Genomic DNA, 57,242 nt, shown 5'->3' with positions numbered 1-57,242 from the left:
GGTTCTCGGCCACGGTCATGTGCGGGAACAGCGCGTAGTTCTGAAACACCATGCCGATGTCGCGCTTGTGCGGCGGCAGGCGATTGAGGGAACGGCCGTCGAGCAGAATCTCGCCAGCGGTGGGCGTTTCGAACCCGGCCAGCATCATCAAGCTGGTGGTTTTACCCGAACCGGACGGCCCCAACAGGGTGAGAAATTCGCCCTTGCGGATATCCAGATTGAGATCTTTGACGATCAGGTTTTCGCCGTCGTAGCTCTTTTGCACACCACGAAAGCTCACCAGTACATCGTTTGCCTGAGACCCGCTCATCGCCACACCCTTGTTGTTGTCTGCACGCTGATGGCACAAGACTAGGAGGGTTAAGCCGGGGGCATAATCGGGCTGGATGACAACTTGATGTCAGGCGAAAGGAGAACGCAGCGTAGGGATTGCCCTACAAAAGATGCCACCGTAAACAGCCGCACAGAAACAGTGCGCAAGCCTCACCATGCGGGCCTCGCAGCGCTTGAGGCGTCACGTAAAAAGCACGCGAAGCACCGTTTTAGAGCAGTTTATGCTCCATGGCGTAGCGCACTAGGTCAGCCACAGAATGCAGCCCCAGCTTCTGCATCAGGCGCGCTTTGTGGGTGCTGACGGTTTTGTTGCTGACCGCTAGGTGCAGGGCAATGTCGTTGACCCCCTCACCGCGCACCAAACGCTCAAACACGGAGAATTCGCGCTCGGACAATTGCGCATGCGGCGGACGCGAATCGGTCAGGCCCACCTCAAACACCATACGGTCGGCCAAGTCAGGGTCAATGTAACGGCCGCCACTGGCCACTTTGCGAATGGCGGCAATCAATAATGCCGGGGCGCTGTCTTTGGTGGCGTAACCGGCCGCACCGATCTTCAGGGCGCGGGCAGCCATTTGCGCTTCATCGTGCATGGACAGCACCAGAATCGCCGGCGAGCGCAGCAGCGCGCGGATGCGTGGAATGGCCTCAAGGCCGTTGACGCCGGGCATGGAAATGTCCAGCAGCACCACATCGCACTCCACCTTGCGCAGGGTCTCCAATAGTTGCTCGCCATTGCTCGCTTCACCCACCACTTCAAGGTCGCGCGCCATACCAATCAATTGCTTGATCCCTTCACGCACGATGGCGTGGTCTTCTGCCACCAATACCCGAATCACGTCAGTGCCTCCTCATCCAATGCCACATGCGCCAGCAGCGTAGTGCCCTCGCCCGGCTGACTGTCAATCTGTAAACGCCCGCCGAGCATAAATACCCGCTCCTGCATGCCGACCAGGCCGAACGATTGCCCTGCTTTGCGTGGCTCCTGCGTGAAGCCTTTACCGTCGTCAATCACACACAGGCACAACTCACCCTGCTCCACGCGCAAGTAAACCTGCACGCTGTGCGCACCGGCGTGTCGCATTACGTTGGTCAGCGCCTCCTGCAGAATGCGGAACAGGCCAATGGCCTTAGCATCGCTGAGCGGCGGCAGGTTATCGGGCACCTCCACCAGGCAAGGAATCTGGGTGCGCGATTCAAAACGGCGCACCTGCCATTCGATGGCCGAGGCAATGCCCGCATCCAGGATCGGTGGGCGCAACGCCGTGGCCACGTCGCGCACCAACTGGAACAGATTGGCGATCAGTTTCTTCATGCTGGTCAGACGCTCGTCCAGCCCCTCGACCTGACCAGCAAAGGCCAGCTCACACATTGCGGTTTCCAGCTTGAGCACGGTCAGCACCTGCCCGAGCTCATCGTGCACCTCGCGGGCAATCCGGGCTTTTTCTTCCTCGCGGACGCTTTCCAGGTGGGCCGCCAGCTCGCGCAGATGGGCGCGCGACTCCGCCAAGGCCAGCTCGACCTGCTTGTTTTCCGTGATGTCCCAGACGATGCCGTCCCACACCACCCGCCCTTCGCCCAGGCTGCGCGCCGTGGCTTTGATGTCCGCCCAGCGCAGTTCGCCGTCACAGGTGAGGATGCGCCCTTGCCATTGCCAGTCGTAGTCGCCCTCCAGCGCTGCATCCTGGGTTTGCCGATAGTGGGCCTGATCGTCAGGGTGCACCAGGCTGCGGATGCCACGGTCTTCACGTTGCAGCTCGGCCGCCGGGTAGCCGACCAACTCCAGGCTGGCCTCGCTGATGTAGGCAAATTCCACTGGCTGCTCGGCACTGGCCCGCTCCAGGCGGAAAACCAGCCCCGGTACATTGCCGGCGATGCCCTTCAAGCGCGCTTCACTTTCTTGCAAGGCAGCCTGAGCACGGCGGCGCTCGGTGACATCGGTGATAAACACCACCAGGTATTCAGATTGGTCAAAGCGCAGAAAACTCAACGACACATCCACCGGCAAACGGCTGCCGTCAGCGCGCTGGCAATCGATTTCGAAGCCGGGCAAGGGCGTCAGGCTGCCGCGCGCCTGACGCCACAAGCTCAGCCAGCGGTCCATGCTCAGCGCAGGCTCCAACTGCACCAGCGGCATGTCGACCAGTGCACCGCTGGCATAGCCCAGCATGCGTTCAGCCGCCAGGTTGGCGTAGCGCACGTGGCTGTCCCAATTGACCCAGAGAATGCCCACGGTGCTGTTATCAATCGAAAACTGGCTAAGGCGCAGCGCCTGCTCGGCTGCTTCACGCTGGCTGAGCACGGCACGCGCATCCAGCAACTGGCGCTCCAGGCTGCGACGCTGCTGCAACAAGTGTCGGGTAATAACCGCCGCCGCCAGCAGGATGATCCCCAGAAACAGGGTCAAGCCTTTCCAAAACGCCAGCGGGTTGCCCAGCTGACGCGGCGTGAGCGGAAACCAGCGCGCCTGTAATTGCTCAAGCTCACCGCCGGGCAGCGCTTGCAACGTGCGCTGGACTATCCCGGCGAGCATCGGCATATCACGACGGCTGCCAATGCGCAGCAACTGCGGCAAGCCAATGTCACCGACGATGCTCAACCCCGCAAACTGGGTTTCGCGCAACAACAGGCTCAGGCGCGCCTCATCCACCACCGCGTAGCTGACTTCCTGGCGCAACAGCAGATCCAGCGCCATGCGCTCATTGGCCACTGGCTGCAACTGCACGTTGCTGTGTGTCACGCGCAGGTATTCCTGCACGGCACTGGGGGCACGTACCGCAACCTTTTCATCGCGCCCCACGCGGTCAAGGTCGATCGCACTGCTGCCGCGCCGCTCCCCAACCACTAGATGCGGTACGCGCAAATAGGGGTCAGAAAAGCGCCAGCGGCGCAGGCCTTGCGGGGTTTGCTGCAGGCCGGGGGCCAGGTCAACTTCGCCACGTTGCAGGGCTGCCTCCAGCGCGTCTTGATCGGCAAAGCGCAGCCACTGCCCCTGCACGCCCATGCCCTGTAGCAAGCGGTTCATCAACTCGACATTGGCCCCCGACAAGCGCTGCTGGCGGCGATCAAATTGCGCCCAGGGCGCCTGCATCACCAGGCCGACCCGCAAGGTGTCATGCGCGCTCAGCCACTCGCGCTGCTCGGCGGTAAACGCTGGACGCAGGGGCAGCAAGGGACTTTCAGCGGCGCACAGCAGTGCCGGCCAGAGTAAAAGAACAATCAACAGGCGCATCAACACAACCACACTCCATGGGGTGACGATCTGGCAAAGGCCGGGCGACCCTTACCTTACTCCAGTCCTGCTGGGCTGAGCAGACTGGGAAACTCGCAGCCGCCGCAGACAAAACGAGCGACAGAAAGGGCATTCAGCGGCCATAAAAGCGCGGTTTGAGGCCGTCTTTAGCGCCGCATTGCCAACGCTGGCCGTTGCGTTAACAGCGTGTTAGAGCGATTGAGCTCTGACAAAGGCACGCCCACGTATTAGGCTTCAATGGCCTGTTTTTACGAGGAATGCCCCATGCGCTGCTTTAACCCCCCACGGCCCACCACACTGAGCCTGTTATTGGCATTGCTGCTGGTGCAGCCCTTGCAGGCCGAAGAAGGCGAAAACGCAGGCGCTGAGGCCGCCGTGGCAACACCCCGGGCGCCGTTGGCCGAGCGCAGCGAGCTGGACGCTACAGCACTGGAGCAGCAGCTCGCACCAAAGGAGCAACAGCAGTTACAGGCCGGCGATGAACAATTCCTCGCCCTCTGGCTGGCTGCTAATGTTGCCGAGCCCAGCGGCGTGGTGATTATTCTGCCGGGCGACGAGGAAAGCGCTGATTGGCCGCAAAGCGTTGGCCCTCTGCGCAGCAAATTGCCCAATGGCGGCTGGCACAGCCTCAGCCTAACCCTGCCCGATCCCAACAGCGACGCACCGCCCCTGCGCAGCGCCGCACCCGCCACTGACGTAACAACAGCCACAACAACAGCAGATGACACCGCCGAAGCTCCGGAAAAAACAGAGACGCCGGCAGAGGACAGCCCGGCCACAGCGGAAACGGCAGCGGCCACGGAGCCTCGCACCAGCCAGCTCGACAGCGCCGAAACAGCAGCAAATAAAGTGAAGAACATCGAGGAACAGCAAAAAGCCCATGCCGAGCGTGTATTGGCACGTATCGAGTCTGCCATCGGCTTTGCCGAACAGCAGCAGGCCAAGACCATCGTCCTCCTCGGTCATGGCAGTGGCGCTTACTGGGCCGCGCGCTACCTGGCCGAACGCAAGCCAGCCAATATTCAGAATCTGCTACTGGTCGCCGCACAATTGCCCGCGGGCTATACCCCGCCACTGGATGAGCTGATCCCGCAACTGCAGCTGGCCACTGGCGACTTTTATTACAAGGACCTCACTGCTGACCGGCAGGCTGCGCTCAAACGCTCGCAAGCCAGTAAACGGCAAAAGCACCCCACTTATACCCAGATCGCCATGAAGGCCCTACCGGGCAACCGCGAAGCCGAGCAGGAACAACTCTACCGCCGCATCCGGGGTTGGCTCACGCTCAAGCTGCAGACTCAATAACCCCTAGCGAAACCCATGACGCTGACGCACCAGGGCATAAGCCTGGTGCAGCTCGCGCGTGCGCTCGGTGGCCTCACGTATGCGCTCTGGCGAAGCGTTGCTGCCCGCCAACTTGTCGGGGTGATGACGGCTGAGTAACCGCCGGTAGGCTTGTTTGATGTGTGCCGGCTCGGCATCGGCACTGACATTCAACAGATTCAGGGCACGCTGATAGGCACTGCTGGCCGTAGGCGCCACCGATGCCTGTTGCGGCGCGTAGGCATCACTGAACTGCGCCTGAGCCGCCGACGAGACCTGCAACCACTTCCCCCACAACATGATCAGCTCACGCTCAGCCTGGCTAACCTGGCCGTCGGCCCACGCCATGCGCCAGCACGCGCGCAGCAGGGTTTCAGCCCGCGGCTGCTGACGGCGCAGCGGGCCACGCAAACTGTCGCGCCCGGTTTTACCTTGGGCAAAGGCCGCAATGGCCTGGCGCTGTCCTTCTGCAGTCAATGTCATTCGCTGCATTTCCGCCTGCGCCTGCTGGATATGCGCCGGTAGCACGCGCCCACCACTTTTGGCCAAGCGCCCCAGCATGACGAACACCAGCCACTCATCACTTGGCTCCGCCCGACCACCCAGACGCTCACGCAACGCCGCCCAAGAGTGCAGACGCAAACGCCGATCCAGCACTTGCCCCAGCAACCCACCCAGCAGCGCACCAGGAATACTCGCGAGCGCAAGCCCGGCAACCGCACCCAGTAACGTCGCAGGCCAAAGCATTTCAGTTACGCGCCGCAAGTAAGCGCTCGACGTCCGCCAGGCGCTCATGGGTGCCAACGTCCACCCAACAGCCCAAGAATTGCTCGCCACTGACCTGCCCATCCGCCATCGCTGACCGCAGCAGGGGCGCAAGCTTGAACGCCCCAGGCTGGCAATCCGCAAACAATGCCGGTGATAACACCGCCATACCGCTGTAGGTCAGGCTGTCTTGCGCAGCCTGAGCATCACTGACCTGGCCGTATTGCAGGCAGAAATCACCCCTGACGTGATGCCCTGGATTCTTAACCAAGACCAGATGAGCCAGCCCCGCCAGTGGGCGACGCAACTCGGCAAAGGGGTAATCGGTGAAGATATCGCCATTGATCAGCACAAACGGCTGATCGCCCAGCAACGGCAGCGCCTGAAAGATCCCGCCACCAGTTTCCAACGGCTCGCCTTCAGCGGAATAGGCAATGCGCACGCCAAAGCGGGCCCCGTCGCCCAGGTAATCCTCAATCTGCTGTCCCAGCCAGGCATGGTTGATCACCAGCTCGGTAAAGCCGGCCGCCGCCAACGCGCGCACGTGGTATTCAATTAGGGGCACACCGGCCGCGCGCACCAATGGCTTGGGTGTATGCAGGGTCAGCGGGCGCAGCCGCTCACCTTTACCGGCGGCCAGAATCATCGCTTTCATACAGGCTCACGCTTAAGACTGGCCAGCAGCTCACCTAATTCAGCCAACTCCGGCCGACGCGCCAGAACCGCCTCTATATAAGAGAAGAAGCGCGGCACATCCCCCAGGTACTTGGGCTTGCCATCGCGGTGGCAAATGCGCGCGAATATGCCGATCACCTTGAGGTGGCGCTGCACACCCATCAAGTCGCTGGCTCGCAGAAAATCATCCAGCACCGGCTGGACTGGTACACCCGCTTCACGCGCCTGCTGCCAATACTGCTCCAGCCAACTGCGCACGCGCGCCTCAGGCCAGCTGAGGAAGGCATCCTTGAACAAGCAGGTGACGTCATAGGTCACCGGACCGTAGACCGCATCCTGAAAATCCAGCACGCCGGGGTTGGGCTCGCTGAGCATCAGGTTGCGCGGCATATAGTCGCGATGCACCAGCACCTTGGGCTGCGCCAGGGCACTGTCAATCAGCAGCTGACTGGCGCGCTGCCACAGCGCCTGCTGCGGCTCGCTGAGCTCAACGCCCAAGTGGCGCTGCACATACCACTCAGGGAAGAGCTGCAGCTCGCGGCGCAGCAGCGCATCGTCGTAACTGGGCAGTGGCGTGGTCATCGGCAGTTGCTGAAATGCCAGCAGCGCATGCAGTGCATCGGCAAACAGCGCGTCCGCATTGCCTTCGTTGATCACATCCAGATAGGTTTGCCGGCCCAAGTCGTTGAGCAATAAAAAGCCTCGCTCAAGGTCAGCGGCAAGAATCTGCGGCACATTAAGCTGCGCCTCAGCCAACAAATACGCCACTTTGACAAAGGGCGCGCAGTCTTCTTGCGGCGGCGGTGCGTCCATCACAATCAAGCTGCGCCCAGCCCCCTGCCAGCGGAAATAACGACGGAAACTGGCGTCACTGCTCGCAGGAGTAAGCGTGGCGGTAGGCACAGCGCCCCAGCCGTGTTTATCAAACAGCCCAGGCAGCTGCTCATCCAGCCAGTTTTCGAGAAGTTTCAGGCGTACATCTTCATCAGGCATTACAAGGTCTCCGACGGCGCTAGCCGTTGCGCGGGTCATGCTTTATTATCCAGCATCTTTTCAAGCCCATCGAGAGGCGTGCGGCCTCAGGGCCCTTGGCGCGCAGGAAGCCCGGATAAAATAAGATGGCAGTAAAATACCCCGCGTTTCGTAAAAAATTCCCTCTACTGGTTACTGGCGGCCTTCTGGCGCTGCAACCTGTAGCCGTCCCTTTTGTCGTCGCTGCCGAGCAGTTTGATTGCCAGGTTTCCGCCACCGGCGGCTGGGCATGTGCCCCGAAAACCAGCAATGCTGCACTGCCAGCCCGACCAGTACAACGTGATTCGCTTGCCAGCAGCAAAGCGGGTGAAGGCGCCACTGAAGCATCACAGGGGAAAACCGCGCAAGCGACCCTGGTGACTGAAAGCCGTGGCAAAGGTTTAGCCTCACGCAGTACTGATTACAGCCATCTGGACTGGGTGCCGCGTGAAAACCTCAGCGCCGCCCAACTGGCTGAGGCCGGCCCTTACTGCGCAGGCGCGTACGTAGAACCGACGCGTCCTGGCATGAATGACACGACGCCCATGTCTGAAGCGCCGATGTTTGTTTCGGCCAAAGCCTCGCGCTATGAGCAGGAAGAGCAAGTCGCCACCCTCGCGGGTGATGTAGTCGTGCGTCAGGCCGGCATGCAAGTTGAGGCCGATGAAGCCAACCTGCGCCAGGCGGAAAACCGCGGCGAACTGATTGGCAATGTGCGTTTGCGTGATCAGGGCATGCTGGTGGTGGGTGACCGCGCCGAGCTGCAACTGGACAACGGCGAAGCCAAAGTCGATAACGCCGAATACGTGCTGCACAAGAGCCACATCCGCGGTAATGCGCTCTACGCCAAGCGCGAAGAAAGCGCCATTATTCGCCTGAAAGACGGCACCTACACCAGCTGCGAACCGGGCAGCAACGCCTGGCACCTGAAGGGTAATAACATCACCCTCAACCCCGCTACCGGTTTCGGCACCGCGACCAACGTCACCCTGCGGGTGAAGAATATTCCGGTGTTTTACACACCTTATATCTACTTCCCGATTGATGACCGTCGCCAGTCCGGCTTCCTGCCGCCGAGCATCGGCAGCTCAAGTGACAACGGCCTGACCCTGCAAACGCCTTACTACTTCAACTTGGCGCCGAACTACGACGCCACGTTGTACCCAACCTATATGACTGATCGCGGCTTGCTGATGGAGGGCGAATTCCGCTACCTGACCAAGAACAGCGAAGGCCAGGTTGGCGGCGCTTACCTCGATGACAGCAACAATGATCGCAAAGAGCAGTCGGAGTACAAAGACCAGCGCTGGATGTACAGCTGGCAGCATACGCAGGGGTTCAACGATCGCCTGCTGGCTGAAGTCGACTACACCGACATCAGCGACCCGTACTACTTCCAGGACCTGAGTACCGACCTGGGCATTGGCTCCACCAGCTATGTCGATCAGCGCGGCACCCTGACGTATCGCGGTAACAGCTACACCGCACGCCTGAATGCACACGCCTACGAACTGGCCAACATCACCGATATCACCCCGTATAACCGTCTGCCGCAGCTGACCCTGGATGGCGTGCTGCCGTTCAACCCCGCCGGGATGAGTTTCAGCTACGGCACGGAATATGTACGTTTTGACCGCAGCTTGCGTAGGGGTCAGTTTTCCGATGAAAACGGCTTTAAGGCCGACTGGTATGACGAGAACCTCAGCGGTCTAGCCCGTGCCAACGGCGAGCGTCTGCACGTTGAACCCGCTATTAGTCTGCCGCTGAACTGGAGCTGGGGTTTCGTAACGCCTCAGATCAAGTACTTGCAGACCAACTACGACCTGAGCCTGGACGCCCAAGGTAAGAAAGACATCGCCGATGCCGAAGCAGGCACCTTCTTAGCTCAGCAGAGCACTGGCGGAAGCCAAAATCGTGGTGTCGGCATGTTTAGCCTGGACAGCGGCCTGTACTTTGACCGCAACACTCAGCTATTCGGCACTCAGTTCCGCCAAACGCTGGAGCCGCGCGCCTTTTACCTTTATGTGCCGGAAGAAGACCAAACCGATATTCCGGTTTTCGACACGGGTGAAAACACCTTCAGCTACTCCTCGCTGTGGCGTGAAAACCGCTTCTCCGGCAAGGATCGCATCGGTGACGAAAACAAACTGTCGCTGGGCGTAACCAGCCGCCTGATTGAAAGCAATGGGTTTGAACGTCAGCGCTTCAGCATCGGCCAGGCCTTCTACTTTGAAGACCGTCAGGTACAACTGCCCGGCATTGATTACCGCACCCGCGGTGATGCAAGCGCAGCGGTATCGCCTTATGCGCTTGAGTACCTCTATCGCTTTAACCGCGACTGGCGCTTTACCTCGGACTTCAATTGGGACCCGGACAGCAGCAGCACCCGCTCGGGCAGCGCGATGTTCCACTACCAGCCTGAAGACAACCCGAACAAGGTGGTTAACGCAGGCTATCGCTATCGCAATGACACCATCCGCTACGACCAAGACAGCGGTAACTGGGTCGTAGGCGGCGGTGATTATGGCACCCCAACACTGGATAACGGCTCGGCAAATCCTAACTACATCAAGGACTACTACAAGATCAGCCAGCACGATTTCTCGGTTATCTGGCCGGTCGTGCCGCAGTGGAACGTAATTTCACGCTGGCAGTATGACTACGGCCGTGACCGCACCCTGGAAGCCTTTGCCGGCTTCGAGTACGACAACTGCTGCTGGAAACTGCGCCTGATCAACCGCTATTGGATCGACTATGACGAAGTCAGCCTGAACCCGTCGCTGAACGACCAGGCGGATCGCGGCATCTTCCTGCAGATCGTACTCAAAGGTCTGGGCGGTGTAGTCGGTAATAAAGTTGAGTCTTTCCTCGACCAAGGCATTCAAGGTTATCGTGAACGTGAAGATCAAGCTTTCTGATTGCGTGCGCCCCCTGCTGTTGGGCGCGCTGTTTCTGGGTACTGCAGCACATGCTGAAGTGCAACCACTCAACCGCGTTGTAGCGATTGTCGATAACGATGTCGTGATGCAAAGCCAGCTCGATGCACGTTTGCGTGAAGTGCAGCAGACCATCGCTCAGCGCGGCGCGGCGGTGCCGCCCGCCAGCGTTCTCAGCCAGCAGGTGCTGGAACGCCTGATTATCGAGAACATCCAGCTGCAGATTGGCGAACGCTCCGGCATTCGCATTACTGACGAAGAGCTGAATCAGGCGATCGGCACCATTGCCCAGCGCAATGGTATGAACCTTGAGCAGTTCCGCGCAGCGTTGGCGGCGGACGGCTTGTCGTACACCGATGCGCGCGACCAAGTGCGCCGCGAGATGATCATCAGCCGTGTGCGTCAGCGCCGTGTGGCGGAGCGCATCCAGGTAACCGACCAGGAAGTGCAGAATTTCCTCGCCTCGGACTTGGGCAAGATGCAGCTCTCGGAAGAATTCCGCCTGGCCAACATCCTCGTACCCGTGACTGAAGGCGCCTCCCCGGAGGAGATTCAGGCTGCAGACCGCAAGGCTCGCGATCTATATCAGCAGCTGCAACAAGGTGCTGACTTCGCTCAACTGGCCATCGCCAACTCAGCCAGTGAAACTGCGCTGGAAGGCGGCGAAATGGGCTGGCGTAAAGCTGGGCAACTGCCTCCGCCTTTCGACACCATGCTTAGCGCATTGTCAGTTGGCCAGGTGACGGAGCCCATGCGCACCCCAGGCGGCTTTATCATGATCAAGCTACTGGAAAAACGCGGCGGCGACAGCCAGGTGCGTGATGAAGTCAATGTTCGTCACATTCTGATCAAGCCCAGCGAAATCCGTAGCGAAGCCGAAACCAAGCGCCTCGTTGAGCGCCTGTACCAGCGCATCCTGGCCGGCGAAGACTTTAGTGAGCTGGCGAAGAACTTCTCCGAAGACCCGGGCTCAGCGCTGAATGGCGGTACATTGAGCTGGATCGACCCGAATGTATTGGTGCCTGAGTTTCGCGAGGTGATGAACAACACGCCGGCTGGCGAGTTGTCCAAACCGTTCAAGAGCCCTTACGGCTGGCATGTGCTGGAAGTTATGGGCCGCCGCGCCACTGACAGCAGCGCCCAGTACCGCGAGCAGCAGGCGATGGCCGTCCTGCGTAACCGCAAGTACGATGAAGAACTGCAAGCCTGGCTGCGCCAGATCCGTGATGAAGCCTACGTCGAGATCAAACTCTGACAGACTAGGCGCACGCCATACTGACGGACGCAACATACTAAGCCCGGCTCATGCACACGCATAGCCGGGCTTTTTAATGCTCAACTAGCAACGCCTGCACCTCTAACTGACGCACCAACCGAGTTGGCGCCTAACCGAGAACTTGCCGATGACCGCCGCCCGTCTTTTCGCACTCACCCCCGGAGAACCCGCCGGTATAGGCCCGGACCTATGCCTGCTGCTGGCACAAGAAGCACAGCCGCACGCACTTGTCGCCATCGCCAGCCTCGATCTGCTGGCCGAGCGCGCCCAGTTGCTTGGGCTAACCATTCAGCTGATCCGCGTCGAGCCAGAATCATGGCCAAGCCAGGCCGCACCGGCGGGCAGCCTGTATGTGTGGGATACCCCGCTGGCCGCCCCCGTAGAGCCCGGCAGGCTGGACGCCCGCAACGCAGACTACGTACTGCAAACGCTCACCCGCGCGGGCCAGGGCTGCCTCGACGGTCACTTTGCCGGGATGATTACCGCACCGGTGCACAAGGGGGTGATCAACGAAGCCGGGATCGCCTTTTCCGGGCACACCGAATTTCTCGCCGAGCTGACCCACACCGAGCAGGTGGTGATGATGCTGGCGACCCACGGCCTACGTGTGGCACTGGTAACCACCCACCTCCCCCTGCGAGAAGTGGCCGACGCCATTACCCCTGAACGCCTGAGCCGGGTCACGCGCATTCTCGATCATGACCTGCGCACGAAATTCGGTATCGCTCACCCGCGCATCCTGGTCTGTGGTCTCAACCCGCATGCCGGCGAAGGGGGCCACCTGGGTCGCGAAGAAATTGAAATCATCGAACCCACCCTGCAACAGCTGCGCAACGAAGGTATCAATCTGATCGGCCCATTACCGGCCGACACTCTGTTTACCCCCAAGCACCTTGAGCAAAGCGACGCGGTGCTGGCGATGTACCACGACCAGGGCCTGCCAGTGCTCAAATACAAAGGCTTTGGCGCGGCGGTGAACATCACCCTAGGCTTACCAATCATCCGCACCTCGGTGGACCACGGCACCGCGCTGGACCTGGCTGGCAGCGGCAAAATCGACAGCGGTAGCCTGCAGGTCGCCCTGCACACCGCGTATGCCATGGCTGCCAGCCAGGTGAAAAGCCGCTGACCGCTAAGCCCGGCAGCGGCGTACGCGGCCAATGCTGTTAAACTGCCTGGCTTTCTACCCGCGTTACATTCGCTTCAAGCCTCTGGGTTGAAGCCTGGAGCTGCTGCATGTCCGAATACCAACACCGCGCGCGCAAGCGTTTTGGCCAGAACTTCCTGCATGATGCGGGGGTGATTCACCGTATTTTGCGCGCCATTCACGCCCGCGAGGGCGAGCACATGCTGGAAATTGGCCCAGGCCAAGGTGCGCTGACGGAAGGCCTGCTGAACAGCGGCGCGCAGCTCGACGTTATTGAACTCGACCGTGATTTAGTGCCGATCCTGCAGCATCAGTTCGGCGCCAACCCGCGTTTTCGCCTGAACCAAGGCGACGCCCTCAAGTTCAACTTCAACCAATTACAGGCTGCCCCTCGCAGCCTGCGTGTGGTCGGTAACCTGCCGTACAACATCTCCACACCATTGATCTTCCACCTGCTGAGCAATGCCGCGCTGATTCGCGACATGCACTTTATGCTGCAGAAGGAAGTGGTTGAGCGCATGGCAGCAGTGCCCGGCGGTGGCGATTGGGGTCGCCTGTCGATCATGGTGCAGTACCACTGCCGCGTGGAGCATCTGTTCAATGTCGGCCCCGGCGCGTTCAATCCGCCGCCGAAAGTCGATTCAGCAATCGTTCGCCTGGTGCCGCACGAAGTGCTGCCACACCCAGCCAAAGACCACCACCTACTTGAGCGTGTGGTGCGCGAAGCCTTCAACCAACGGCGCAAGACCTTGCGCAACACGCTGAAGAATTTACTGGCCGCTGATGCCATTGAAGCCGCCGGAGTGGATGGTAGCCTGCGCCCTGAACAACTGGACCTGGCGGCGTTTGTACGCCTGGCGGACAAACTGGCCGAGCAACCTAGCGCCGAATAACCGTGGCTAAACTGGTTTTCTGCCCACCGAGTTAATGACCCATGAGCGATTCGCGCTACCACATCGACGTCAGCGTCGTTGCCCGCTACCTGCCGGAGCAATCGCAGCCGGAGCAGAGCCGCTTTGCCTTCGCTTACACCGTCACGGTGAGCAACAACGGTGAGCTACCGGCCAAACTGCTCTCGCGGCACTGGGTGATTACCGATGGCGACGGCCGCGTGCAGGAAGTGCGCGGCGCGGGCGTGATCGGCCAACAACCACTGATCGACGTGGGCGCCAGCCACACCTACAGCAGTGGCACAGTGATGAGCACGCGGGTCGGCATCATGCAGGGCAGTTATCAGATGCTCGCCGACGACGGCAAACGTTTTGATGCCGTCATCGCGCCCTTCCGCCTTGCGGTGCCGGGCTCGCTGCACTGATGGCCACTTATGCAGTCGGCGACGTGCAAGGGTGCCTGAAACCTCTGCAATGCCTGCTTGAGCGCGTGGCTTTTGATCCCGCGCAGGACACGTTGTGGCTGGTCGGAGACTTGGTCAATCGCGGCCCCGAATCCTTAGCAACGCTGCGGTTTCTCTACAGCATCCGCGAGGCGTTGGTATGCGTGCTGGGCAATCACGATCTGCACCTGCTGGCTGCAGCACACAATATTGGGCGACTGAAAAAAGGCGACACCCTGCGCGAGATCATCGACGCGCCGGATGCCGCCGACCTGCTCGACTGGCTGCGTCGACAAAAGCTTTTGCATTATGACGAGGCCCGTAAAACCGCCCTGGTACATGCCGGCATTCCACCGCAGTGGAACATGGGCAAAGCACTTAAGCGCGCCGCCGAAGTCGAGGCGGTTCTGCGTGACGACGTGCGCCTGCCCTTGTTTCTCGATGGCATGTACGGCAACGAGCCGGATAAGTGGAATGGCGACCTGCACGGCGTCACCCGCCTACGGGTCATTACCAACTACTTCACTCGCATGCGCTTCTGCAAAGCCGATGGCACCCTCGACCTGAAAAGCAAAGAAGGCGTCGGCAGCGCCCCACCGGGCTACGCACCGTGGTTCAGCTACAAGCAGCGTAAAACTCGCGGCCAGCGCATTATTTTCGGCCACTGGGCGGCGCTTGAAGGGCAATGCCAGGAACCAGAGGTAGTAGCCCTGGATACTGGCTGTGTGTGGGGCGCCAGCATGACCCTGATGAATATCGATAGCGGCGAGAAATACAGCTGCGACTGTAAGGAGCAAGCATGAGCGAATTCAAACGCATCCCCCCCGAGCAGGCTCAGGCCTTGCGCCAACAAGGCGCAGTGGTGGTCGACATCCGCGACCCACAAAGCTTTGCTGCCGGTCATATCAGTGGTGCCCAGCACCTCGACAACCACTCGCTGCACAGCTTCATCACCCAGGCCGATCTCGACGCGCCGCTGATCGTTGCCTGCTACCACGGCAACTCCAGCCAGAGCGCGGCGGCCTATCTGGTCGGCCAGGGTTTCAGTGATGTCTACAGCCTCGACGGCGGTTTCGAGCTGTGGCGCGCGACCTTCCCTGAAGAAACAGCGCACACCGCCGAAGAATAATTTTTCCACCGCCCAGGCCGCACCAGCAGCGGCCTGCCGGCCGCTGCCGACCAACGGTAATATCCTGTTATCGTTGCGCGCCCCTTGCCCCCGCCGAATCCGAACTATCCTTGAGCTCAGGCCATCCAAAACAAGGTAGAGCCGGCCAAACGGCATCGGGCCATCGGTATGACTTTTAGGTGTTCGGGGGTTTCAACCGGCTGCATTCGCACCGGAGCGACCAAGCACCTGACCGATCCCGCACCGGCTCTGCGCATCGAGCGAGGTGAAGTCATGAGCATTTTCAGCCACTTCCAACAACGTTTCGAAGCGACTCGCCAGGAGGAACTCTCCCTCCAGGAGTACCTCGAGCTGTGCAAGCAGGATCGCAGCGCCTATGCCTCAGCAGCTGAACGCCTGCTGCTGGCCATTGGCGAGCCTGAACTGCTCGACACCTCGACCGACCCTCGGCTGTCGCGCATCTTCTCCAACAAGGTGATCCGCCGCTACCCCGCCTTTGCCGACTTCCACGGCATGGAAGAGTGCATCGATCAGATCGTCTCCTACTTCCGCCATGCGGCTCAGGGCTTGGAAGAGAAGAAGCAGATCCTCTACCTGCTGGGTCCGGTGGGCGGCGGTAAGTCATCGCTGGCCGAGAAACTCAAGCACCTGATCGAGAAAGTACCGTTCTACGCGATCAAAGGCTCCCCGGTGTTTGAGTCGCCGCTAGGGCTGTTCAGCGACGCAGAAGACGGCGCCATTCTCGAAGAAGATTACGGTATCTCGCGGCGCTACCTGGGCAGCATCATGTCGCCGTGGGCCACCAAGCGCCTGCAGGAATTTGGCGGCGACATCAGCCAGTTCCGCGTGGTCAAACTCTATCCCTCGATCCTCAACCAGATTGCCGTGGCCAAGACCGAGCCGGGCGATGAAAACAACCAGGACATCTCCGCCCTCGTCGGTAAGGTGGATATTCGCAAGCTCGAGGAATACCCACAGAACGACGCTGACGCTTACAGCTACTCAGGTGCGCTGTGCCGGGCCAACCAGGGCCTGATGGAGTTTGTTGAGATGTTCAAGGCACCGATCAAGGTGCTGCACCCGTTGCTGACCGCTACCCAGGAAGGCAACTACAACAGCACCGAAGGCCTCGGGGCGATCCCCTACAGCGGCATCTTGCTGGCTCACTCCAACGAGTCGGAATGGCACAGCTTCCGCAACAACAAGAACAACGAGGCGTTCATCGACCGTATCTACATCGTCAAAGTGCCGTACTGCCTGCGCGTTTCTGACGAAATCAAGATCTACGACAAACTGCTGATCAACAGTTCGCTGTCCAAGGCCCACTGCGCCCCGGACACCCTGAAGATGCTCGCGCAGTTCACTGTGCTCAGCCGCCTGAAAGAGCCAGAAAACTCCAACGTTTACTCGAAGATGCGCGTCTACGACGGCGAAAATCTCAAGGACACCGATCCCAAAGCCAAATCTATTCAGGAGTACCGCGACAGCGCGGGCGTGGATGAAGGCATGAACGGCCTGTCGACCCGCTTCGCCTTCAAGATCCTCTCCAAGGTGTTCAACTTTGATCCGCACGAGATCGCGGCCAATCCGGTGCACCTGCTGTACGTGCTGGAACAGCAGATCGAGCAGGAGCAATTCCCCGCCGAAACCCGCGAGCGTTACCTGCGCTTTATCAAGGAATACCTGGCGCCGCGCTACATCGAGTTTATTGGCAAGGAAATCCAAACCGCTTACCTGGAGTCCTACAGCGAATACGGGCAGAACATCTTCGACCGCTACGTGCTGTACGCCGATTTCTGGATTCAGGATCAGGAATACCGCGACCCGGAAACTGGCGAGATCCTCAACCGCGTGGCCCTCAACGAGGAGTTGGAAAAGATCGAGAAACCGGCCGGCATCAGCAATCCGAAGGATTTCCGCAACGAGATCGTCAACTTCGTGCTGCGCGCCCGTGCCAACAACAATGGCAAAAACCCGACCTGGCTCAGCTACGAAAAACTGCGCGTGGTGATCGAGAAGAAGATGTTCTCCAACACCGAGGATCTGCTGCCGGTCATCAGCTTCAACGCCAAAGCGAGCAAGGAGGATCAACAGAAACACAACGACTTCGTCACTCGCATGGTCGAGCGCGGTTACACCGACAAGCAGGTACGCCTGCTGTCCGAGTGGTACCTGCGGGTTCGTAAATCGCAATAACGCAGCCTGACGCGACAGGCTGCCAGCCAGCGCAGGGCGCGCGAAAAAACGCCGCCCTGTAGTGGCTGGGCCTGATGTCTGCAGTGCACGGAGGGCAGTTATGAGCCATGTGATCGACCGCCGCCTGAACGGCAAAAACAAGAGCACGGTAAACCGTCAGCGCTTCCTGCGGCGTTACCGCGACCATATCAAGAAGGCCGTGGAAGAAGCGGTCAGCCGCCGCTCCATTACTGACATGGAACACGGCGAACAAATCAGCATCCCCGGCCGCGATATCGACGAACCTGTGCTGCACCACGGTCGTGGCGGCCGCCAGACTACGGTGCACCCCGGTAACCGCGAATTCACCACCGGCGAGAAAATTGCCCGCCCTCAAGGCGGTGGCAGCGGCCAAGGTGCCGGCAAGGCGAGCAATTCCGGCGAAGGCATGGACGAGTTCGTCTTCCAGATCACCCAGGAAGAATTCCTCGACTTTATGTTCGAGGACCTCGAACTGCCCAACCTGATCAAACGCCACCTGACCGGCAGCGACACCTTCAAAAGTGTGCGTGCCGGCATCAGCAATGAAGGCAACCCGTCGCGCATCAACATCGTGCGCACCCTGCGTTCGGCCCATGCTCGGCGCATTGCCCTGTCCGGCAGCAGCCGCAACAAGCTCAAGAGCGCTCAGGCTGAACTGGAACGCCTGAAGCTGGAGCAACCGGACAACCTGGGCGATATCCAAGCGTTGGAAGAAGAAGTCGGCAAACTGCGTGCGCGGATCAAGCGCATCCCCTTCCTCGACACCTTCGACCTCAAATACAACCTGTTGGTCAAACAGCCTAACCCCAGCTCCAAGGCGGTGATGTTCTGCCTGATGGACGTTTCTGGTTCCATGACCCAGTCGACCAAGGACATCGCCAAGCGCTTCTTTATCCTGCTGTACCTGTTCCTCAAGCGGAACTACGAAAAAATCGACGTGGTGTTTATTCGCCACCACACCAGTGCCAAGGAGGTCGATGAGGAGGAGTTTTTCTATTCGCGCGAAACCGGCGGCACCATCGTTTCCAGTGCGCTCAAGTTGATGCACGAGGTCATGACCGAGCGCTACCCGATTAACGAATGGAATATCTACGCTGCCCAAGCCTCGGATGGCGATAACTGGAATGACGACTCACCCGTTTGCCGGGACCTGTTGATCAATCAGATCATGCCGCTTATGCAGTACTTCACCTACGTTGAGATCACCCCACGCGAACACCAGGCGCTGTGGTTCGAGTACGAGCAGGTGAGCGCGGCGTTCGCCGACACCTTCGCTCAGCAGCAACTGGTATCGGCTGGTGATATCTACCCAGTGTTCCGCGACCTGTTTCAGCGGAGGCTCGCCACATGACCAAGACTCAAAACAAAAGACGCCAGCCCATTTCCACCGGCTCTGAGTGGACCTTCGAGCTGATCGGCCAGTACGACCGCGAAATCGGCCGACTTGCCGAACGTTATGCCCTGGACACCTACCCAAACCAGATCGAGGTGATCACCGCCGAGCAGATGATGGACGCCTACGCATCGGTCGGTATGCCGCTGGGTTACCACCACTGGTCTTACGGCAAGCACTTCCTCAGCACCGAGAAAGGCTACAAACGCGGGCAGATGGGGCTGGCCTACGAGATCGTGATCAACTCCGACCCCTGCATCGCCTACCTGATGGAAGAGAACACCATCTGCATGCAGGCCCTAGTGATCGCCCATGCCTGCTACGGCCATAACAGCTTCTTCAAGGGCAACTACCTGTTCCGCACCTGGACCGACGCCAGCTCGATCATCGACTACCTGGTGTTCGCCAAGCAATACATCATGCAATGCGAAGAACGCCACGGCATCGACGCGGTGGAGGACCTGCTCGACTCTTGCCACGCCCTGATGAACTACGGCGTCGACCGCTACAAACGCCCCTATCCGATTTCCGCCGAGGAAGAACGGCGGCGCATGAAGGACCGCGAAGAACACCTGCAGAAGCAGATCAACGACCTTTGGCGCACCATCCCGAAAAACGCCAGCAAAGGCGGCGACAAGGACAGCAAGCGTTTCCCCGCAGAACCACAGGAAAACATCCTGTATTTCCTCGAGAAGCACGCGCCGCTGCTGGAGCCCTGGCAGCGCGAGATCATCCGCATCGTGCGCAAGATCGCTCAGTACTTCTACCCGCAGCGCCAAACCCAGGTGATGAACGAAGGCTGGGCGACCTTCTGGCACTACACCCTGATGAACGACCTGTACGACGAAGGCCTGGTGACCGAAGGTTTTATGATGGAATTCCTGCAGTCGCACACCAGCGTGGTCTACCAGCCGTCGTTCGACAGCCCCTACTACAGCGGCATCAACCCCTACGCGCTGGGCTTTGCCATGTACCGCGACATCCGCCGCATCTGTGAAGAGCCGACGGAAGAAGATCGCCGCTGGTTCCCAGAAATTGCCGGCAGTGACTGGCTGAGTACCCTGAAGTTCGCCATGAACAGCTTCAAGGACGAGAGCTTTATCCTGCAGTACCTGTCACCCAAGGTGATCCGCGACCTTAAGCTGTTCAGCATTCTCGATGACGACCAGAAAGACGAGCTGTATGTCCCAGCGATCCACGATGAGCCCGGCTACCAGCAGATTCGCGAAACCCTCGCGGCGCAATACAACCTGGGCAACCGCGAACCCAATGTGCAGATCTGGAGCATCGACCGCCGCGGTGATCGCTCGTTGACCCTACGCCACCAGCAACACGACCGTAAGCCACTGGGTAATTCGACCGAAGACGTACTCAAGCACCTGCATCGCCTATGGGGGTTCACTATCCACCTGGAGATGTACCAGGGCGATCAACTGATCGGCAGCCAACACGTGCCGCCCAAGCCTGAGCACGACAGTGACTACGCACGCCTTGACCTGATGATCCCCCCCATTTAATTGCTGATGGGCCTTCATGGCGCTTAGCTGGGCGCCTTGGCGGACTCGACTACGTGCACTAACCAGACAGCTGCGCTGCCCAGCCGTTATGCTTTGCGCTTAAACAGGCCACCAGTGCGGCCGCGAACGAGATGGGAACAGCCCTTAAGCATGCGGATTTATAAAGTGGGCGGCGCAGTACGCGACCGCTTGTTAAACAGAAGCATTAGCGAAATTGACTGGGTAGTGGTCGGCGCCAGCGCCGAGAAGATGCTTGAGCTGGGCTACCGCCCGGTAGGTGCGGACTTCCCGGTGTTTCTGCACCCACAAACCGGTGAGGAATATGCCCTGGCACGTACCGAGCGTAAAAGCGGACGCGGCTATGGCGGCTTCACCTTCTTCGCCAGCCCAGACGTAACACTGGAAGAAGACCTGATCCGCCGCGACCTGACCGTCAACGCCATGGCCGAAGACGAGCAAGGCAACCTGATTGATCCCTATGGCGGCCAGCGTGACCTCGAAGCCAAGCTGCTGCGTCATGTATCCCCCGCCTTTGCTGAAGACCCACTGCGCGTGTTGCGGGTGGCGCGTTTCGCTGCCCGTTACGCGCCCCTCGGCTTCAGCGTCGCACCTGAAACCTTGGCGCTGATGCGTGAATTGAGCGAGTCCGGCGAACTAACCGCACTCACGCCCGAACGCAGCTGGAAGGAAATCTCCCGCGCCCTGATGGAGCCCCGCCCGGATGTATTTATCCAAGTGCTGCGCGACTGCGGTGCATTACAGGTGCTATTGCCTGAGGTGGACTGCCTGTTCGGCATTCCCCAGCCGCCCAGCCATCACCCAGAAATCGATACCGGCGCACACGTACTCAGCGTGCTGCGCCAATGCGCCGAGCACCAACAACCGCTGACAGTGCGCTGGGCCTGCCTGCTGCATGATGTTGGCAAGGGCCTTACGCCTGAGGCCGAGTGGCCGCGGCATATCGCCCACGAGGTCAAAGGTGTGAAGCTGATCAGCGCGATCAACCAGCGCTGCAAGGCGCCCAAAGACTGCCAGGAGCTGGCCCGCCAGGTCGGCGAGTTCCACACCCACGGCCATCGCGCGTTGGAGCTGAAAGCCTCGACCTTGCTCAAGTTGTTGCAAGGCTTCGATGTATTCCGCCGACCGCAGCGCTTTGAGGAGTTTATTGCCGCTTGCGAAATGGATGCCCGCGGACGCCTTGGCCTGGAACAACGCGCCTACCCGCAAGCTGACTACCTGCGCGGCGCCATGCACGCGGCTCGCGCCGTGAGCGTGCAACCCCTGCTCGCGCAGGGCTTCAAGGGTGCGGAGCTCGGCGAAGCCTTAGACCGCGAGCGCCTGCAAGCGCTTAGCGCATACAAAGCACACCGCGCAGAGCAATCGGCGTAACGCCGCAGCGCTATGCGCCAGGATGCGCCAGGATCAACTCAGTGGGCGTCAGGGCTTGCTCGCGCCAGCTGAACGCTACGGGCCGCAAGTGCTGCGCAATCTGGGCCGCCTGCCATAACTCAGCAAAGCTGCGCTGCTGCGCCGGATGCAACACATCCGGCGCCAGCAGCGCCAGCGGCCAGAGCACAAAGGCATTCTTGAGGATCTCCGCACGCGGCAGAGTCAACCCACCAAAGTCACCGACCAGATCGCCATACAGCAAAACATCGATGTCCAGCGGCAGGCCTTTACGGTCGGGTGCGTAGCGGCCGTTGTCGGCCTCGATACGCTTCAACCGGCGGTCCAACTCACCCAACGGCAGCGCACTGAAACCCACCACCACCAGATTGAAGAATGGCCCGCTCTTGATACCGACCGCCTCGCTTTCAAACACCGGCGAGCAGTGCATGCCGGTGAGTAAGCCGGCGAGCGCATCGAGGCCCGCCGCCAAGTGCGCCTCGCGCCCAACATTGCTCCCGAGGCCCAACAGAACGCGAGTTAGCGACATCCGCGCTCGATCTCCACACCAACCCCGCCACTGGCCGCAGGCACGGCGCCAGGTTTGGTCAGTTTGAGGCGCACCCAGGGGATCTGAAACTCAGCCATCAGCAACTCGACCAGACGCTCAGCAAAGGTCTCCACCAGGATAAATTGCGACTCACGCGCAAAAACCTGCACCCGCTCTGAGAGCTTGGCGTAATCCAGCGCTTTGTTCAGGTCATCACCGGCCGCAGCCGGACGATTATCCCACCCCAGATACAGGTCCACGCGCAAACACTGGCGAATAGTCCGCTCCCAGTCGTAGGCACCGATTACCGTATCGACTTCCAGACCCTCGATAAAAACTGTGTCCAAGCTCGCTCTCCGCGGCACGACAAGGCTGTCGCACCTAGTTAGACTCAGGGCTCCCTTGCCCGGAATGGATACCATGTTTTGGCTGTTAGCGACCCTCGCCTACCTGCTCGGCTCGTTGTCCTTTGCCATCCTGCTCAGCCGCCTCGCCGGTGGGCCGGACCCGCGCGCCAGTGGCTCGGGTAATCCTGGCGCCACCAATATGTTCCGGCTTGCCGGCAAACGTCTGGCCGTGCTGACGCTGATCGGCGACCTGCTCAAGGGCTTGCTGCCGGTACTGCTCGCCAAACTGGGCAACTTCAGCCTGCAGGAACAAGCCTGGATCGGCCTAGCAGCCATTATCGGCCACCTGTACCCGCTGTATTTCAACTTCCGAGGCGGTAAAGGCGTTGCCACGGCCGCCGGTATGCTGCTCGGTCTGTACCCACCGGCTGCCTTGCTAGCGCTGGGCGCTTGGTTACTGACGTTCATCCTCACGCGCACCAGCTCACTGGCCGCGTTAATTGCCACGCCATTAACCTTGCCCCTGCTAGCCTGGCAACAACCGGCCGTACTCTTGCCTGTTTGCACGCTGACCGGGCTGATCGTTTGGCGCCATCGCAGCAATTTACGCGATCTGTTCGCCGGCCGTGAGCGACATTTCTAAGCACGCAAGATGAGCAGCGCTCACGCCAGCCCAACCCCCTACAGTCACAGCGCGGGCAGTTGCTCCATCGGCCAACGGGCCTGCACCTTGATGCTTAAATCCTCATGCTGCCCCGCCAGCAAGCGCTGGCAGCCCGCATAGGCGATCATTGCGCCGTTATCCGTGCAGAACGCCGGGCGGGCATAGAACACCTCACCCTTCAGCTCGGCGAGCATCTTCTCTAACGACTGGCGCAGCGCCTGGTTGGCACTCACGCCACCAGCAATAACCAGGTTATTCAACCCTGTTTGTTTGAGCGCGCGCTTGCACTTGATGGTGAGGGTATCAACCACCGCCTGCTGGAATGCCAACGCGATGTCGCAGCGGGTTTGCTCAGCGGTGTCGCCGACAGCCTGGCACTGCTGCCAGGTATTCAGGGTGAAGGTTTTCAGGCCGCTGAAACTGAACTCCAAACCGGGGCGATCGGTCATCGGCCGCGGGAATTTAAAGCGCCCAGGCGTGCCGCTCAGCGCCAATTTGGCAATCTCTGGGCCACCGGGGTACTGCAAGCCCATCAGCTTGGCCGTCTTGTCGAAGGCCTCGCCTGCCGCATCATCCAGCGACTCGCCGAGCAGTTGGTACTGGCCAATACCGTCAACACGCACCAACTGGGTATGACCACCGGAAACCAACAACGCGACGAACGGAAAGGCTGGCGGCTGCTGTTCCAGCATCGGTGCCAGCAAGTGACCTTCCATGTGATGCACGCCAAGCGCCGGGATATTCCAGGCAAAAGCCAGCGCCTGGGCACAGGAAGCGCCCACTAACAGCGCGCCCACCAGGCCTGGACCTGCGGTGTAGGCGATGGCGTCGATGTCGGCGTTGCTTTTACCAGCCTCGCTGAGCACCTGACGGATCAGCGGCAGCATGCGTTTGACGTGGTCACGCGAGGCCAACTCCGGCACCACACCGCCATACACACGGTGCAAATCGATCTGGCTGAACAGCGCATCGGCCAGCAGACCCTGCTCGCTGTCGTAAAGCGCGACACCGGTTTCGTCGCAAGAGGTTTCCAATCCCAGAACCAGCATGGGCAGTGCCTTGTAGTAGTGTGTGCAACTTCGAAGGCGCGCATGATAATGGCGGCTGCTGCGTACCGGCCAGCGCTTTTCGATCAGAGGCTTTGCATTCCGCGTGATGAGGCGGTAACATCCGCAACCCTTAAAAACCTACGTTCTCCAGCGCCAAATGCCAGGAGTAACGTTACCCCCGGTAATAAAGAAGGTAAGCCCTGGATGCCAGCCGTCAAAGTTAAAGAGAACGAACCCTTCGACGTAGCTCTGCGTCGTTTCAAGCGCTCCTGCGAAAAAGCCGGTGTTCTGGCTGAAGTTCGCAGCCGTGAATTCTACGAAAAGCCGACTTCCGAGCGTAAGCGTAAAGCAGCAGCCGCTGTTAAGCGTCACGCTAAGAAAGTGCAGCGCGAGCAGCGCCGCAGCGTCCGCCTGTACTAATTAGTACAAGCAACGCCTGACACCCCGCCTAGGCAGGGTTTTGCTTTTAGACTCCGCGCACCCTCGGGTGATGACGGAGTCTTTTAGTTTTTGCTACACCTGTTCTGCCCGCGCGCATGACAGTACTCTGAGCGCCTATGGCCGGCCTGATCCCACAGTCTTTTATCGATGACCTGCTCAACCGCACCGACATCGTCGACGTGGTCGCCTCGCGCATCCAGCTGAAAAAAGCCGGTAAAAACTACACCGCCTGCTGCCCCTTCCATAAAGAAAAGACCCCCTCGTTTAGCGTCAGCCCAGACAAACAGTTCTACTACTGCTTTGGCTGCGGCGCCGGCGGCAATGCCCTGGGCTTTGTCATGGACCACGACCAACTGGACTTCCCCCAGGCAATCGAGGACCTGGCCAAGCGCGCCGGCATGGAAGTACCGCGCGAGGAAGGCGCACGCAACAAGCCGCGCCAACCCACCGACTCACCGCTTTACCCACTGCTGACTGCAGCCGCTGAGTTCTATAAGCAAGCACTAAAGGGCCACCCGCAGCGTAAAGCCGCGATTGACTACCTCAAGGGACGCGGCCTTTCCGGCGAAATCGCCCGCGACTTCGGCATGGGCTTCGCCCCACCCGGCTGGGACAACCTGCTCAAGCAGCTGGGCGGCGACAGCCTGCAACAAAAAGCCATGACTGACGCCGGCCTACTGATTGAGAACGCCGAAACCAAACGGGTTTACGACCGTTTTCGCGACCGCATCATGTTCCCCATCCGCGACAGCCGCGGCCGGGTAATCGCTTTCGGCGGCCGCGTGCTCGGCGATGAAAAGCCAAAATACCTGAACTCCCCGGAAACCCCGGTGTTCCACAAAGGTCAGGAACTCTACGGCCTGTTCGAGGCCCGCAAGCACAACCGCGACCTCGACGAAATTATGGTCGTCGAAGGCTATATGGACGTGATCGCCCTGGCCCAGCAAGGCCTGCGCAACGCCGTCGCCACCCTCGGCACCGCCACCAGCGAAGAACACCTCAAGCGTCTGTTTCGCGTGGTACCGAGCGTATTGTTCTGCTTCGATGGCGACGCCGCCGGTCGCAACGCCGCTTGGCGCGCACTGGAGGCAACACTATCAAGCCTGCAAGACGGCCGCCGCGCGCGCTTTCTGTTCCTGCCCGACGGCGAAGACCCGGACACCCTGGTTCGCAGCGAAGGCACCGACGCCTTCCGCGCCCGCATCAACCAGCACGCACAACCCCTGGCCGACTACTTTTTCCAGCAACTGAGTGAAGAAGCCGACCCGCGCTCACTGGAAGGCAAGGCGCACTTGATGACCCTGGCCGCACCGCTAATCGAAAAAATCCCAGGTAACAACCTGCGCGCCCTGATGCGCCAACGCCTGAGCGAAATCACCGGCTTATCCGGCGAAGCCCTGCAGCAGATGGCCCCCACCGCGCGCAGCAGCCAGTCGAATCCAAGCAACGCACCACCCAGCGACTACCCGGATTACCCCGAAATCCCCGACAGCGCCTATTACGACGTAGAGCCGAGCCGCAACGAATACGAAAACCCCAGCCCCAAAACCGAATTTGAGCGCAACAACAAAGGCAAAGGCAGCTGGAAGAAAGACGGCGGCAAGTGGAGCAAAAAGAGCCAGGGCGAATTCGCACCGCGCGCACCACGCACGGCAGTCAGTGTCGAATCACCACACCTGAGCGCCCTGCGCACGTTGCTGCACCACCCGCAACTGGCGCAAAAAGTTGAAGATGTCAGCCATTTCGCCGCAGAAGATGACACTTACGCACAGCTACTGGTGGCCCTACTTGGCGCACTGCAAAAGAACCCCAACCTGCGCTCACTGCAACTGATCGCCCGCTGGCACGGCACCGAACAGGGCCGCTTATTGCGCGCACTGGCGGAAAAGGAATGGTTAATTTCAGCCGACAACCTTGAACAACAGTTTTTCGACACTATAACTAGCCTTGTAGCCCGCCAACGTGAGCGCAGCCTGGAACATTTGCTGCGCAAAGCCCGTCAAAGTGAGCTAAGCGCAGAAGAGAAAGATCAACTGCGCAGCTTGCTGAGGCGCAATGAATCAATAGTAATCCCGAGCCCAACTGGCGCTTAGGGCTGTTACTCGGGTATAATCCGCGGCTTGTTTTTTGCCCGCCAAGACCTTCAGTGGATAGGGTGTTATGTCCGGAAAAGCGCAACAACAGTCTCGTATCAAAGAGTTGATCACACTGGGTCGTGAGCAGGGCTACCTGACTTACGCAGAGGTCAACGACCACCTGCCGGAAGATATTTCAGATCCGGAGCAGGTGGAAGACATCATCCGCATGATTAATGACATGGGGATCAACGTATTCGAGGTTGCGCCAGATAAGGATTCTCTTATGCTGGCCGACGCCGATACCGACGAGGCAGCCGCTGAAGAAGCCGCTGCAGCGCTGGCTGCGGTTGAAACGGATATTGGCCGTACAACGGACCCCGTGCGCATGTACATGCGTGAAATGGGTACCGTGGAATTGCTGACCCGCGAAGGCGAGATCGAAATCGCCAAACGCATCGAGGAAGGCATCCGTGAAGTCATGGGCGCAATCGCCCATTTCCCCGGCACTGTCGACAGCATTCTGGCTGAGTACACCCGTGTCAGCACCGAAGGTGGGCGCCTAGTCGAAGTCTTCAACGGCTATATCGACCCGGATGATGGCATCGTTCCCGCCGAAGCAGCAGCTCCCGCACCCGTAATTGACGCCGACGCTGACAAAGACAGCGACGACGACAGCGAGGAAAGCGACGAAGAGGAAGAAGAAGGCGACGGCGGCCCGGACCCTGAAGAGGCCCTGCGCCGCTTCACCGCGATCGGTGATGCCCTTGAACTTGCCAAAAAAGCCCTGAAAAAGCACGGCCGTAACAGCAAGCAAGGCATCGCCGCGCTGAAAGAAATGGCCGAGCTGTTCATGCCGATCAAGCTGGTGCCTAAGCAGTACGACGCACTGGTTGTGCGTGTACGCAGTTCTCTGGAGCGCCTGCGCGCCCAGGAACGCGCCATCATGCAGCTGTGCGTGCGTGATGCACGCATGCCGCGTGTTGATTTCCTGAAGCTGTTCCCCGGCAATGAAATCAATGCCGAGTGGGCTGCGGGCCTGGCTAAAGGCAAAGCCAAATACGCCGAAGCCATTGGCAACCTGCAAGCCGACATCTTGCGCTGCCAGCAAAAGCTGTCTGCACTCGAGGCCGAATGCGAGCTGACCCTGGCTGAAATCAAGGACATCAACCGTCGCATGTCGATCGGCGAGGCCAAAGCCCGCCGCGCGAAGAAAGAGATGGTTGAAGCGAACTTGCGCTTGGTGATCTCGATTGCCAAGAAGTACACCAACCGCGGCCTGCAATTCCTCGACCTGATCCAGGAAGGCAACATCGGCCTGATGAAGGCTGTGGACAAGTTTGAATACCGCCGCGGCTACAAGTTCTCGACCTATGCCACATGGTGGATTCGTCAGGCGATTACCCGCTCTATTGCCGACCAGGCGCGCACCATCCGTATTCCGGTGCACATGATCGAGACCATCAACAAACTGAACCGCATCTCTCGCCAGATGCTTCAGGAGATGGGCCGTGAACCGACGCCGGAAGAACTGGGCGAGCGCATGGAAATGCCTGAGGACAAAATCCGCAAGGTATTGAAGATCGCTAAAGAGCCGATCTCCATGGAAACCCCAATCGGCGATGACGAAGACTCGCACTTGGGCGACTTTATCGAAGACTCTACTATGCAGTCGCCAATCGATGTCGCCACGGTTGAGAGCCTGAAAGAAGCAACTCGCGACGTACTCTCCGGCCTCACTGCCCGTGAAGCCAAGGTACTGCGTATGCGTTTCGGCATCGACATGAATACCGACCACACCCTTGAGGAAGTCGGCAAGCAGTTCGATGTAACTCGCGAGCGGATTCGCCAGATCGAAGCCAAGGCGCTACGTAAACTGCGCCACCCGACGAGAAGCGAGCACCTACGCTCCTTCCTCGACGAGTAACACCAAAACCCCCGGCCCCGCCGGGGGTTTTGCATTAAGGGCAATACGCCACTGCGCCTGGCATGCCAGCAGCCACTACCTGAGCGGATGATTACCCAGCAGATATGACAGACGCTTTCGACGCTCGCACGCAGCACATGCAGGCGAACAACTCACCGCCATCGCGCCCCTTGTCGTCATCATTACCGCCGGTAACTAACCGCGACCGCCAAAAAGATAGCTCCCTATACAGCAACTCCCCCCCCTAACTCTGACGCTCGTCACCAGCCACGCACCCAGATACCCCCACACAAAAAACCATCATCCGCGCCATTCAGTTGGCACTCACGAGAAGGCGCCGTTATAATCCGCCCGCCTCTGAGGGCCCATAGCTCAGTTGGTTAGAGCAGAGGACTCATAATCCTTTGGTCCACGGTTCGAGTCCGTGTGGGCCCACCAACTCCAAAGCCGCGCACTGCGCGGCTTTTTCATGTCCGCTAGAAAAGCAGAAAGAACAGTCCTATAGTCCAAAGGTACAAATTCAGTACAGTGCCGGTACAGCGGTACGCTTTTGGAGTAGGAAAAGATGGCCACCATCGTCAAAACGGAAGCCGGCACATGGAAAGCCTTGGTACGCAAAACCGGCTGGCCGACCAATACCAAAACCTTCCGCACCAAGCGCGACGCCGAAGACTGGGCACGCCGTACCGAAGATGAAATGGTCAGGGGCGTTTACATCCAGCGCAGCGGCTCCGAACGCATGACTTTGGAAATGGCACTGAAACGCTACCTTAGCGAAATCAGCCCGACCAAGAAGCCGACCACCCAACGCGCCGAAGCCACCAAGGCACAACAACTGATCGGCCATCTGGGCAAATACTCCATGGCCGCCCTCTCGGCCGAGATCATCGCCGGCTACCGCGACACCCGCCTCGCTTCGATTACCAATCGCGGCAAGCCCACCAGCAATAACACCGTACGCCTGGAACTGGCACTACTCAGCCACCTGTTCACCGTGGCGATTCAGGAATGGGGCCTGGGCCTCAGCTTCAACCCGGTGTTGAATATCCGCAAACCCAGCCCCGGCGAAGGCCGTGATCGGCGCTTGTCCGCAGAAGAAGAACGCCGCCTGCTGACCGCCGTGAACAATCACAGCAACCCCATGCTCGGCTGGATCGTCCGAATCGCCCTAGAAACAGGTATGCGCTCGTCAGAGATCACATCCCTGCGCCGGCATCAGATCGACATGAAAAAGCGCGTAGTGCGCCTCTCAGACACCAAGAACGACAGCGCACGCACCGTCCCTCTGAGCAAATGGGCTACAGAAACCTTCCAAACAGCGTTGAACAACCCGATACGCCCGATTGACTGTGATCTGGTGTTCTTTGGTGAGCCAGGCAAAACCGGCAAGCGAGGCCCCTATGCCTTCACCAAGACCTGGGGCTTGCTGAAGACCAAGCTCGGCATGCCCGACCTGCGCTTCCACGATCTGCGGCATGAGGCGGTAAGCCGATTGGTCGAGGGCGGTCTATCCGACCAGGAGGTATCCGCCATCAGCGGGCACAAGTCGATGCAGATGCTTAAGCGCTATACGCATCTGCGGGCTGAGGATCTAGTGGCAAAACTGGACAGGCTTCCAGAAAAATCATGAGCCTCAGACCACCCAGCAGGTCCAACCTAACTCCATGATTATTACCTCACCCAAAACCGGTCAAGCGCCGGTTTTTTCTTAGACATACGCCTAACAACAGCCCATCTGCAACCATTTACCCACTCTTCAACAACCTACTGATTCATCAGAAAAACAGATGAATCGCATCCACCATAAAAGCGGCGTACCGACGCAACAAGATTAATTAGGACATTATGTCCTAACTTAAAAAACAAATTAGGACATAACTTCCTATTGCCTAATAAAGTTTAGCTAAACATCAAGAAATCATTACAAAATTTCGCTCAATTACTACAGACCATCAATTTACAGTCAAAATACCTCCAAACTAACTTAGTTTTAGGAGAGCACAATGACCACCGAAGAACTCTTACTACAGCGTTACAACAGCGCCCCACTCCTATCACTTGAACAGCTCGCAGAGATACTACTGAGAAGCAAAGGCGGCCTGCGCATAACTCTCTATGGGGATAACGACCTTGCAAGAAAACTACATGAATGCAGAATAAAAATTGGCCGCAGGGTTTACTTCAAAACAGCCTCAATAGCTCGAATGATCGACGAGGCGTAGGGGCCATGACAGAGAACATCATCCTCCGCCGTAAGGTGTCTCGTTGCTTTACAACATTGCCCAATGACTTGATCCGAGACAAAAAGCTTTCATGGAAGGCGTTAGGCCAACTTGTGTTCTTGCTATCGTTGCCACCGAGTTTCCGGCTCAGTCTTGCATACCTGACCAAGCAGAAGAAATGCGGCCGCGATGCAACCAGGGCAGGACTTAAGGAGCTAGAAGATGCGGGATATCTTTCTATCGAGCAGCTGAGTGACGAGTCAGGACGATTCAGCCACTCCATCTGGCAGATATCGGACACTCCATGCCAACTGGAGCAAAATACACCGTGTGCGGAAAACCCGAACACGGATTTTCCGGGCTTGGATATCCCGCACCCGGAGAATCCAACACTAATAAATACTAATAAAGAACAAATACTAAAAAAATATAAAAGAACTACAACAACAAATCAGAAGGTTCCTGAAGAATCGCAGATCGGATTCACCATGAGTTTTCACCGCAGTATTCCAAAAGAGGATAGACCTGCGCTGAAGATGGCTCTGGCTAAGATCCCAGAACCCGATCGCCAGGCGCTACTCGACGAACTTACTGCCTCAATGATGGCCGGGGCCATCAAAACAACATCAATACGTTGGCTGCATGGACTGATCAATCACTACTTGGCTGGCCGGTTCACCCCGTCAATTGGGTTGTCCATCGCCAAATTGCGGGCTACGGAAATCAGACACAACTCAACAGCTATATCCCTCAAGGATCAACTACAAGGCACATAGCCGAATAGCACCCCATCAAAGCCTCGAAACTCGATCAATACATCGTCCAAGTTTCGCATTCATTGACACTTGAGGGATCTGCAAAAGATGCGGGTCTAGCTCTACAAGCACATCGAGATATTACTCATGGGAACACTCTCCGAACGCATAGCCGAGCGCATACAAAATAAGCCGGCAGCCAGTACAGCCGCACGCAATCGCAGCACATTCCTTTCCCTGAGAAAGGAAATTCAGCAGGCCTACACAGACGGCTGGTCGCTACTGGCTATTTGGAAGACGTTATTCGATGAAGGGCGAATATCGTTTACCTATCAGGCCTTCCGCCGGTATGCGCGCCAACTGGTCGATAACCCTGCGTCAGCAAGCAGCAGCGAGCACCCGACTAGGGAAACACTTGAAGTCGCTGCAGACACCTATGCGTTTAGCGCAAAGCCCACTAAGGGACTACTGCCATGAACATCAACCCCCACACAGGCGTTCAAACACCAACTGAACCGTTCAACTTCCGTTCACTTGGCATTAACCCAACGTTGAACGGTAGAGAGGCGATTAATTGGTTACTCCTACAGGCCTTCAATCGGCATGAAATGCCGGGCAAGACAGGTGAAGTACCTGTACCGGCAAGCCGGCACAGTTTCTTCACTGCCCCCCTTATTCGCGCTACGCGCTCAACGGGTGTCTTGCCCTGCGGGGCAAGCGGCTGCCGCCGCTTCAGGAGCAGTTGATGACTGAGCAGAGAGCGATAACCAGGAAAGAAACCACGCCCATAAACGTATGGGTTACGCCAGATGAGAAGACACAGATTGATGCGCTTGCTCAGCAGACAGGGCACAGCATGTCATCGCTCCTGCGCTGCCTTGGTATGGGGCATCAGCCCCCCAGCATTCTCGACAGCAAGATGATTCTTGAACTGGCGAAGATCAACGGTGATCAGGGGCGGTTGGGTGGCTTGCTCAAGATGTGGCTGACCAACGATGAGCGCTTTGCCGGTTTCGACGCAGTGCAGATGCGCAGAACCATTGAGGTTGTTTTGTCGAGGATACAGCAGACGCAGCAAGCAATGCTGGATCTGGTAATCAAGGTACAGGGAGAGTGACATGAAAATTTTAGCGGCTAAAAAAATGGGCTTCATCGCGTTGGCGCTCTGTTCGCTAAGCGGTCAAGTGGCCTACGCAGGCATCCCCGTGATCGACGGGGGAAACCTGACCCAAAACGTGCTGACGGCTGTTGAGAGCGTTGCGCAGACGCTCAAGCAGGTCGAGCAATACGCCAAGCAGGTCGAGCAGTATTCGACCCAACTGCAGCAGTATGAAAATCAGCTACAGAATACGGCCGCGCCTGCGGCTTATATCTGGGATCAGGCCAACCGCACGATCAATAAGCTGATCGAGGCGCAGGACATGCTGGCGTACTACCAGCGTAAAGCTGGCAGCCTGGACGCCTATTTGGCCAAGTACCAGGACGCTGCCTACTACCGCAGTTCGCCATGCTTCAGTGGTGTGGGGTGTACGCCAAGTGATCGCGAAGCGATGTCCGCCAATCGCCGCCTGGCCTCTGCCTCGCAGAAGCAGGCCAATGATGCTTTGTTCAAAGCCATCGCCCAGCAGCAAGACAATATGGCAGCGGACGCAAGTCAACTGGAGCGCCTGCAATCTGCTGCATCCACGGCAGATGGCCAGGTCAAAGCCATTCAATATGCCAACCAGCTGGCCAGCCACCAATCGAACCAGCTTTTACAGATTCGCGGGCTGATGCTTGCCCAGCAGAATGCCCTGGTCGTTCGTAGTCAGTCAGACGCTGACCAGGCCGCCAAGGAGCTGGCTGCGCATGAGGCATCTACTGCCGCTCGCGGGCCGGAATCGCTTCCCGCTAATCCGAAGAAGTGGTGAGGAGAACGCCATGACCAAGATCATCCCCCTCGCAGTTGTGCTGTTCGCCGGAACCCTGACCGGCTGCGAGCCGGCCACCCTGGACTGCACCGCCCCACAGAACCAGCAACAGAGACAGGAGTGCGCTCATCGCGCCTCAACGGAGCCACGCGGCCCCGATACCCTGCCTGCCAACCCGAAGAAGTGGTGATGCCATGAGGATCATTAAAAGCACTCTGCTGCTGGGCCTGTTTTTCTCTCTGTACTCGGCCGGCGCATCGGCCGAACTGGCATTCCACGACCCGGCCACCCAGACGGGTGTTCTCGATCAGGTCATCCAGGAGTTCGTCAGCCGAGCCGCTGCCTGGCAAGGCGTAATCATGGCGGCAGCCACTTGGTTATTCTGGACGCTGGGCACCATCAGCTTTACCTGGACGATGGGTATGCTGGCTCTGCGCAAAGCAGACATCGGTGATTTCTTCAGCGAATTTATTCGCTTTACCCTGTTCTTTGGCTTCTTCTATTGGCTGCTACAGAACGGCCCTTACTTTGCGGAAACCATCATCAATTCCCTGCGCCAGATCGGCGACAACGCTGCCGGCACAGCCGGCCTGTCGCCCTCGGGCGTAGTCGATATTGGTTTCATGATCTGGAAGCAGGCCATTTCCAACCTATCGGGTTGGAGCCCTGTAGACAGTTTGGTCGGTTTGGTGCTCAGCGCGGGCATCATGTTGGCGCTCGCCACCATCGCCGTGAACATGCTGCTACTTCTAATCTCTGGCTGGATCTTGATGTACGCCGGCATCTTCTTCCTGGGCTTTGGTGGCTCCAGGTGGACATCGGACATGGCAATCAACTATTTCAAAACTGTTCTCGGCTTGGCTGTTCAGCTGCTGGTGATGATCCTGCTGGTCGGGGTCGGTAACAATCTGCTGACCAGCTTCTACGCCAAAATGAACCAGGCAACACTCAACTTTGAAGAGCTCGGCGTGATGCTGGTGTTCTGCTTAGCGCTGCTGACCCTTACCGGGCAGGTTCCGAAAATGGTAGCTGGCATCATCAGCGGCGGTGGCGGCGGAGGTGCGGGCGGCTTCGGTGCCGGAGCGATTGCAGGAGCAGCCCTTGGGGCAGCAGGCACAGCTGCGGGTGCTGCAAGCATGGCCGGCTCAGCCGTTATGAGCGGCGCTCAGAATATCTCTGGTGGCGCATCAGCGATCAAGGCCGCAATTCAAAAGGCGCAAGGTTCAGCCGATGGAGGTTCTGGTATGCCATCGCTGGGGTCTGGTGCATCAGACAAAGGTTCAGATTCAAGTTCGCCACTTCGAGCCGCAATGGGCATCGACTCCAGCAACCAATTCGGCGGCATGATGCAAAAGGCTGCCAGCCTGGCAGGGGGAGCGGCTTCGGAATTGGCCAAAGGTGCAGGCAGCCTGATCAAAGAAAAGGCCAGCGAGGCCGCCAGCAACTTTCAGGAGAAAGCCAGCCAGACTATCGGCGGTCAACTCGCATCGACCATCCAGGGAGAGCCTTCATTCGACGGGAACACCCTGTCAGCGGCGGGGCATGACGATGACGACATGGATGACGAGATAGCCGAGTTCGTCAATCGTGATCGCGGCTCGGCCACCTGAAAACTTTAGCGGCTAAAATTGGGGCAACGAAATTTAGCCGCTAAATTCGCCAAATCATGCACAGAAGGAGCATAGCTTATGGACGCGCACGAAATAACGGAGCCCCTGTTCATCACTGAGGAGATCGAGGCTGAGATGGTCGCAGCGGGGTACGTTTTCGAACCACCGACGCACGTATCAACCTTCCATCTGGAGGAGATCCTGGCTGACCTTCCTCCTGACCAGCAAGAAGGCTTAAAACCCTTCATAGAGGCTTATAAATGACACCCAGAGTCCTGGGGTTATATCGGCAAACCTGATCAGGCTCGCGTGCATGGCATCTGGGTAGGCGCAGAGCCTTGCTAGAGTGAAGGCCAGGCGTGACCAGGGTCGCTGAATTAGCAAAAGCTGAACCTGACCATGAATACTCTGCCGCCCCCCTTCCTGGAGCTACCGATATGGATAAGTCGAAAACCACTGAGCCCGTGAGGCGTCTTACAGAGCAAGAAATAGCCGACCTGCGCGCAGATATGCAACAGGCGGCTGAGTGGACCCGTAAAGAGCTGGCTCGCCGACGCCAAGACAAAGCACCCCTCTCTGAAAGTCAGACTTCAAGCGCCGTTACCTCGAACTACTCTCGAATAGCGAATTCACACAACGTTTTGTGAAGGTCAAGGCACAGGGAATGGCCATCCAAGATCTATCGATCATCGATTTCGCCAAGTGCCCTGTCCCAGTGCCTTCAAGCATTGAACAAGATGAGATAGTCCGCCGCGTCGGGCAACTTTTCGCCTTCGCCGACCAACTGGAAGCCAAAGTCGCCTCGGCCAAAAGCCATATCGACCACCTGACCCAAAGCATCCTGACCAAAGCATTCAGAGGCGAATTGGTGCCGCAAGACCCGAACGACGAACCGGCCAGCTTGCTGCTGGAGCGCATCCAAACCCAACGCGCCGCCGCCCCCAAGGCCAAGCTCGGCAGAAAGCCAACAGCACCTTAAGCCGGAAAACCGATGCAGATGCTGAGTAAAATCTGTGGATTTGCAGCCTCTGGGCTACAAAATCAGGCCGCCCCATGCACCATGTAGCTTATGAGCCACAAAATTAGTACTAGCGATACTTGTTCGAATGTGGCCTACGGGCTACATCTCTCGGCATTACATCTATTTTTGACGCCCAAAGGCTACAAATGACTTCTCTCTACGATGTTTCCGAGATGCTGAAACAGGCGCGTGGTGACGCGAAGCTGAGCCAGGAAGCGCTGGCCAGTCGTGCAGGCGTCTCGCGCACGACTGTGGCGCGTATGGAAACTCTGGCCAGGGGCGATATGAGTGTTTCAGTGCTGGTCCGGCTGCTGGAAGCGGCCGGCTATGATCTGAAGCTGGTCAAAGCCGGACACCAGCGCACTGTTAAAGACATCCTCAGCGAGCAGCGGTCAGGGAGCGCTTGAGCATGATCTTCGATGTCTACGTCAGCTCAAGCTGGCCTTGCGTCAGGCACATCTGGATTGGCTCAACCAGCACCTATCAACATAGACAGTGATAAACACAGGGAAATACGCCATGAGCGACGACGAAAAGTGGAGTGGGTACAACTTGGCCAAGCATGCCCTTGGAATCCTGGTAAGCAATTTTTCCGCACGCATCTTCACGGAAAGGAAAGGGGCCAGCCCTGACCATGAGCAGATCGAAAAATGGCGTAAAGAGCGAGCTGAACTGATGCGGCTAGGGCGAACGCTCACCGTCAACGATATGGCTACGATCGGGCGTGTGATTGAAGAATATGGCCCGAGAGCAAAAGCCATTACGGGGAAGGAATAAGAGTAATCACGGGCAATAGGACACAGACCACGATTAACGGGAAATAACCGTGGTATAGGAACAGATAGTCTCCTGCGCTGACAAGAATCTTCCCGCTCTCGCCTTCTGGCGGTGTAACTTGCAGCACGGCCCTCACGCTGACATCGCCCGAGTCATCATTACCCTGGCAGAAACGCTAAAACTTAAGGTGATCGCTGAAGGGGTGGAAACGGCTGAACAACGCCAGTTTCTACTCGACAACGGCGGCAAGAACTTCCAAGGCTACTTGTTCGGCCGCCCAATGCCACTGGAGGAACTCGAAGAACGCTGCCGTTAGGTCAATTGAGCCCCCTTCTCAGCATTTCCCATGTGAGCAAGCCCATCGATTTTACGGAAAGCACACCACAGTGGCCTGATGGGCGGCTACTGCGGCTTTTAGCGGGCAGCTAGAGTCTGCAGAAAGGCTATGACCTGGTGGGTGCGCTCGATTGTGGTCGGCAAGCCATCTGGCTGAGCACAAAGCAGGGGCTCACCGCTGTGGCTAAGGTGCTGCAGGTCGTTCACGGGCAGGCCTGTTTGCAGCAGTTCGTCTGTCTGTACCAGCAGCACTATGGCCTCCACCTGAGTATCCGCGAGCAATGCCAGACATCGTGCGAACAGGCTGTCCTGTGTCAGGTGCAACGCGGCCCCTGAGGGAGTTAGAGTCAGGTTGTGGCTAGTCAGGTAGCCTGCAATGCCTTGTGCCTGCCATGCCTGTTGCTGCGCACGGGCCATTTCCAGGGCCTGCTCTGCGCCTACAAAGACCTCGATACGGATACGCCCTTGCTCTGGTAGCAGACTCTTCAATACCTGCGGCAGGGTTCGTCGCGAGCTTTCACTCTGACCCAATACGGGTGACGAGTTCACCTCGTTGAGGATGGCCGCATTGGCATGCCAGGGCTGGGTGATGTCCGGTGAGATGATGTCGATACCGGCTACATCGAGGCCAAAGAGGCAGGCTGCGCGACAGGCAAGGGCGGCATTATCAGGGTGCAAGCGGCTTGAATAGTCTTCGTCGAGCCCGCCCCATTCGGTCGATTCAATTGGTCTGAGCGACGCCCATGCGCCTGCAGCAAGAACGCTCGACAAGTTGAGGCCCACCTGTTGCAGGCAAGCTTTGGTCAGCTCATCACTGGGATAAAGCGGTGCCCTCGCCCAGCTCGGCAGCGCCTGTTGCTGTTGGTTGGCGTTGTGTACCAGCTGCGCAACCGTCTGTTGGCCATCGCCACACACGGCAATTGGCAAGCGCTTGACCGCATAGATCACCTGGCCGCGTACCACTAGCACTCGGTGGCATACACCGTCGGCCTGGCGTTCTATGAGTATCTGCGAGCTGAGCGTGAGGGCGTGTCGAAAGGCGTTGAGTAGCTGTGCCTGGCTGGTGATGTTCACCACCACACCTTCACCGCGGTCACGGTCAGCCGGTTTTACCACCAGCGGCCAGCCCAGGGCGGCTTGTGCAGCCAGCGCTTCCTGCTCGTTCGTGGCCAGGCGATTGTGCGGGGCGGGAAGGCCTGCATGGCGCATCCATTCGGCGGCGACCCATTTGTTCTGCGCCACCGCGACGCCTAGGGCCGAATCGGAGCCGACCTTGCTGTTTTGCATGCGCATGCTCTGCGCGCCCCAGCCCAACTGAAACACGCCAGCGCCTAAGTGACGCCATGGGATGCGGCGTTCATGGGCGCAGGCCAGCAGCGGCAGTGTCGACTTCCCCACCCGCATCACTGAGCGCAGCGGTTGGAGCACCTTGAGTTCTAATTGCTGGTAGAGCGGTTCAGTCTCTACGAAATTCGCTGGGGCGGCCGCCAAGCTCATTACCAGCAGCGTTGCCGCGTCGTATACCAAGCGTGTGATGTGCTCGGGCACGTAATCGATATGTGCGACACAGGCGTCGGCCAGCCAGCTACCCGGGTGCGCCGCGTCGGCCTGCACGGTGAGTACTACCCCCGGCTCGAATACAGGTAGGCGTGCAACCCGCTGAAGCTTGGCGGCTACTTGGATAATCCGCCAAAACACGGCGGCAGCATCAGCGCTTAGCTCTTTATCTGAGTGGAGCACTCTATGCGCCTGGGATTGCAAGGCAAGGCCGAGCTTGTTACTTAGCCAATTATCCAGCGCCGTCCAGTCAATGGCCGCCGGGCAATGGCTCAACTTTAGGCGCAGGGTCTGTTCCGGCTGGCGCAAGCGGCCGTAAAAGCCTGCTGTGGGGAAAAAAGGCTGAGTCATACGCCACAATCGATCCGTTAAACAATATTAAGAAAACAGCGTTCTGAACGGCCAGGCGCTCAGTCGCCCCACATACGGATCAGCTCTTGGACGCACTGCTCGGATTGCGTGGCCAGCGCCGCGTACTTGGTGTCTTGGCGCAGCGTGCGGGGCACGAGGCTAAGTTTGGCGATGAGTTCACGTTGATGGACATTGCGTATGCGGCTCTGCAGCCAACCCACTACGGCGTGACGCACGCCCTGAGTGACCGGCGCCACCCGATGCAGTTCGCCCGAGGGGTAGAGCAGCATGCTGCCTGCCGGTAGTTTGAAGGTAAAGGTTTGCGCCGTTGTCGCGATGACCAATTCGCCACCTTGGTAAGTGGCGGGGTCATCGAGAAACAGGGTGAACGACACATCGGTGCGTACATCCTGGATGTAGGCCGCATCGGAGTGCATGCCGTACTCCATGCCAACCTCGTACCGATTGATAAGCGTGCGGCCGATCATGCTCGGTATGGCGAAGGCCTGCACCGCAGGGTGCGCGTAGAGCGCCTGCCTAATACTGTCGAGCAACTGCGCGTGGGCAGTACTGGATAGTTGCAAATTACTCTTGGCTGCCTTGGCCATCCCTTGCGCCGTGAGCTTGCCGCTCTCGAACGGGCCTGCCTGGATGGATGCAGTAATCGTTTGAAGAAGATCGGCTGGTAGGGCGTTTTCGATAATCAGGTAGTTCACAGCGATAGCCTGTAGGGGATTGGAACGGCATGGGGCGTCTAGCTGCCGCTTGCCAGACGACCGTGTGACGAGAAGCAGCCTTGGGCGTGCGCCCGCAGCAGGCGTCACTAAGGCAATCCTTTAACCGGGCGTGCATTTTACGCTGCATATGGCGCTGGCTCGGCTAGAGTTCAGCGGTAGTTGAGCGCTTCCAGCCTCCATCAAAATAACGATGGTGGGTGTACTGGCGCAACGATACTATCCGCAGCACTGCCATCCACAACAATTATCAATAAAGAGCGACTCCTTATGTCAAACCGTCAGCCGCTTCGCCCACAGTGGCGAACCACCGCCTTATACAGCGCAATTGCTGCCCTCTGCGCCAACGGCCTATTTGTCGGTCAAGCGGTGGCTGTGCAAGCAGGCTGCGGCCCGACCGTCACTGCTAACCTGGAGCAGTGCACACCATATGACTCACAAATCGTGACCATTGCGGAGGGCGTTACCGTCGGGGCATCCGAAGCACCTGCTGTGCTGTACTTCGGTAATCTAGGCTCATCCGAGGGAGAGGACCTGATTATTGGTAGCCTGACCAACAACGGCAGCATCCTTTCAAGTGGTGTGGGCGAGGACAACTTTAATTCGGAGTTTGGTTTTGTCTTTGACAACAATACCATTGCAGGCGTGCAGATTAACGGTGAGCTGCTGGGCGACTTGACTAACAACGGCCTGATCAGCGCCACCTCGGAAAACCAATCTTCTGGTGGTTCCAGCGCCGCTTTCGGTATCGTGGAACGCGGTGCGCCTGACATGAAAGGCTCGCTGGTCAATCGCCGCACAATCAGTGCCAAAAGCACTATGTTGCAGGGTAGTTCGTATGCCTTTGGCGTCTACATCAATCAGTCGGTCGCTGCGGATGCGTTGATCGATAACCAACTCGGCGGTGAGATCACAGCTACCGCTGAAGGGCTTCAGGCATTCGGCGTAGGTCTGGGTACCCGCGATTTGTCCGGTGAGCTGAAAAATGCTGGACTGATCAGCGCCAGCGCCACTTCGAATGGGGTCGGTGGCCAGGCTTTGGGTGTGATCATCAACAACTTTTCGGGTACGTTGAATAATCGGGGCACAATCACTGCTGGTGTAACCGGTGTTGGCGTAGGCCAGGCAATTGGTGTCCAGATAAGCAATGTGATGGGCGGTGAACTCAATAACTACGGCACGATCGAGGGCGTTTTATCCGGCGCTATTGAGGGGCAGGCATATTCGATCCTGACTCAAAACACCGAGGGTGGCGGCGCCATCAACAACATGACCGGTGGCGTGTTGCGCGGCGCGTTAAGCATTGGTGGCAGCTCGGTAAACGTGATCAACGCCGGGATCATCGATTTACCGATGTTGTCTCAGGCAGCTTATGTCGCCGGGGACTTCACCCAGACCGACTCCGGCGTGCTGCGCCTTATGGCCTCGGGCGACGGCGAAGACGAATACAGCCAAATGCGTGTCGGCGGCACTGCTAGCATCGCCGGCAAGGCCTTCGTTGATGTTAAAGAGGTCAATACGTTGGCCGTGGGGCAAACACTGAACCGGGTGGTCAGTGGGTTTGAACTCACTGGTAACTTTGCCCAGGTCGACGACAACAGTGCGCTGTTCAACTTCCAGAGCATTGCCACTGAAGGTGAAGACGGTCATATCGATTTCAAATTGGTCAAAGCGTTAACCGCCGTCGATGCGGTCGATAGCAATAACAACCCAAGCGCTCGTGGTGCTGCCGGTGCACTCGACACGATTATCGATCGTGGCACCACTAACCCCAACATGCAGACGCTTATCGACGCTTTGGGCCAGCTCGGCACCAGCCAGGAAGTCTCTGATGCTGTTTCTCAGACAACGCCCCTACTTACCGCGAATACCGTCCTCGCCTCGCGTGCGGCGCTTGGCGGTATCAGCCGGGTGATTGAGTCGCGTATTGCATCCAATCGCGGTATGTCGTCAGGCGACGAGTTTTATGGTGATCGTAACGTTTGGCTGAAGCCGTTTGGCTCATGGGCCGAGCAGGATGACCGCAGCGGCGTATCCGGCTTTGACGCCAATACCTCCGGCATTGTGCTGGGTGCTGACGGTACCGTATCTGACAGCACGCGTGTCGGCGTAGCGTTTGCCTATGCCAACTCGAATATCGATGGTAATTCTGACGTTGCGCCTAATAGCGCCGATGTTGATATCTATCAGTTGCTCGGTTATGGCAGCCATAGCCTGGATCAGAATACCGAGTTGAACTTTCAGGTCGGTATTGGCCAAAACAATACGGACGGTAAGCGCGACATTCGCTTCCTCGGCGAAACCGCCAAGGCTGATTACAGCAGCCGCCTGGCCACTGCCGGTATTGGCCTGGCGCGTACGTTCGAGTTGAATGAAAAAACATCGTTCACCCCGTCTGTTCGCACTGACTACACCTGGATCAAAGACGAGAGCTACAACGAGAAAGGCTCCAGCGCCAACCTCAAAGTCGACTCGCAAACCACAGATCAAATGATCGTAGGTTTGGATGGCAAGTTGAGTCATGAATTCATGCCAGGCACCAGCGTTGTAGCTAACCTAGGTGTGGGTTATGACGTCTTGAACAACAATACCAGTATCACTTCTGCATTCGCTGCAGAGCCGGGTACAGGCTTCACCACCCGTGGGCTTGATTCGAGCCCATGGTCTCAGCGTGGCGGCCTTGGGTTGATCCATAGCACCGAGCAAGGTGTCGAAGTGTCTCTACGCTACGACACCGAGCACAGCGAGGGTTTCCTCAATCAAACGGCATCAGTGAAGTTGCGCTGGGATATCTAAGTCCTTCCGAACGTCATATATCCAGGCCCCAGCGTATTAAGTGCGCTGGGGTTTTTTATTGTCTTGGGAAACACCACTGAACCGTTTTAGCGACCGATGGGGAGTACCTGCCCTGATCAGTTGCGTGCGTCATTAAAGGGTGGCGGATCAGCTGGTCGCGCAGGTAGGGCCTCCTTTAGCAGGGCAGGCCATTGTTCAACCCAGCAACAGTGATGATCGAAGCCCTCGACCTTTCTTATCCTCAGTGGCGCGCTGGCCGGGAAGTGCGCGGCGTAAGCGCGCGCAATAGCTGGGCTGATGATGGTGTCCTGGGCGCCGACAAAATGTGTCTGTGGCAACTCTTGCAAATGCCGCCAATCCGCAGAAGGGTTCAGCGAGCCCTCCAGTGGCGATAAGTGCTTTTCCTGGGTCCATAGCTGGTGGTCGAGATTGCCGGCAACCGTAATCAACTGATCCACATCCTCACGCCGCGCCGCCACCAGGCTGGCGACTGCCGCCCCACCGGAATAGCCCACCAGCGTCAGTCGCTCAGAGTTAAATCGCTGCTTAAGCTGGTCGACTGCACTGAGGCTGGCGGCGATCACATCAGGCGAGAAGCGTTGATTCGTCCAATGCTTGCGCTGACAGCTGCGCTTGTCGTTCACAGTGACATACTGGCAAGGCCGCGCCAGATAGACCGCCGTACCCGAAGGGTCGCGCATGGCCAGTTTCAGGCCTACCGGATTCACCGGCGTAGGATCGCGCGAGGGCGTGCTGCTGTTGAGCCATGCCAGGCCATCCCCTTCGATATACACGGTCAACGTCGCGACCTGCTGCAAGCCCTGTGGAACAAAGGCCGTCAGCACAAATTCGCCTGTATCCAGCGTGATGGGCTGCCAGCCCGCGTCAATAGCTAGCAACGCCGCATCAGCTTGACGTTTCTCTAGCCCTGAAGCCGTACAGGCATTCAACAGCAGCGCGAGTATCATGCAGATGCACGTATGCGCCGCATGCGGGAAGTCATTCAAGGCCATAAAGCAAATCGCGCCAGTATTATGATCGATGAGAGTAGGCTGTTATTGCCGACCCATTATCCGAAGCAGGGTCAATGAAGTCGCAGGCATTGAAGCCATCGTAAAAGGTGCCGTTCCCGATGGCGGTATTCATCCAGGCACACCTGCATCAGCAAACTGATCGATGCCCGCAACTGGGCATCCTCGTGGTAGCGGAACAGATAGTCTCCTGCGCTGGTAAGAATCTTCCCGCTCTCGCCTTCTGGCGTTGCAACCTGCAGCACGGCCCTCATCAGTCAAACACTCCGTGGATTTCATCCAGCGTGGGCATGGCTGCCGACACCACAGTGAGCTCAGCGTCGAGGGCAGCCAGCACGCGTGCATAGGCCATCATCCCAACCGAGAGGTCGCCCTTCTCAATAGCGATAACCTTTTGCCGAGTGATGCCAGCCAGAGAAGCAAGAGCAGCCTGAGTCAGCCCACGATTGAGGCGGCGCTGCCGAAGCTGCTGGCCGAGACGCTGAGTGGTAAGGGCGTGGTCCATGTCATGTTTACGTTACAGGATTAAGTAGATGTAACGTCTGCATGACCTTAGCAAAAACCAACACGGCGGCTGAAGCTAAAGCCAGAGCGGGTGCTTAGAGGCGAGTGAGCCGAATAGCCGGAATATTCGGCTCACGCAATAAGCCGAATGTCGTCATTGATTACGTTCGTCCAATTACGCTGACTTTCGGTACTATCCGCCTAACTAAGGATTACCAGGGACAGGAAATGGACTTCACCCCTATCATCGCCCAGGTCTGGGGCATGCTGGCTTGGTTTATCCCAGCCGCACTTCTGATCGGTCTGCTCAAGTCGCCTTGGGCCAAAGGCTATATTGGCGAACTGCTGGTACGTCTGTTCGCTCACTTCCAGCTGGATAAGCAGACCTACCGCCGCCTACACAACGTCACTCTCAGCACGCCAGACGGCACTACGCAGATCGACCACGTATTCCTCTCGCCCTACGGCATCTTCGTGCTGGAAACGAAGAACATGAGCGGCTGGATCTTCGGCAGCGAGAAGCAGGCGCAGTGGACGCAGAAGCTCTACAAACGCACGTTCAAATTCCAGAACCCGCTACGGCAGAACTACAAACATCTCAAAGCCCTGGAAGCAACCCTTGGCGTTGACCCCGAGCACCTGCACTCGGTCATCACCTTTGTCGGCGGCAGCACCTTCAAAACCGAAGTGCCGGCCAACGTGACACAAGGCATTGGATTTATCCGCTATATCAAGTCATTCCAGCAGCCGCTATTCAGCGAGGCTGAAGTCGACGCCATGCTGCACGCCCTGCAAACCGGCCGCCGCGCGCCGACCCTCGCCACCCACCGCGAGCATGTGCAAAACCTCAAGCGCCGTAGCGATCCGACAGCCGAGCGGCAATGCCCGAAATGCGGCAGCGCGCTACTGATTCGCACCGTGAAGTTAGGGGCGAAAGCGGGGCAGCAGTTTTGGGGATGCTCGGCATTCCCCAAGTGCCGAACCATGCAGAGCCTTTAACACTCATCCCTTGATACGCAGGACGCTCATCATGCACTCAAGCAAAAACTGGCTATTGGCGATTGCCGTTACCACGCTCAGCGCTGGCGCACAGGCAGCGGATGATAGCTACAGCTCCTCCTACAGCGCCTGCATGGATGAGTCCGGCGGCGTGACGATGAATATGCTCGATTGCATGGGCAGTGAGACAGAACAGCAAGACGCCCGCCTCAACCAAAACTACAAAGCGGCCATGCAAGCGCTAACACCCGCCCAGCAAACACAACTGCGCGACGCGCAGCGGCTGTGGATCAAATTCCGCGATACCGACTGCACCCTACTCGGCAGCCTCACGGGCGGCAGCATTGACCGCATTAACAGCGCCTCGTGCTTTCTGGATATGACTAAGCAACGCGCCGATGATCTTGGGCGTTTGGTCGAGCCGAGCCTGTGACTGCGGATCGCCCCTAACAACACATTCACCTTGCTCCTGGAACTGCAATGTCCGTCCCTACCTACGACCAGTTTATTGAGCCGATCCTGCGCTACCTTGCAGCCACCCCCGAAGGCGCGACAGCACGTGACGCCCATGAGGCCGCTGCTGATGCGCTGAACCTATCGGAAGCACAGCGCCAAGAGCTGATTGCCAGCGGCCAGGCTACGTACAAGAACCGTGCAGGCTGGGCCCATGACCGCCTCAAGCGCGCCGGCCTGTCCAGCAGCACCAAGCGTGGGTACTGGAAGCTGACTGACGCAGGTATTACCTATGCCGTGCAGCACCCCGTCCCTCTGACTGCGGACAAGGTCGAACAGCTCGCCATTGGCTTTATGAATGTAAAACTCAAGACCCCGACTGATGCTGTCTCACTCGACGGACAAGAACATCCTGCGCCTGCCGCCAGCTCAGCCACTGTCAGCCCTGATGATCGTTTGGAGCAGGCTTTGCGTGAACTACGCGAGGCAACGGCTGCAGACCTGTTGGATAGTCTTCTGCAAGTTAGCCCCAACCGCTTTGAAGTTATCGTACTGGATGTGCTGCACAGCCTTGGCTACGGTGCCAGCCGGAACGACCTGCAGCGTGTTGGCGGCAGCGGTGATGGTGGTATCGACGGGGTGATTTCGCTCGATAAGCTCGGACTAGAAAAGGTCTACGTCCAAGCCAAACGCTGGCAAGGCACAGTTGGCCGCCCAGAGCTACAAGCCTTCTACGGCGCACTCGCCGGGCAGAAAGCGAAGCGCGGCGTATTTATCACCACCTCAGGTTTCACAGCACAGGCAATCGACTTTGCTCGCTCTGTAGAAGGCATGGTGCTGGTTGATGGCAGTCGGCTAGTCAACTTGATGATGGATCACGAGGTTGGTGTAACGTCGCGCCTACTTAAGCTTCCAAAGCTGGATAGCGACTACTTCGATGAGGAATGACTGGGAGAAAATAGTTATCTCCCTTTGCGTGAGCTAAAGGAAAGGAGTCCAAACTTGATCGTTCGCATTAATAGTCTTAAGCAGTTCGGTATTTTCAACGATTTCAATGGCACGAAGATTCAGAATTTCGGCAAGTACAATCTTATCTATGGTTGGAACGGGACAGGGAAATCAACCCTGTCAAATCTGTTTTCGTGCTTTGAGCTTCGCTCGCTGGTTCCCCGTTTCAGTGCCGGTCAGTTCTCAATCGCTTTAGAAGACGGCTCAACCATCACGGAAACGACTCTTCCATCGTCCCGACTAAACATCCATGTGTTCAATCAACGTTTTATTCACGAGAACATTGATTGGGATAAGTCTGTGAAAAGCATTCTTCTCATTGCAAAAGAGAAGATTGATGACTTACAAAAACTGGAGAGACTGAAGGGGGAACTTCAATCAAAAAAGAAGTCCTACGATGAAAAGATAAGCGATGTCAAAAAACAACGTGAAGCACTGGATAAGTTTCTGACCAATACAGCAAAGAAAATGAAGCTTGGGCTTCAAGCAGTTGACACGAGCGATAGCTACTACCTAAATTATGACCGCCGCAAGCTCTCTGCTTTTATTCAGCAAAACAGTGCGGAAATTTTCAAAGTAGAGTCGGTTCTTCCAGATAACAAAATTATTGACCTGACGAATGCAGCCAAGCCCGACCAGCTTCCAAGCATAACTTTCGCCTCAACGGCTATTGAACCGGACTATTTTAAGAAAGCGGCAATTCGCCTCAGGAACTTGATCGGGACGACAGCCGTCAATCAAGCCATCCAAAGACTAACTGACAATCCCGATATACGCGAGTGGGTTCAAACCGGTTTAGAAATCCATAAACAACATGACTCGCAATCCTGCGAATTCTGCGGTTCCCCTTTCACCCAGCTTCGTACCGAAGCACTTGCTGCTCACTTCAGTAAAGAGTTTACAGACTTCCAAAACCGGCTGCAGAACGCCGCAACCTGGATTGAGTCTCAAGGTGCCCCAATCAATCAAATACCCGCACCCACGGCGTTTTATAAAGAACTATCTGCTGACTTTGAGAAGCTTCAGAAGGAGTACACATCTGCTGCTGAGAAGATCAACCAGCAAGTGCAAGGATGGCGGGAAGCTCTGAAAGCCAAAATTACAGACCCCGCCAAGACAGACATCCAGATTTCAGATGTAATTGAGGAGGATGTCACAAACTTTAATGAGACGCTGAAATCTATCATCGCGCTCGTCGAAAAGCACAACAATAAGACTTCAAACTTTAAGTTTGAGACCTCAAAAAGCAAAGTAAAACTGGAGCTTCACTTTGCTGCGGCCGAGGTACAAGAGTTTGACTATTCTGGAAGTGAGAAAAATTGCAATAATCTTGAGGCTGAGGCAAAGCTTGACTACAAGGAAATTGAAAAACTCGACCAAGAGGTCGCAGCAATAGAGGCGCTGCTCTCAAATGAGACGGTTGGGGCAAAGGAGTTCAATGACACCTTACACCGCTTCATTGGCCGCTCTGAGCTCTGCCTTAATTTCAACCAAAAGAAAAAGGGCTATGAAATAATAAGAAATGGATTAGGCGAGCATGATGGCAACTTGAGCGAAGGAGAGAAGACGGCGATTGCATTTGTCTACTTTATAACTAAGCTCAAAGAAAACGGAAACAACATAAAAGATACGATTGTCGTCGTCGATGACCCGGTCTCAAGTTTTGACTCCAACCATTTGTTTCACGCCTACTCATTTCTGAGAACTCAATGCACAGACGCAAAACAGCTTTTTGTATTAACTCACAACTTCACTTACTTCAAGCTGGTGAGAGACTGGTTTAGTGGGATGAACAGAAACAGGAGTAAAAAAGACAAGCCGGAGAACTGCTTCTTCTATCGACTGGATGCACCACCTGGCTCGCCCCGCCATTCGTTGCTTGTTGACGCCGATGATTCGCTGAAAAACTACGGATCTGAGTATCACTACATCTTCAAGAAGCTCTATGAGTACAGGTCGCATAAAACGCTTAACAGAGATGAAGCTTTCTTAACTGCAAATCTAGCCCGCAAGCTAATTGAGTCGTTCTTTACCTTCAAATATCCAAAGCGGAGAAACGACATCAGCCAGCTAATGGATGTTGGACTCAAAGATTGCACCATCACGACACCGGAGCTCAAAGAAAAAATCTACCGTTTTATAAACAAGTATTCGCATAGCGACGTAATTGAAATAACCGAGGAGTCGTCTGAAAATTTGGCAGGCGAAAGCCATAGCGTCATCGGCAACATTTTTCAGTGGATGGAAGAAGTAGACAAGAAGCATTATGACGAAATGACTCAAGTTGCGACGGCCTGATGGTATGCAAAGTAAAACTTGTCTCTTGAGAAGATCGAATAAGACGCGGTAGCCGGGTGCCAGATACCACGCGGATTAGCGAATTTGGTTAAGCCTGCATCTGACGGGAAGCGAAACCTGACCGTTTCGCGGTACAAAAAACAGTACACTGACGGTACAGTGCCCAGCTTTCACAGATTCCGCTCAATTACGCTTAACCCGCTCTACGACGCTACTTTCAGCTCACTGTACCTGCGCTAAGCTACGCCCGATTTCACTGGGCTTACAGCGTTTCTAGGCAACTCATAATCCTTTGGTCCACGGTTCGAGTCCGTGTGGGCCCACCACCTTTAAAGCCGCGCACTGTGCGGCTTTTTCGTTCCTGCCTCTCAGCTATTCTGCTTTTCTACAAATGCAGTAAATGCAACCAGCGGCAGCGGTTTACTGAACAGGTAACCCTGAAACTGCGTACAGCCATTGCCTAGCAAAAACTGTTGTTGCGCCTGAGTTTCCACGCCTTCAGCAATCACCGTCATGCCCATGCTTTGCGCCAGGGCGATTACGGTGCGCACGATGGCTTGGCTGTTGGCATCGGTGAGCACGTCGCTGATAAACGAGCGGTCGATTTTCAGGGTATTGAGGGGCAGACGCTTGAGGTGGCTGAGGGAGGAGAAGCCGGTGCCGAAGTCGTCCAAAGAGAAGCGCACGCCACGCTCGACCAGCGCGGCCATTTTGCGCATCAGGTCGTCGATGTCGTGGACGATCAGGGTTTCGGTCAGTTCCAGCTCAAGCTGCCGTGCATCGATGGCGTGGGTTTCGATAAGCCCGAGCATATCGGTGACAAAGCTGGCCTGGCGAAACTGCTTCTGGCTGATATTTACCGCCAGGCTGATGTCGCGGTAAAGCGGGTCGTCTTTCCAGGCGTGCAGCTGGGTCAAGGCTTGTTCCAGCACCCATTGACCAATAGGGATGATCAGCCCGGTTTTCTCAGCATGGTCAATAAACTCAGCGGGCGGTACCAGCCCGCGCTGTGGGTGCTGCCAACGGATTAGCACTTCGGCGCCGATAACCTTGCCGGCGCTGTTCAGTTGCGGTTGGTAGTGCAGCACAAACTGTTGCTCACGCAGCGCAGCGTGTAGGTCGCGGTCGAGCACCGAACGTTCTGCGGCATCACTTTGCAGAATGTGCAGCAGGGCAAACAGCATCAGCATGGCCGCCACGCTTTGCACCCAAGAGCCGGCCGTGCGCACGTCATCCGGCAGGTGATAGGCGCTGGTTGGGCTCCAAGATGAGGAGGCCAGCACGGTAAATAAAGCGAGGCATATCAGCGCAACACCGTAACGTAGCCACAGGCGCTCATCGCGGAAGGCTATCAGCGCCGCCACCGCAATCGGCAGCAGATACAGGTGGGTCGCGCGCGGTGCGGCGGCTGTGTGGGGGTCCATCAACAAGGTGGTGCCAACAATCACCAGAATGATCACGCCGAACAACAACAAGTTAGCCAGACGCACCCGATTACGCAGGGTGAGGATGAATACGCCGAGACCGCAGAGGATCATCAGCAGGTCCATGAGGACGATGCCCCACTCGCCGCGCAGGCTGAAGAAGATGCCCCAGAAGCTACCGACCAGCAGCAATACCAGGCTGGCGAGCATGCGCATACGCCGCTCACGGCGCTGGCCAATCAGCGCCAGATCAGGCGAATGCCAGAGCTTGATGATCTGTTTGATAAAGGCTGGAAGGACGGTCATTAAAAGTCCCTGAATGGCCTGTAGCTTCGCGAAGATAGCCGTCCGAGTGCATGCCTGCGCTGCGGCTTATCAGTCAGTCGTGTTGAGTGTAGACGCCGCGGCTAAGGCTTTATGTGCGATTACACGATGCGTGGTGCATAGGCCGTATTTACGCGCCGCAGCGCTCATCCACGACACTGCTGCGACCAACCAGGCGATTGCGACCCAGCTCTTTGCCGCAATACAGGCGCTGGTCGGCGCAGCGGTAAAGCTGCTCGGCGGTAATGCCATCGACAGGCCATTCGGCCAGGCCGAAGGTTGCGGACAGCGAAATCTCCTGGTCGCCATAACGCATCGGCTGGCTACACAGCTGCTCGCGCAGCGCGTCCACCAGCAGTTCAGCGCCCTGACCATCGGTATTGCGCAACAGCAAACCGAACTCTTCCCCCCCTAAACGGCCGAGGGTATCGGTGGCGCGCAGGCGCTGGCTAAGGCTGTTGCAGATATACCGCAGGGCCTGATCGCCAGCATCATGACCATATTGATCATTAACCCTTTTAAAGTGATCTACATCCAACACCGCCAGCACCAGCTTGGCCTCGCTGCGATGCGCCTCACGGATGCTCTGTTCCAGGCTCTGCTGGAAACTGCCACGGCTGGCGACACCGGTCAGGGCGTCTGTGCGCGCCATATGTTGCAGCTGCTGGTAGGCAGCGGCGCGGCGGGCTTCGTAGAGATAAACGAACACCAGGATCATCAACCCGCAGAACACCGCATTACCCAAATCGATCAGCCCTTCGGCATCCATCTGGATCGAATATGTATACAGGTACAGCAGGCAGGCACCGATGATAAACGGCAGCGACAGCAGGCTGCCGCGCTTACGCCCCAGCAGCAGATAGGACAGCACAGGGATGCTGTAGACCCAGACGAAGGCAGTCTTGGAGGCATTGGGGATAACGATGATGTACAGCAGAAAACTGAAGGTCGGCAGCAGGTAGAGGTAGATCCAGGGCAGCAGGTTGCGCACCCTGACAATGCGCCAAGCCCCCCACAGCAATATCAACGTGCCCACCAACTCGAAGCTGGCAAACAGGTAGTTACCGGCCACAAATTGCAGTGCACAGAACACGCCAAGGGTCAGCCCGGTGGCCGCAAAAATCATACGTATCAGCGAGCGCTGGCCTGCGTCCTGCAAGTCGTCTACGGCTGCGCTGTTGCCACTGCCGAGCTGGGTTCGCGGTCGAAAAAACATAGTTCAATGCTTTATGGATAGCGGTTTGGTGGCTCACTGTGCCTCAACTGCTAGGGCCTTGGCCAGCCAGGCAGCGTGCAGGCGCTGACCACGGACGGTTGACTTGCCCGCCAAAGTCCTTAAAGTGCCGCCCCATGCACACACACATTTGCCCAATTTCCGCGTTCTATTACGCCCTGCCCCCTCTCACCAGGCGGTAGATGCGTTGTTGCATGTCCGATCCGCCTGAGGCGGCCCGGATAGCACACCCTCCTTCCAGTCTCCTCAGGTTTTTGCCTTAACCAGGAGACAGTTATGCCGCGTAACACCCTTGATCTACTCGACCAGCTGGATGCCCGTGGCTTTGTCCACCAGAGCACCGATCTCGACGGCCTGCGCCTGGCGCTAAACCAAGGCCCGATCACCTTCTACCTCGGCTTTGATGCCACGGCAGACAGCCTGCACGTCGGCCATTTGCAGGCGCTGATGCTGATGCGCCACCTGCAACGCGCCGGGCACAAACCAATCCTGCTGATCGGCGGCGCCACCACGCGCATCGGTGACCCGAGCTTTCGCGACAGCAGCCGACCGGTGCTGACTGAGGCGCAAATCCAACACAACATCGCCGGGATTACCGGCTGCTTTGCCCGCTACATCCAACTGGGTGATGGCCCCAGCGACGGCCTGGTGGTGGACAACGCCGACTGGCTGGACGGTATCGGCTACCTGCAGTTTCTCGATCAGGTCGGCCGGCACTTCTCCATCAACCGCCTACTGACCTTCGATGCGGTGCGCAACCGCCTGGAGCGTGAGCACTCGCTGAGCTTTCAGGAGTTCGGCTACACCCTGCTGCAGGCCCATGACTTCACCGAACTGGCGCGCCGGCACAACTGCACCCTGCAACTGGGCGGCGCCGACCAGTGGGCGAATATCATCAACGGCGTGGAGCTGGGCCGGCGCCAGGGTTGCCAGCCGTTGTTCGGCCTGACCATGCCGCTGCTGACCACCCGTGACGGGCGTAAGATGGGCAAATCCGCCAGCGGCGCGGTGTGGCTCAATGGCGACAAGCTCTCGCCTTACGAATTCTGGCAGTTCTGGCGCAATTGCGACGACGCCGACGTAGGGCGCTTTCTCGCGCTGTTCAGCGAGCTGCCACTGGATGAGGTATCGCGTTTGAGCGCCCTTGAAGGTGCTGAGCTGAATCAGGCGAAAATCGTTCTGGCCAACGCCGCCACCGCTCTGGCCCACGGCGAGCAGGCCGCCCGCGATGCCGAAGCCACCGCCCAAGCGCTGTTTACGGCGCAGAATAGCGATGCCGAGCTGCCGCAGCTAAGCGTGAGCGCGGAAGACCTGGCGAGCGGTTTAAGCCTGACCGATCTGCTGCTGCGCCATGAGCTACAGCCCTCACGCAGCGCAGTGCGCCGCCTGGCGAGCGGCGGCGGTCTGCTGCTGGATGGCGAACGGCAGAGCAACCCGGACCAACCGCTGCAGGCCTGGCAACTGGGAAGGCGGCTAAGCCTGGGCAAGAAGCGCCATTACCTGTTGCAGGCGCAGTAACTGCACGGGCACAACAGCGGCAACCTGGAGTGAATCGGAGCTGAATGCCGAGTAGCCGTGGGATGGCGTTCCGTGCCGCGAGCCCGGTGTAAAGTTTAGACAAATACTCCTGCGGATCAGCGCAGTTACGCGCTGGACTGCAGGTCACTCAGTTACGGGCCGCAAGCAAAGGCGGCATCGGGCAATCGAGAATATCCGCCACCGCGCGCATCAGCTCGGCCTCGGCGGCATTGATCTGGCCGTCATGCTCGATGCAGCGCGCCATGGCCTTAAGCAGCTGCGGTTTCTGCAACGGCCACAGCAGGCTCAGGCGCCGCAGCGCAGGTTCAAGCGCCGCTAAGTCACTGGCACTGGCCGGCAGCAGCTGGTCGAGCTGGAACGGCAGTTCGCTGCTGGCATGCTGGAACGCGAGCTGCGCGGCAGGCTCATCCACACCACCGGCGCGGGCCAGCAGCGATAGCACCACACAGGTTTCAGCGGCCAGTTCCGGCAGCTGGTAGCGGCTGGTCTGCGCGCGTACGCCTTCGACATTGCGCTCGATAATCCGTAGCAGGGTCCACTCCAGCAAGGCAACCCGACCATCGGCGCGAATCAGCATGGCCAGGTTGGCCTTGAGCGTGGCGAACTGATCGGCAGCAAGCTGTTTGAGTGCGGGCATGGCCAGGTCCAGCAGTGGCAAACGCATCCCCGGCGCCAGCTGACGCAGCGGCACGCGCAACTGCTCGAGCTGCGCGGCAACCTCGGCGGCGATACGCGGCTGCAGCAGCTGTAATTGCTGCACAGCTTGCGTCTCGACGGGGTCGAGCAGCAGGCCGTAGAGCAATGCCTGGGCGCCACTGCAACTGTGCGCAGCCTCACTCAGGGCGGTATCCAGATGCGCCAGGGCGCTACGCGCAGCCAGCAAATGAGTTGCCTGCGGATCGCCAATGGAGTCAATCGCCGTACTCGCCGAGGCTGCGCTCAGGCCCGGGACAAAGGCGCTCAGGTCACACGCATTGACGGCCGCATCGCTGGCAGCAGCCCCCGGCGTTGCCGCGCTGAGCTCTACCACATGCGGATAGCGGCCATCCCAGCCCGGCGTGATGCGGCGGATGCGCTGATCCAGGGGCGGATGGGTGGCCAGCATGCCGTCCAGCGCCTGGCTAACGCCCGCGGCAAAATACATATGGCTGAACTCGGCGGCATGCCCGGCCTGCAGTTGCGAGCCATACAGGTTGCCGCCGATCTTCTTCAAGGCTCCGGCGATGCTGTCTGGGTTGCGGGTGTACTGCACCGCCGAGGCGTCAGCGAGAAACTCTCGCTGCCTGCTCACAGCGGCCTTGATCAGGTTGCCGAAAAAGGTCCCGGCATAGCCCAGCACCCACAGCGTGACGCCAATGGCGAGCACGATCGCCACCGAGTTGTTACGGCTGGAACGGCCACTGCGCCCGTTGCTGCGCAGCAGAAAACCGCCAATCAGGCCGAGCAGCAGAATGCCGTGCAGCACCGACACCAGGCGCGTGTTGAGGCGCATATCGCCATGGAAGATATGGCTGAACTCATGGGCAATCACGCCCTGTAATTCATCGCGGCTGAGCTGACAGATCGCCCCACGGGTAATCCCGATCACCGCATCCAGCGGCGTCAGGCCGGCGGCAAACGCGTTGATCCCGGCATCATCGAGCACATACACCGGCGGCACGGAAGTGCCGGAGGCCAGGGCCATTTCCTCGACCACATTGAGCAGCCGACGCTCTTCGAGGTTCTGTGGCGACAGGTTGATCAGGCGCCCACCTAACCGCTCGGCAATCGCCTGGCCGCCACGGCTCAGCTGCAGCTGCTTGTACAGACTGCCCAGCAGCACCACACCGATCACCGCCAGCGCCACGCAACCCACCAGCGGCCAACTGGGCAGCAGGCTGCCTGGGCCCTCAAGCAGGCCCAGCGAACTCTGATCATTGCCGAACAGCTGCAAGATTGCCCCCAGCGCCAGACTGGTCAGGGTGATCAGGCTAAGCACCGCCAGCGCCATCAGAATCAGCAGACGCCCGCTGTTACGCCGGGCGCGATCCTGTTGCTCGAAGAAATTCATCGTGCCGAGCCCTTAACTTAGAACGACACCTTCGGCGCTTCCTGAATCGCCACGCTGTCGGCGAACTCCAGCAGGCTGGCGTCCTGAGCGTGACCGAAGCTGGCGGCCAGCAATACCGGCGGGAACGCCTGCTTGTAGGTGTTGTAGGCCATTACCGCATCGTTAAAAGCCTGGCGGGCAAAGGCCACCTTGTTCTCAGTGCTGCTCAACTCTTCACTGAGCTGCTGCATATTCGCCGAGGCCTTGAGGTCCGGGTAAGCCTCAAGCGTGACATTCAGGCGGCCCAGGGCGCTATTGAGCAACCCTTCCGCACCGCCCAGCTGCGCCATGCTCTGCGCATTGCCAGGTTGCGCCGCCGCGGCCTTAAGCCCAGTTACCGCATTATTGCGCGCGGCAATCACCGCCTCCAGGGTCTCGCGCTCATGGGCCATATAGCCCTTGGCGGTTTCCACCAGATTGGGGATCAGGTCATAACGGCGCTTGAGCTGCACCTCGATCTGCGCAAAGGCATTCTGAAAGCGGTTACGCAGGGTCACCAGCTGGTTGTAGATGCCAATCACGTAAAAGATCAGCGCGGCGACGACCGCCAGGAAAATCAGCGTGGAGATGGACATGGGGGAAATCCTTATCGCATGCGGGAGAGAAGCAGATGGTAGCGGAAAAGCGCAGGAGGAAATGTGCGACGGCAAGCTGCGCGTCACATACGATGTGCAACATTGACTGAGGCGAATGCCCTGCGACGTTATCGCTGCACAAATCTGAGGCCAGGCGGCATTCAGCGTCACGCACAATAGGTTCGTTAAGTCGAGAAGGGGTTACGGGCTGGCGAATGCCAGAACATGGCCAGAAGCACTGTTTAGCATCGCCCAGCGGTGGCGCTGAGGGTGGCGGCCATGGATGCAGCACGCAAAAATGTCGGGCGCGTTACTGCGCACAAGCTCAGAGGGGTGAAGCGCATAAATGAGCTGAGCTTAAAAAAGAAAACCCCGCTATTGCGGGGCTTTGCAGACTGTTTGCTGACATCCTTGATCCGCTTGCCATCCTGGCAGCTGTCCCACGTGTCCTTGTTGCTAATGTGCGCTTCCTGCGCGACGTCCTTGGTAAGCAGATTAGTCATCGCCCGGCACCGGGCATAGTGGCGATCCGCAGCACGCGATGTAAGCCAAAGCCTACATTGCAACACCGGTCACCAAGCAAGCGCTTGGCTTTATTTTGTGACGTGGGTTTTGTTAAGCTCAAACTTGTCTTACAAAAACAACAGACCCCGTCAACGGCGGTCACTGGGGCCACATATGCGCTCATTGTTTCTTGCCATTGGCTGCCTGGCAGCCAGCATCAGCCCACTTGCATCCGCCAATGGGCAAAACCAGCTTTCCGACCCCAAAGCCGCCGTGCAACTGTTCTGGAGCCAAGTCTATGGCCAGGGCGGCACAACGCTGTATTGCGGCAAGGCTTTTAGTGGGGCAAGCGGCCCGCTCAAAGCCAGCCCGGTGTACAGCAGCAAACAGCTGAAAAGCGCTCTGCGCTGCATCACCGACCGCCAGTGCGGCATCATGAACCCG

The 57,242-nt window shown here is 58.1% G+C and carries 52 protein-coding genes, 1 tRNA gene and 2 pseudogenes (2 of these 55 only partly in view); 37 read left to right on the top strand and 18 right to left on the bottom strand.

Annotation, left to right across the window (positions count from 1 at the left end):
* From AC0J6G_RS18880 to AC0J6G_RS18870, 3 genes are all read right to left on the bottom strand, one after another.
* Positions 1-310: the beginning of an ABC transporter ATP-binding protein gene (locus tag AC0J6G_RS18880; RefSeq protein ID WP_475250392.1), read on the bottom strand. Its footprint begins 800 nt before the window's first position; only the first 310 of its 1,110 coding nucleotides appear in the window; the start codon lies at positions 308-310; the stop codon falls past the left edge of the window.
* A gap of 232 nt (positions 311-542) precedes the next feature.
* Positions 543-1,172, bottom strand: a complete 630-nt coding sequence (locus AC0J6G_RS18875) for a response regulator (RefSeq protein WP_475250391.1) — start codon at positions 1,170-1,172, stop codon at positions 543-545.
* Positions 1,169-3,565 carry a PAS domain-containing sensor histidine kinase gene (locus tag AC0J6G_RS18870; protein WP_475250390.1) on the bottom strand — a complete coding sequence of 799 codons (2,397 nt, stop codon included), beginning with the start codon at positions 3,563-3,565 and terminating at the stop codon, positions 1,169-1,171. Before AC0J6G_RS18870 ends, AC0J6G_RS18875 begins: the two co-directional genes overlap by 4 nt.
* Positions 3,566-3,850: 285 nt before the next feature.
* On the opposite strand from AC0J6G_RS18870, the gene AC0J6G_RS18865 reads away from it, so the two are divergent.
* The gene (locus tag AC0J6G_RS18865) at positions 3,851-4,891 is read left to right on the top strand and encodes an alpha/beta hydrolase family protein (protein ID WP_475250389.1); all 1,041 of its coding nucleotides are present in this window, start codon (positions 3,851-3,853) and stop codon (positions 4,889-4,891) included.
* A gap of 3 nt (positions 4,892-4,894) precedes the next feature.
* On the opposite strand, the gene AC0J6G_RS18860 is transcribed toward AC0J6G_RS18865, so the two are convergent.
* The 3 genes from AC0J6G_RS18860 to AC0J6G_RS18850 are packed head-to-tail and all read right to left on the bottom strand — an operon-like array spanning position 4,895 to position 7,342.
* The gene (locus AC0J6G_RS18860; RefSeq protein ID WP_475250388.1) at positions 4,895-5,656 is read right to left on the bottom strand and encodes a DnaJ domain-containing protein; all 762 of its coding nucleotides are present in this window, start codon (positions 5,654-5,656) and stop codon (positions 4,895-4,897) included.
* A 1-nt stretch (position 5,657) separates the two neighbouring features.
* Positions 5,658-6,329 (bottom strand): N-acetylmuramate alpha-1-phosphate uridylyltransferase MurU, encoded by a 672-nt coding sequence (murU, locus tag AC0J6G_RS18855; protein ID WP_475250387.1) that lies wholly within the window; start codon positions 6,327-6,329, stop codon positions 5,658-5,660.
* The gene (locus tag AC0J6G_RS18850) at positions 6,326-7,342 is read right to left on the bottom strand and encodes an aminoglycoside phosphotransferase family protein (RefSeq protein WP_475250386.1); all 1,017 of its coding nucleotides are present in this window, start codon (positions 7,340-7,342) and stop codon (positions 6,326-6,328) included. Before AC0J6G_RS18850 ends, murU begins: the two co-directional genes overlap by 4 nt.
* A 125-nt stretch (positions 7,343-7,467) precedes the next feature.
* Between AC0J6G_RS18850 and AC0J6G_RS18845 the strand changes: the two genes are divergently transcribed.
* From AC0J6G_RS18845 to AC0J6G_RS18795, 11 genes are all read left to right on the top strand, one after another.
* On the top strand, positions 7,468-10,278 hold the full coding sequence (locus AC0J6G_RS18845; RefSeq protein ID WP_475250385.1) for an LPS-assembly protein LptD: 2,811 nt from the start codon (positions 7,468-7,470) through the stop codon (positions 10,276-10,278).
* Positions 10,259-11,551 carry a peptidylprolyl isomerase gene (locus AC0J6G_RS18840; RefSeq protein WP_475250384.1) on the top strand — a complete coding sequence of 431 codons (1,293 nt, stop codon included), beginning with the start codon at positions 10,259-10,261 and terminating at the stop codon, positions 11,549-11,551. Before AC0J6G_RS18845 ends, AC0J6G_RS18840 begins: the two co-directional genes overlap by 20 nt.
* Before the next feature lie 148 nt (positions 11,552-11,699).
* Positions 11,700-12,701: a 4-hydroxythreonine-4-phosphate dehydrogenase PdxA gene (gene pdxA / locus AC0J6G_RS18835; RefSeq protein ID WP_475250383.1), complete on the top strand. Its 1,002-nt coding sequence runs from the start codon at positions 11,700-11,702 to the stop codon at positions 12,699-12,701.
* Positions 12,702-12,808: 107 nt separating this feature from the next.
* On the top strand, positions 12,809-13,612 hold the full coding sequence (rsmA, locus tag AC0J6G_RS18830) for a 16S rRNA (adenine(1518)-N(6)/adenine(1519)-N(6))-dimethyltransferase RsmA (protein WP_475250382.1): 804 nt from the start codon (positions 12,809-12,811) through the stop codon (positions 13,610-13,612).
* A 41-nt stretch (positions 13,613-13,653) separates the two neighbouring features.
* Complete coding sequence (gene apaG, locus AC0J6G_RS18825) at positions 13,654-14,034, top strand: Co2+/Mg2+ efflux protein ApaG (protein ID WP_475250381.1); 381 nt, start codon at positions 13,654-13,656, stop codon at positions 14,032-14,034.
* Positions 14,034-14,855, top strand: coding sequence for a symmetrical bis(5'-nucleosyl)-tetraphosphatase (locus AC0J6G_RS18820; RefSeq protein WP_475250380.1), 822 nt, complete (start codon positions 14,034-14,036; stop codon positions 14,853-14,855). Before apaG ends, AC0J6G_RS18820 begins: the two co-directional genes overlap by 1 nt.
* Positions 14,852-15,181: a thiosulfate sulfurtransferase GlpE gene (gene glpE / locus AC0J6G_RS18815; protein ID WP_475250379.1), complete on the top strand. Its 330-nt coding sequence runs from the start codon at positions 14,852-14,854 to the stop codon at positions 15,179-15,181. The genes AC0J6G_RS18820 and glpE overlap by 4 nt, the downstream gene beginning before the upstream one ends.
* Positions 15,182-15,454: 273 nt before the next feature.
* Positions 15,455-17,377, top strand: coding sequence for a PrkA family serine protein kinase (locus AC0J6G_RS18810; RefSeq protein ID WP_475250378.1), 1,923 nt, complete (start codon positions 15,455-15,457; stop codon positions 17,375-17,377).
* Between the two features lie 100 nt (positions 17,378-17,477).
* Positions 17,478-18,749, top strand: coding sequence for a YeaH/YhbH family protein (locus tag AC0J6G_RS18805; protein WP_475250377.1), 1,272 nt, complete (start codon positions 17,478-17,480; stop codon positions 18,747-18,749).
* On the top strand, positions 18,746-20,308 hold the full coding sequence (locus tag AC0J6G_RS18800; protein ID WP_475250376.1) for a SpoVR family protein: 1,563 nt from the start codon (positions 18,746-18,748) through the stop codon (positions 20,306-20,308). Before AC0J6G_RS18805 ends, AC0J6G_RS18800 begins: the two co-directional genes overlap by 4 nt.
* A 150-nt stretch (positions 20,309-20,458) precedes the next feature.
* Complete coding sequence (locus AC0J6G_RS18795; protein WP_475250375.1) at positions 20,459-21,697, top strand: multifunctional CCA addition/repair protein; 1,239 nt, start codon at positions 20,459-20,461, stop codon at positions 21,695-21,697.
* Positions 21,698-21,707: 10 nt separating this feature from the next.
* On the opposite strand, the gene folK is transcribed toward AC0J6G_RS18795, so the two are convergent.
* Complete coding sequence (gene folK, locus AC0J6G_RS18790) at positions 21,708-22,244, bottom strand: 2-amino-4-hydroxy-6-hydroxymethyldihydropteridine diphosphokinase (RefSeq protein WP_475250374.1); 537 nt, start codon at positions 22,242-22,244, stop codon at positions 21,708-21,710.
* On the bottom strand, positions 22,235-22,591 hold the full coding sequence (folB, locus tag AC0J6G_RS18785) for a dihydroneopterin aldolase (RefSeq protein ID WP_475250373.1): 357 nt from the start codon (positions 22,589-22,591) through the stop codon (positions 22,235-22,237). The genes folK and folB overlap by 10 nt, the downstream gene beginning before the upstream one ends.
* A gap of 73 nt (positions 22,592-22,664) precedes the next feature.
* Between folB and plsY the strand changes: the two genes are divergently transcribed.
* The gene (plsY, locus tag AC0J6G_RS18780) at positions 22,665-23,234 is read left to right on the top strand and encodes a glycerol-3-phosphate 1-O-acyltransferase PlsY (RefSeq protein WP_475250372.1); all 570 of its coding nucleotides are present in this window, start codon (positions 22,665-22,667) and stop codon (positions 23,232-23,234) included.
* A 44-nt stretch (positions 23,235-23,278) separates the two neighbouring features.
* On the opposite strand, the gene tsaD is transcribed toward plsY, so the two are convergent.
* Entirely contained in the window at positions 23,279-24,304 is a 1,026-nt protein-coding gene (tsaD, locus tag AC0J6G_RS18775; protein WP_475250369.1) for a tRNA (adenosine(37)-N6)-threonylcarbamoyltransferase complex transferase subunit TsaD, read from the bottom strand.
* Between the two features lie 204 nt (positions 24,305-24,508).
* On the opposite strand from tsaD, the gene rpsU reads away from it, so the two are divergent.
* The 17 genes and pseudogenes from rpsU to AC0J6G_RS18690 all read left to right on the top strand — a co-directional run.
* On the top strand, positions 24,509-24,724 hold the full coding sequence (gene rpsU / locus AC0J6G_RS18770) for a 30S ribosomal protein S21 (RefSeq protein ID WP_003296736.1): 216 nt from the start codon (positions 24,509-24,511) through the stop codon (positions 24,722-24,724).
* 137 nt (positions 24,725-24,861) lie between these two features.
* Positions 24,862-26,838: a DNA primase gene (gene dnaG, locus AC0J6G_RS18765; protein ID WP_475250366.1), complete on the top strand. Its 1,977-nt coding sequence runs from the start codon at positions 24,862-24,864 to the stop codon at positions 26,836-26,838.
* 67 nt (positions 26,839-26,905) lie between these two features.
* On the top strand, positions 26,906-28,747 hold the full coding sequence (rpoD, locus tag AC0J6G_RS18760; protein WP_475250364.1) for an RNA polymerase sigma factor RpoD: 1,842 nt from the start codon (positions 26,906-26,908) through the stop codon (positions 28,745-28,747).
* Positions 28,748-29,108: 361 nt separating this feature from the next.
* Positions 29,109-29,185 (top strand) — tRNA-Ile (locus AC0J6G_RS18755).
* Positions 29,186-29,312: 127 nt separating this feature from the next.
* Complete coding sequence (locus AC0J6G_RS18750) at positions 29,313-30,377, top strand: tyrosine-type recombinase/integrase (protein WP_475250362.1); 1,065 nt, start codon at positions 29,313-29,315, stop codon at positions 30,375-30,377.
* 373 nt (positions 30,378-30,750) lie between these two features.
* Complete coding sequence (locus AC0J6G_RS18745; RefSeq protein ID WP_475250360.1) at positions 30,751-30,969, top strand: DNA-binding protein; 219 nt, start codon at positions 30,751-30,753, stop codon at positions 30,967-30,969.
* Between the two features lie 5 nt (positions 30,970-30,974).
* A complete protein-coding gene (locus AC0J6G_RS18740; protein ID WP_475250358.1) occupies positions 30,975-31,745 on the top strand; it encodes a hypothetical protein in 771 nt (256 codons plus the stop codon).
* 126 nt (positions 31,746-31,871) lie between these two features.
* The gene (locus AC0J6G_RS18735; RefSeq protein WP_475250356.1) at positions 31,872-32,201 is read left to right on the top strand and encodes a TraK family protein; all 330 of its coding nucleotides are present in this window, start codon (positions 31,872-31,874) and stop codon (positions 32,199-32,201) included.
* A gap of 268 nt (positions 32,202-32,469) precedes the next feature.
* The gene (locus tag AC0J6G_RS18730) at positions 32,470-32,841 is read left to right on the top strand and encodes a plasmid mobilization protein (protein ID WP_475250354.1); all 372 of its coding nucleotides are present in this window, start codon (positions 32,470-32,472) and stop codon (positions 32,839-32,841) included.
* A 1-nt stretch (position 32,842) separates the two neighbouring features.
* Entirely contained in the window at positions 32,843-33,634 is a 792-nt protein-coding gene (gene trbJ, locus AC0J6G_RS18725) for a P-type conjugative transfer protein TrbJ (protein ID WP_475250352.1), read from the top strand.
* 10 nt (positions 33,635-33,644) lie between these two features.
* Positions 33,645-33,824 carry a hypothetical protein gene (locus tag AC0J6G_RS18720; RefSeq protein WP_475250350.1) on the top strand — a complete coding sequence of 60 codons (180 nt, stop codon included), beginning with the start codon at positions 33,645-33,647 and terminating at the stop codon, positions 33,822-33,824.
* Positions 33,825-33,828: 4 nt separating this feature from the next.
* A complete protein-coding gene (gene trbL, locus AC0J6G_RS18715) occupies positions 33,829-35,244 on the top strand; it encodes a P-type conjugative transfer protein TrbL (protein WP_475250348.1) in 1,416 nt (471 codons plus the stop codon).
* A gap of 78 nt (positions 35,245-35,322) precedes the next feature.
* Positions 35,323-35,508, top strand: a complete 186-nt coding sequence (locus AC0J6G_RS18710; protein ID WP_475250346.1) for a hypothetical protein — start codon at positions 35,323-35,325, stop codon at positions 35,506-35,508.
* A gap of 400 nt (positions 35,509-35,908) precedes the next feature.
* Positions 35,909-36,223 (top strand): type I restriction endonuclease subunit S, encoded by a 315-nt coding sequence (locus AC0J6G_RS18705; protein ID WP_475250344.1) that lies wholly within the window; start codon positions 35,909-35,911, stop codon positions 36,221-36,223.
* A gap of 188 nt (positions 36,224-36,411) precedes the next feature.
* Entirely contained in the window at positions 36,412-36,672 is a 261-nt protein-coding gene (locus AC0J6G_RS18700) for a helix-turn-helix transcriptional regulator (protein ID WP_475250342.1), read from the top strand.
* Positions 36,673-36,784: 112 nt separating this feature from the next.
* Positions 36,785-37,042: a hypothetical protein gene (locus AC0J6G_RS18695; protein WP_475250340.1), complete on the top strand. Its 258-nt coding sequence runs from the start codon at positions 36,785-36,787 to the stop codon at positions 37,040-37,042.
* Positions 37,043-37,178: 136 nt separating this feature from the next.
* Positions 37,179-37,358 (top strand): annotated as a pseudogene (locus AC0J6G_RS18690) (EAL domain-containing protein); the annotation flags it as partial.
* 98 nt (positions 37,359-37,456) lie between these two features.
* On the opposite strand, the gene AC0J6G_RS18685 reads toward AC0J6G_RS18690, so the two are convergent.
* Positions 37,457-39,286: a hypothetical protein gene (locus tag AC0J6G_RS18685; RefSeq protein WP_475250338.1), complete on the bottom strand. Its 1,830-nt coding sequence runs from the start codon at positions 39,284-39,286 to the stop codon at positions 37,457-37,459.
* 59 nt (positions 39,287-39,345) lie between these two features.
* Complete coding sequence (locus tag AC0J6G_RS18680; RefSeq protein WP_475250336.1) at positions 39,346-40,002, bottom strand: Fe2+-dependent dioxygenase; 657 nt, start codon at positions 40,000-40,002, stop codon at positions 39,346-39,348.
* A gap of 180 nt (positions 40,003-40,182) precedes the next feature.
* Here AC0J6G_RS18680 and AC0J6G_RS18675 point away from each other — a divergent pair, with 180 nt between their 5' ends.
* Positions 40,183-42,816, top strand: a complete 2,634-nt coding sequence (locus tag AC0J6G_RS18675) for an autotransporter family protein (RefSeq protein WP_475250334.1) — start codon at positions 40,183-40,185, stop codon at positions 42,814-42,816.
* 116 nt (positions 42,817-42,932) lie between these two features.
* On the opposite strand, the gene AC0J6G_RS18670 is transcribed toward AC0J6G_RS18675, so the two are convergent.
* From AC0J6G_RS18670 to AC0J6G_RS18660, 3 genes and pseudogenes are all read right to left on the bottom strand, one after another.
* Entirely contained in the window at positions 42,933-43,784 is an 852-nt protein-coding gene (locus AC0J6G_RS18670) for an alpha/beta fold hydrolase (protein ID WP_475250332.1), read from the bottom strand.
* Between the two features lie 152 nt (positions 43,785-43,936).
* A pseudogene (locus AC0J6G_RS18665) lies at positions 43,937-44,101 on the bottom strand (type II toxin-antitoxin system HipA family toxin); the annotation flags it as partial.
* Positions 44,101-44,352, bottom strand: coding sequence for a helix-turn-helix transcriptional regulator (locus tag AC0J6G_RS18660; protein WP_475250330.1), 252 nt, complete (start codon positions 44,350-44,352; stop codon positions 44,101-44,103). The gene AC0J6G_RS18660 and the pseudogene AC0J6G_RS18665, both read right to left, overlap by 1 nt.
* Before the next feature lie 227 nt (positions 44,353-44,579).
* On the opposite strand from AC0J6G_RS18660, the gene AC0J6G_RS18655 reads away from it, so the two are divergent.
* From AC0J6G_RS18655 to AC0J6G_RS18640, 4 genes are read left to right on the top strand one after another with little or no spacing between them, the layout of a single operon-like run.
* Positions 44,580-45,350 (top strand): nuclease-related domain-containing protein, encoded by a 771-nt coding sequence (locus AC0J6G_RS18655; protein WP_475250328.1) that lies wholly within the window; start codon positions 44,580-44,582, stop codon positions 45,348-45,350.
* A 31-nt stretch (positions 45,351-45,381) separates the two neighbouring features.
* Positions 45,382-45,783: a lysozyme inhibitor LprI family protein gene (locus AC0J6G_RS18650; protein WP_475250326.1), complete on the top strand. Its 402-nt coding sequence runs from the start codon at positions 45,382-45,384 to the stop codon at positions 45,781-45,783.
* 47 nt (positions 45,784-45,830) lie between these two features.
* Positions 45,831-46,751 (top strand): restriction endonuclease, encoded by a 921-nt coding sequence (locus AC0J6G_RS18645; RefSeq protein ID WP_475250325.1) that lies wholly within the window; start codon positions 45,831-45,833, stop codon positions 46,749-46,751.
* A gap of 54 nt (positions 46,752-46,805) precedes the next feature.
* Positions 46,806-49,109 carry an ATP-binding protein gene (locus AC0J6G_RS18640; protein ID WP_475250323.1) on the top strand — a complete coding sequence of 768 codons (2,304 nt, stop codon included), beginning with the start codon at positions 46,806-46,808 and terminating at the stop codon, positions 49,107-49,109.
* Positions 49,110-49,477: 368 nt separating this feature from the next.
* On the opposite strand, the gene AC0J6G_RS18635 is transcribed toward AC0J6G_RS18640, so the two are convergent.
* Both AC0J6G_RS18635 and AC0J6G_RS18630 read right to left on the bottom strand, forming a co-directional pair.
* On the bottom strand, positions 49,478-50,839 hold the full coding sequence (locus tag AC0J6G_RS18635) for a putative bifunctional diguanylate cyclase/phosphodiesterase (RefSeq protein ID WP_475250321.1): 1,362 nt from the start codon (positions 50,837-50,839) through the stop codon (positions 49,478-49,480).
* 148 nt (positions 50,840-50,987) lie between these two features.
* Positions 50,988-52,073, bottom strand: a complete 1,086-nt coding sequence (locus AC0J6G_RS18630; RefSeq protein WP_475250319.1) for a GGDEF domain-containing protein — start codon at positions 52,071-52,073, stop codon at positions 50,988-50,990.
* A 294-nt stretch (positions 52,074-52,367) separates the two neighbouring features.
* On the opposite strand from AC0J6G_RS18630, the gene tyrS reads away from it, so the two are divergent.
* On the top strand, positions 52,368-53,609 hold the full coding sequence (tyrS, locus tag AC0J6G_RS18625) for a tyrosine--tRNA ligase (RefSeq protein WP_475250316.1): 1,242 nt from the start codon (positions 52,368-52,370) through the stop codon (positions 53,607-53,609).
* 148 nt (positions 53,610-53,757) lie between these two features.
* Here the strand turns inward: tyrS and AC0J6G_RS18620 are convergent, their stop codons facing one another.
* Positions 53,758-55,680 (bottom strand): M48 family metallopeptidase, encoded by a 1,923-nt coding sequence (locus tag AC0J6G_RS18620; protein WP_475250315.1) that lies wholly within the window; start codon positions 55,678-55,680, stop codon positions 53,758-53,760.
* 17 nt (positions 55,681-55,697) lie between these two features.
* On the bottom strand, positions 55,698-56,294 hold the full coding sequence (locus tag AC0J6G_RS18615) for a LemA family protein (RefSeq protein WP_475250313.1): 597 nt from the start codon (positions 56,292-56,294) through the stop codon (positions 55,698-55,700).
* 678 nt (positions 56,295-56,972) lie between these two features.
* On the opposite strand from AC0J6G_RS18615, the gene AC0J6G_RS18610 reads away from it, so the two are divergent.
* Positions 56,973-57,242: the beginning of an endonuclease I family protein gene (locus AC0J6G_RS18610; RefSeq protein ID WP_475250311.1), read on the top strand. It continues 387 nt past the right edge of the window; 270 of the gene's 657 nt are visible here — the first part of the coding sequence; its start codon is at positions 56,973-56,975; its stop codon lies beyond the right edge, outside the window.

Source organism: Pseudomonas sp. TS_SC_3, assembly GCF_056156225.1.
This window is presented reverse-complemented; position numbering and strand designations above follow the sequence as displayed.

What these genes read in the sequence shown, in the direction of transcription:
- AC0J6G_RS18845 (WP_475250385.1), top strand. Translation starts at nt 7,468, where the DNA reads ATGGCAGTAAAATACCCCGCGTTTCGTAAAAAATTCCCTCTACTGGTT.
- AC0J6G_RS18730 (WP_475250354.1), top strand. Translation starts at nt 32,470, where the DNA reads ATGACTGAGCAGAGAGCGATAACCAGGAAAGAAACCACGCCCATAAAC.
- plsY (WP_475250372.1), top strand. Translation starts at nt 22,665, where the DNA reads ATGTTTTGGCTGTTAGCGACCCTCGCCTACCTGCTCGGCTCGTTGTCC.
- AC0J6G_RS18620 (WP_475250315.1), bottom strand. Translation starts at nt 55,680, where the DNA reads ATGAATTTCTTCGAGCAACAGGATCGCGCCCGGCGTAACAGCGGGCGT.
- AC0J6G_RS18850 (WP_475250386.1), bottom strand. Translation starts at nt 7,342, where the DNA reads ATGCCTGATGAAGATGTACGCCTGAAACTTCTCGAAAACTGGCTGGAT.
- trbL (WP_475250348.1), top strand. Translation starts at nt 33,829, where the DNA reads ATGAGGATCATTAAAAGCACTCTGCTGCTGGGCCTGTTTTTCTCTCTG.
- apaG (WP_475250381.1), top strand. Translation starts at nt 13,654, where the DNA reads ATGAGCGATTCGCGCTACCACATCGACGTCAGCGTCGTTGCCCGCTAC.
- AC0J6G_RS18735 (WP_475250356.1), top strand. Translation starts at nt 31,872, where the DNA reads ATGGGAACACTCTCCGAACGCATAGCCGAGCGCATACAAAATAAGCCG.
- rsmA (WP_475250382.1), top strand. Translation starts at nt 12,809, where the DNA reads ATGTCCGAATACCAACACCGCGCGCGCAAGCGTTTTGGCCAGAACTTC.
- trbJ (WP_475250352.1), top strand. Translation starts at nt 32,843, where the DNA reads ATGAAAATTTTAGCGGCTAAAAAAATGGGCTTCATCGCGTTGGCGCTC.
- AC0J6G_RS18800 (WP_475250376.1), top strand. Translation starts at nt 18,746, where the DNA reads ATGACCAAGACTCAAAACAAAAGACGCCAGCCCATTTCCACCGGCTCT.
- folK (WP_475250374.1), bottom strand. Translation starts at nt 22,244, where the DNA reads ATGTCGCTAACTCGCGTTCTGTTGGGCCTCGGGAGCAATGTTGGGCGC.
- AC0J6G_RS18795 (WP_475250375.1), top strand. Translation starts at nt 20,459, where the DNA reads ATGCGGATTTATAAAGTGGGCGGCGCAGTACGCGACCGCTTGTTAAAC.
- AC0J6G_RS18645 (WP_475250325.1), top strand. Translation starts at nt 45,831, where the DNA reads ATGTCCGTCCCTACCTACGACCAGTTTATTGAGCCGATCCTGCGCTAC.
- AC0J6G_RS18655 (WP_475250328.1), top strand. Translation starts at nt 44,580, where the DNA reads ATGGACTTCACCCCTATCATCGCCCAGGTCTGGGGCATGCTGGCTTGG.
- AC0J6G_RS18700 (WP_475250342.1), top strand. Translation starts at nt 36,412, where the DNA reads ATGACTTCTCTCTACGATGTTTCCGAGATGCTGAAACAGGCGCGTGGT.
- AC0J6G_RS18630 (WP_475250319.1), bottom strand. Translation starts at nt 52,073, where the DNA reads ATGTTTTTTCGACCGCGAACCCAGCTCGGCAGTGGCAACAGCGCAGCC.
- AC0J6G_RS18685 (WP_475250338.1), bottom strand. Translation starts at nt 39,286, where the DNA reads ATGACTCAGCCTTTTTTCCCCACAGCAGGCTTTTACGGCCGCTTGCGC.
- AC0J6G_RS18705 (WP_475250344.1), top strand. Translation starts at nt 35,909, where the DNA reads ATGGCCATCCAAGATCTATCGATCATCGATTTCGCCAAGTGCCCTGTC.
- tyrS (WP_475250316.1), top strand. Translation starts at nt 52,368, where the DNA reads ATGCCGCGTAACACCCTTGATCTACTCGACCAGCTGGATGCCCGTGGC.
- AC0J6G_RS18740 (WP_475250358.1), top strand. Translation starts at nt 30,975, where the DNA reads ATGACAGAGAACATCATCCTCCGCCGTAAGGTGTCTCGTTGCTTTACA.
- rpoD (WP_475250364.1), top strand. Translation starts at nt 26,906, where the DNA reads ATGTCCGGAAAAGCGCAACAACAGTCTCGTATCAAAGAGTTGATCACA.
- AC0J6G_RS18805 (WP_475250377.1), top strand. Translation starts at nt 17,478, where the DNA reads ATGAGCCATGTGATCGACCGCCGCCTGAACGGCAAAAACAAGAGCACG.
- AC0J6G_RS18670 (WP_475250332.1), bottom strand. Translation starts at nt 43,784, where the DNA reads ATGATACTCGCGCTGCTGTTGAATGCCTGTACGGCTTCAGGGCTAGAG.
- rpsU (WP_003296736.1), top strand. Translation starts at nt 24,509, where the DNA reads ATGCCAGCCGTCAAAGTTAAAGAGAACGAACCCTTCGACGTAGCTCTG.
- AC0J6G_RS18635 (WP_475250321.1), bottom strand. Translation starts at nt 50,839, where the DNA reads ATGACCGTCCTTCCAGCCTTTATCAAACAGATCATCAAGCTCTGGCAT.
- AC0J6G_RS18615 (WP_475250313.1), bottom strand. Translation starts at nt 56,294, where the DNA reads ATGTCCATCTCCACGCTGATTTTCCTGGCGGTCGTCGCCGCGCTGATC.
- AC0J6G_RS18750 (WP_475250362.1), top strand. Translation starts at nt 29,313, where the DNA reads ATGGCCACCATCGTCAAAACGGAAGCCGGCACATGGAAAGCCTTGGTA.
- AC0J6G_RS18860 (WP_475250388.1), bottom strand. Translation starts at nt 5,656, where the DNA reads ATGCTTTGGCCTGCGACGTTACTGGGTGCGGTTGCCGGGCTTGCGCTC.
- AC0J6G_RS18710 (WP_475250346.1), top strand. Translation starts at nt 35,323, where the DNA reads ATGGACGCGCACGAAATAACGGAGCCCCTGTTCATCACTGAGGAGATC.
- AC0J6G_RS18650 (WP_475250326.1), top strand. Translation starts at nt 45,382, where the DNA reads ATGCACTCAAGCAAAAACTGGCTATTGGCGATTGCCGTTACCACGCTC.
- murU (WP_475250387.1), bottom strand. Translation starts at nt 6,329, where the DNA reads ATGAAAGCGATGATTCTGGCCGCCGGTAAAGGTGAGCGGCTGCGCCCG.
- AC0J6G_RS18865 (WP_475250389.1), top strand. Translation starts at nt 3,851, where the DNA reads ATGCGCTGCTTTAACCCCCCACGGCCCACCACACTGAGCCTGTTATTG.
- AC0J6G_RS18695 (WP_475250340.1), top strand. Translation starts at nt 36,785, where the DNA reads ATGAGCGACGACGAAAAGTGGAGTGGGTACAACTTGGCCAAGCATGCC.
- AC0J6G_RS18660 (WP_475250330.1), bottom strand. Translation starts at nt 44,352, where the DNA reads ATGGACCACGCCCTTACCACTCAGCGTCTCGGCCAGCAGCTTCGGCAG.
- tsaD (WP_475250369.1), bottom strand. Translation starts at nt 24,304, where the DNA reads ATGCTGGTTCTGGGATTGGAAACCTCTTGCGACGAAACCGGTGTCGCG.
- AC0J6G_RS18720 (WP_475250350.1), top strand. Translation starts at nt 33,645, where the DNA reads ATGACCAAGATCATCCCCCTCGCAGTTGTGCTGTTCGCCGGAACCCTG.
- dnaG (WP_475250366.1), top strand. Translation starts at nt 24,862, where the DNA reads ATGGCCGGCCTGATCCCACAGTCTTTTATCGATGACCTGCTCAACCGC.
- AC0J6G_RS18810 (WP_475250378.1), top strand. Translation starts at nt 15,455, where the DNA reads ATGAGCATTTTCAGCCACTTCCAACAACGTTTCGAAGCGACTCGCCAG.
- AC0J6G_RS18870 (WP_475250390.1), bottom strand. Translation starts at nt 3,565, where the DNA reads ATGCGCCTGTTGATTGTTCTTTTACTCTGGCCGGCACTGCTGTGCGCC.
- AC0J6G_RS18745 (WP_475250360.1), top strand. Translation starts at nt 30,751, where the DNA reads ATGACCACCGAAGAACTCTTACTACAGCGTTACAACAGCGCCCCACTC.
- glpE (WP_475250379.1), top strand. Translation starts at nt 14,852, where the DNA reads ATGAGCGAATTCAAACGCATCCCCCCCGAGCAGGCTCAGGCCTTGCGC.
- pdxA (WP_475250383.1), top strand. Translation starts at nt 11,700, where the DNA reads ATGACCGCCGCCCGTCTTTTCGCACTCACCCCCGGAGAACCCGCCGGT.
- AC0J6G_RS18820 (WP_475250380.1), top strand. Translation starts at nt 14,034, where the DNA reads ATGGCCACTTATGCAGTCGGCGACGTGCAAGGGTGCCTGAAACCTCTG.